Below are 50,178 nucleotides of genomic sequence, written 5' to 3' on the forward strand. Positions count from 1 at the left end.
GTCTGTGACGACTGTGGCCTCATCATCGACGACCAAGCGATCGATCACGGGCCAGAGTGGCACATCGACGACGGCGCCGACACGGCGAAACGAACCGGAGCGACACTGACACCGGCACGGCACGATCGCGGCCTCTCGACAGAGATCGGGGCGAACCAAGACGCGAATGGCAACACCCTCGACAGCCAAAAGCGTCGACGCCTGTCCCGACTCCGCCGTGAACACGCACGGAGTCGGTGGCGATCGAAACAGGAACGCAACCTCGGGCATGGCCTCACGGAGGTCCGACGGATCGCAAGCGCACTCGGCCTGAGTGATTCGGTCCGCGATCAAGCCTGTCGGCTATTCCGAACGGCGCAGACCCAGCAGTTGCTTCCAGGCCGATCGATCGAGGCGATGGCCGCCGCCAGCGTCTACGCCGCCTGTCGGTGCAACGGCCAATCGTGGCTCATTGCCCACGTGGCACCGATGGCGCAGGTCACACAGGATCGGGTCGAGAACGCCTATCGCGTGCTCAACGAAGAGCTGGGGTTGCCGACATCGCCTATCCAGCCGACACAGTTCGTGCCGCGGCTGGCGTCCGAGTTGGGGTGTACAGATGCCGTCCGACGACGGGCGGAGCAGCTTGCTGAGCAGGCCATCGACGCCGGCGTCACAACCGGGGTACATCCCGCAGGCTTCGCTGCTGGGTGTCTGTACCTGGCGGCGTGTGCCCACGACGCCCCGTTGACGCAAGCCGATGCGGCAGCGGTGGCGGACGTGACGGTTGAGACCGTTCGAAGCCATCGCGATCGGCTGCTCTCCGTTGTGGAGTAGGCGAGATACGCTTTCGAACTTCAGGACCCCTGTTGACGGAAGGAGGCTGACATCCTCACACGACTGAAGTCGTGGGTTCCACGGTCACAGACCGTGCCCCGACCTCGGGAGGTTCCACACTCGTGTAAACTACCCCACTCTACTCCCTTGGCGTGGTCCGAGGGAGCAAAGCTCTCTCGGCATCACGAGACGGCTTTCGTGGTCTCGAACGACTCCACGCTTCGGTCATTGAGGATGTCGTCAGAACGCGTCGCGTTCTGATTGCTAACTAGAAATCGGAAATCTCTGGTGATGGGGCTTTGCTGTGGACTCCCGGCAATCAGTCTCCAGCAGTAGGCAGGTGCGTCTCCGCTCCCCGACGTGGGTGAGGAGTGAAGTTGTGGTGTTGCTTTCGAGCGTACTACGTCCCGGCGTTCTTCGCGACGGTGGAGGCCACATTCACCGGCTACCCGTCCATCTCGTCCTCAAGGAACGCGGCGAGGGTATCGGAGAGACGGACGAGATACGTCGTCCCCCACGTCGCGACGAGTACGGCGCCCACCGCGTTGAACAGCATGTCCGTGATCGTGTCGTCGATGCCGCGCTGTGCGAGCACGGCCTCGACGCCGAGATGGCGGGCGCTCTGATCGGCGAAGAACTCCAGTATCTCCCAGGCGACGCCCATCGCTACGACGAACACGATCGTGAACGCGAACATCGCCCACGGCGGGAGATACACTGACGGGACGTGGAGGTGGATCACTCGGAGTGTCGTGTACCCTGCGGCGGCGATGACGGTCGCCGAGTAGAGGTGCGTGAGGGTATCCCACTGCGAAAGCACGTCGTACAGGCCGACGGTGCCTAGGGCGTGGAGGAACACGGCACTCGTGATCCACAACGCGAGTCCCGGTTCGATCGGGATGCCGTAGTCGCGCTCAAGCACAGCGGGCAGGAACGTGATTCCGAGCATCGTCCCGGCGTTGACCAGCAGCGGGAGCTGACGGGTCCAGAGCCCGTAGAGGAACACGAGACCGAGCATGGCCTGCATCACCGCCGCGATTCGTCGTTGGCGCGCCGTCGAGAGGCTGAGCCGATCACTGATGAGCGCAGCTTCGCTGGGGGTCTCAGTCGGCGGCGTGTCCTCCGCAGCGATCCGGGAGTCGGGCGATCCGGGTGTGCGCTGGAAGTACCGGTAGAAGGCGACGCCGGCAACGACGCCCGCGACGGCGACGGAGAGGAACTCGATCATCACCGCCCTGTTGATCGCCATTCCCGATCGACCGTCGAGCAGGAACGACGTCCCGAGCAGGACGTCAGCGCTCCAGCGGAGGATCTGGCGGACGCTGGCCACCGCCAGCGTGACTAGGACCGTCAGCACGACGCTCAGCCACGGAACCAGCCGGAGGTCCGTGAACAGGTGGAGTTCGACCACGAACAGCAGTCCCAGCGTGGCCGTCGAGAGGCTCGGAACGATCGCCGTCGCCGGACCGCTCGGGATGAACACCTGCCAGAGCAGGGGGAGACAGATCAGGCCGAGGAACTGCCACGGTGGCACGACGGTGGGGTCGCGAAACGCGACGGCAGGTGCCAGGACGATGGCGATAGCGATGATAGTCAGTAGTGTCGCCCCGTACTGACCGGTCGACACGTCACGGGCGAGAGCACCGATCAGTACTGCGACGAACAGCCATGACAGTACGGTATTGGCCGTCGAGTTCGTAAAGAGCGCCGCGAGCCTGTCGGTCTCCGCCATGGGCGACGGATCGTTCGGCTGAGTGCCGATTAAGTGTTCTGACGAAGACGATATCCCACATTAATTGGGAGTTGTATATGCCCTTCAGGAACACACACGTCCGGTACGATTCGGTTCCGTGCTGGGAAGCTACACACATGCGGTCCGGTGGGTACGTTCTTGCATCGGCGATTCGGAAGCCCGATCCTGTCCATAGATTTCAGCGCGCGGACGACGACGCGATCGTCCGCGATGGCTGCAGACCGACGCACTTCTCCGGGGAGGTCGACAGTCCACTGTTCGGCGCCCTCCACGAGATCGACGGCGTAAAAGGTGTGCTTCCGAGTCCCGACGTACACGCTGCCGTATCGATAGTCGGCGCCGCGGTCGTTCCACCGTCAGTGTCGACCGTCCACAGCTGGTCACCGGTGTCGACGTCGTAGGCGACGATGCTGTCGGTGCCGCTCCCGTACACGGCAATCCCCTCGGCGCCGGCCGGCGTCGACGCACCGGAGAGCCGACATCCGTTTGCCACTGTTCTTCACCCGTCGAGAGTGCCAGTCGAACGAGGCCACCCTCGAAGGAGACGTACACGCTGTCGTCGACGACGGCCGGCTGGGAGTGTTCGTAGGGATAGGGTGTCCGTCGCCAGTACGTGGTCACGCCATCGGTGGGAACCGTTCCGTCGAGTCGGCCTCTGTGTGCCGGTCCCCCCTGGAACTGCGGTATCGACGGCCCCGCGGTGCCATTGACTGAAACTTCCTCGTTTACCGTTGGTTCGGGTTCTGTGTTCGGACCACTATCGTCGAGACAACCTGCGACGCCGAGGAGAGCATTGCGAGGGTACCGAGTACAGTTCGGCGCTTCACACTGTATCCCGTCTCGGTCTTTGTAAGTGTCTTCTGGGGAGGGAATTACTACCCTCTACGCACGCCGTTCTTACTGTGCTAGTCAATTCCGAGGCGTGTGGTAGTGGTAACGCTGGCGCAGTGACCCCAAACACTCTTTACTGTTTCGCTGTAAACTGTAATCAAGAACACCCGTGTCACGTACCTCAAACCGCGCCGACGGCGACATCGTCCAAGACTTCCTGTCGGTCGCTGACCTCCTCGAGGAGTCACAGCTCGCCCAGCTGTACGCGTACCTCGCTCGGGAGGGGGAGGCGACCGTTCAGGATGTGATGGACGACCTCGAACTCGCCCAGGGGACCGCCTACAGCTACGTCAACCGGCTCGTCGACGCCGACGTCGTCGACGTCACCGACGACGAACAGCCACGCCGGTACGCCGCCCGGGAGATCAATCTGACCGTGACGACGACCGCGGGCGACCGCGAGTACACGATCACGCCGGCGCTCATCGACGCCGTCGGCCGCCGCGAGACGGACGCCGACATCGACACCTACATCGACCGGCACGGCGTCGCCGGCCTCGCGACCGCGCTCACCTACGCGGTTGCCCGCGAACGCGGCGAGGTGACCCACCGGCTGATGGCGGAGGATCTCGACATCTCGCCGCTGGCTGCGGAGATGATCCTCCAGGCACTCCGGCCCGTCGTCCACGAGCACTACGACATCGAGGAGGCTGGGGCGGGACTCGACGAGTTGGATATCGACGACGGCGACGCGGCTGACGACGCGTGAGCCGGCTCCACATCGCCGACACCGGCCTGTTCGTCGCGATGGGGCAGCCCTCGAACAGCCGCTACCAGGCCGTTCGCCGATTCGCTCGACGGAACGACGTCACCTTCGTCCTGCCCGAACGAGTGTACGAGGAGCTGACCGTCGACGATCCGGATGTCGAAAACCCGCCCGTCGACACCGCAATCGACGAGGGATGGACGACGGTTGCGTCACCGCTCGAGTTCTCCGAGCCGGTCGTTTCCCGGGTGATGGACGGTGTCCAGCGGTACATCGCGAACGCTGACGACCGGCCTGCCGACGAGGTCGAGCGTGCGGACGCCGCCCTCGCCGCCCTCGCTGCCCAGCATCTCAACGCGGGGACGGTAACCGAGGTCTACATCTACACGACCGATATCGCGGCCGGCGAGGGGGCCGAAACCGTCCTCGCGAGCGCGGGCTACGGGGACTCGGTGACGTTCGTGAACGGGTTCCGGTTCATCGAGGACCTGGTCGCCGGTAACAGCTGACTGATTGCTAGTCTGATTCGGGTGGAGAGGACCATCGAAAAGCCCTCGGCCGCTCGACGTCCCGCGACCGCGCGAGACGGAGTCTCGCTGGCCCTCGTTCGCTCCGCTCACGAGGACGCCGCTGCGCGCCTCGGGGCTGCGGTGCTTGCGGGGTCGGGGGACGGCCGAGGCGGCCTCGCCCTTTCTGAGTCCACCAGGACTGTAGATGCCTCACCGAGCGGCGTAGCCGGCTGGACAGGTGTGTACGTAGCGGCCCGCCCCGCTCGCCGCTGCCGCCCTCCGCGTCGCTCGCGACCGACCATTCCGTGTCACGCTATAAACAGCTGGTACCCGAACGAACCGACAAATCCGGCAATAAAGAGATATGCGCCCCAACTCCACCGGATTACTTTCGAGCCGTCAAGTGGAGGAATCGGGAGCATATTGAAGCCTGCAAGAATCGTGTTCAGTAGCACACCAATCCTGGATATTTCTGGGTATTGGCCAGCTAAGGCGAGAAAAATCAGCGCTAATACAATATTTGAGACGGGGCCGGCAGCAGCTACTATGCCATGAACGCGCTCTGTAACAGCTCTGAATTTGACCGCACCTGGGAGCAAGAATAGGAGACCGGTGAGATATGCCACTCCCACGGACACCAGATTAAGTACGTGAAATGCTGAAAAGCGAGCCGGCTTCCCGAATCCGAGTCCAATTGCCTTGTGCGATAGCTCATGGATGACGAGACTCAAAATCAGCATACTCCCGATAAGAATGGTATTATCGAAGTTTTGAGAACCCAAGACGAGCCAGACGGCGATGGACATCGCTACAGTCGCATATCCCAAATCAACCAGTTCTCGGGGCTCGAAAATTTTGCTGGCCTCCGCTCCTACTAAGAGGAGTACAGCAGTCGACAGGAAGAACATCCACCAAACCAAATCGAAAGCCCCCACAACGTAGGCTGCAACGCCTAACGAGAATACCAAGTAGACCGCCATTCCAAGTAGATACCCGACCCCAGAAACTACTGCATCAAGAATTCCTGTTTGAGACTCTCGAATAACGTTCTCAGCTGTAGGGGCGCAGTCCTGACAGACCGGCTCACCGGGGGCCTCCCTGTATTCAATTAGATTCTGCTTCTGCTTGCCACAGATTGTACATTGACCGGCTCTACCACTGTTACTACTCTTGGATTGTTGCCTCTTCTGCGTGCAATCACGACAGGTAAGAGAAGACGTTTCTGAGATGTTCTCCGGTATAGTGTACTTCCTTTCCCCACAGATATCGCACTGGAAAGGTACTAAACACTCGTCACAGTAGACTTGTCCTCCTTCCCTCTGATACTCCTGTTTAGTAGTGACGAGTGAGTTCCCGCATCGGGTACACTGAGCCCGAACGGGTTCCCTACCAGACATATGCCTCGATAAATAGCCCGTTTTTATAAATTAGAGTGGTCGCTCTTGTCAAGAACCGGCTCTACCATCGTCGCAGAATCTGTGAACAAGACACCTTCTAAATTATTTAATGCTTCAGCACTGACTTGCGGGAAGACAATATGGTCCAGATTCCTAACCCGTTCAGCCAGGATCTCGATACCCTTTCAGAAGATGATCTCTTGGATTGGTATGCCAGCGAGGTTTTCCCACCGCTACAGGACGACCGGAAGGGCTCCGTGTACCGGCGTATGATTCTCCGCCGTTTCTGGGAACGGAGGGGCAATAACCAACCCCGTGAATTGGATGATGGAACTCCATACCGGTCAGAAGATTTGAGCCGCCTAGATCGGGCGATAAACGACGTTGCTGAAGCCCACGACCGCTACGAGAACACCGTTCAGAGTCAATCTATTTGGGCGGTATACCACGGTGAAAACCAGAAAGAACAGTTCCTTGAGGATCTGCTGAAAATAGAAGAATTAGTTCTGGATCACCTGCAGTGATACAGTATCAAGAATAGCACACTCTAAGATCAGTAAAGGACTCGTCTCTGTCTTTTTTGCGCCTGCAAAGGGTGCAGGCGCAGTCAGTCGTGCCTGTATTCGGGGAGATGATTCGAGATGTGCTACTACCGTCAGCGACAGGTGTACCGCCAGTCGGAGGCGCGATGACCGATGTCGGTTGACCCTACCGAGATCGAGGAGGCTGAAGTCGAACTAGAGGAGTGGTTGGTCGAACAGGCCGAGAACGGTGTTCCGGAAATCGTCCTGATCGGGCTCCTCCGGGATTACGCGGACGACATCGAACAGCTCGGCTACGTGCCGCGAATGTGGGGTGAGTCAGAGCGGTGAGACGGACCAACACCTTCGAAGTCGTTCCACAATCGGAACAAGACGAGGCCGTCCTTCGACGCCTTCTCGATGCGTCAGCGAGCCTCTGGAACCAGCTGACGTATGCGCGCCGGCAGCAGTTCTTCGCCGGCGAGAGCGTCTGGGACTGTGAGAACTACTACGACGAGTACGTCGACGTGTTGGGGTCGGCGACGACCCAGCAGGTCACCCGCGTCAACGACGCCGCTTGGCGGTCGTTCTTCGAGACGGTTGAGGAGGCCGACCAGGAGGTCAGTCCCCCCGGCTACTGGGGCAATCAAGCCGACGGGCGCGACCTGCGGACCTACATCCGCAACGACGCCTACACGATCAGTTGGGGCAAGCGCTCCCGGCTCGAAGTGCCCATCGGCAGCCAGCTCAAAGACGAGTACGGGTTCGGTCGGTTCGAGCGGCTCCGTGTTGCCGTCCGCGGTGAACCACACTGGGAGGGCGAGCAGGGTCGCCTTCACCTCACCTACGACGACGTCGACGAGACGTATCGCGCCCACCAGCCGGTAACAGTCTCCGAAGCGGAACAGGCGACGCCGACGGGGACGGACGTCGCCGCCCTCGATATCGGCGCGAACGTCCTCGTGGCGTGTACGACGACGATCGGCGACCAGTACTGGTACAGCGGCCAGGAGCCGTTCCGACAGTTCCGTGAGACGACCGAGCACATCGCCGACGCCAAAGCGAAGCTGCCGGATGGACAGCAGACCAGCAATCGAATCCAGCGGCTCTATCGGAAGCGGTCCCGCCGGCGCGATCACGCCGTGAACGCGCTCCTTCGTGATCTGGTCGAGCGGCTCCACGACGACGGCGTCGAAACCATGTACCACGGCGATCTCACCGGCGTTCTCGGCGAGTACTGGTCCGTCGAGGCGAACCTCAAAGCCTGCACTTTCTGGGCGCATCGACGATGTCTCGACCAGCTCGCGAACGTCTGCGAGGAGTACGGCATCGAGGTGGCCTCACTCTCCGAGGCCTGGACCTCCCAGACGTGTCCGGAGTGCGGGGAGCGCGAGCGGACGCGCCGGCATCGCGAGACGCTGCGGTGTCCGTGTGGCTTCGAGGGGCACGCCGATCTCGTTGCGTCGCGGACGCTGCTCGAACAGGCGACGAACACCGAGGTCAGGCCGACGGCACGGCCCGTGCGGTTCCAGTGGGACGACCACCAGTGGGCCCCCGTCGAGGGGGCCGCGGTGGGGCCCAACGAATAGCGCACAGACCCGCAAGGTGCCGCCGTGGTGTCGCCGCGACACCAGCGAGCGGACGCTCCCGTGTGGGGAGTGGATGTCGATCCGCTGGTCGCTCGCAGTTATCAGACGTTTCAGTAAGTGTTGTAAAAAACGCAACTTCCTGCTCACAATAGCCGGTTGGACATTCTCATTTAATAGGTTCTTGTCGTTATTGGGGTTAGACGGTGTTTCGACCGCCTCGAAATAGAATCGGTTCAGCAGTGTCTTTCACCGACTCGAACTGTTCGACCGCCCAGTCGACAGCGGTCTCAGTATCGTTCAGTATACAGCCCTGAATTCCTTTTTCTGTGTAGACGACGATACCCACATCCGTGTCATCGACGATCCACAGCCCATACGCGTAAGGGATTGGCCCACGGAGCAACGTGACGTCTGGGTCCTCTACAGCTTCTCTCGTCTCTTGGGGTTGCAACTCGTATAACTGGTCAAACACGTCTCCATCGACCACTAACTCCAATTCGTATGCATCACCTGTAACGGCAGCGTCGTAGAAGTCCATCGCTGAGCCCACAAGAGCCTTTGGCGCGAATCCACGAACGAGAGAGGCCTCGCGGATTGACTGAAGCATTGGGTCAAGAACCGCGTCCGGGACGTTCTCCTCCGCAATATGCGCAGTTGACCCCGCGAGAAACGCTTCATGGATAGAAGTTTCGGTGGGGAGCGCAGCGAGAATCGGTGCTGCGTCGGCGAGATCGTTGAGAAACGATGCGTACTCGTCGTGTTTACGATATGCACACACCCCGGCCGCAGTTGCGTGCCATTCACCGTCCCGATACTCAACGAGGTGTGCGTCAGCGAGCGAGCGCAGCACTCGATCAATCGTCGACCGCGAAGAGTCGAATAGTTCGGTAAGCTCACGTTTTGAACGTGGGGCCGCGGTGAGGACACGAAGAAATCCCGACCGGTCTGCGATGAGCGATTCAAAATCGGCGGGATCAGGTTGTTCCATTAACGAGTTCTAGTAGCGTGGGCGTATTCAGTTCTGTGGAGGTCAATTGGTTGTACACGAACCATGTTAGCAGAATGTGTACAGCTTGAGGGGGGCCCTCAAAGCTTGCGGGGGGTACTCTTGTCCTACCAGTCGTATTCATCAATTAACGTGAATACAAGCCGCGAAAGAGTGCTAAGTGGTGTGTTACCATGGAGGAATCAGACTCCGACCCCGACTTTGACGAGGAACAGTATCAGAACGAACTGAACGACGCTGTTGACGATGGCGGTGGCTGTATGGAGACTCTCCAAGCAGCTAATCAGGTTTCCAACTCGAATGAGGCTAATTTTGGCAACTTTAACACTGATGAGAACCGGCGGTCTGTACTACAAAAAACAGTTGCCTCATTGGCTGGTGTTGCTGGGTTCGGTGGACTGTCCGGAATGGCTGCCGGCAGTAAAGGATCGACCGAGCCGAAATCCCGGGCATCTGACGACCCCGACTTCGAAGCAACTGATGTCGAAGTCCGTGCGGGTGACGAGGTTCCCCGAGCGACCGCTATGGCGCTGAATAATTCGGAAATCAACAAGCTCAAAGCTGTGATGCGATCCGAAGGGAAGATGCAGCCCTCTGGCATAGTTTCTGTCGATGTTGAGACAACCGATCCTGATCTGAACGATGTAGATCCTCGGGTGGTGATCGTTCCTTTTGAACCCGTTGGCAACCGTCCGGTCGATCCTCGGGACACAACTGGACAGACCGATCCAGCGAACGTCGGTGCATTGTTTGCCGTCACCGTCGTACAAGAAGGCGAGCGTCAAGCGGCAACCGCATTCGGGGTTGCTTCTCACCCAACACAGTCAGGAGCAAAAACCATCGAAAGAGTTGACAACGGTGCTTCAGACGCTGGGCAGTTCCAGGCCAAGCTGATGACGTTCGGCCAAGATCAGGCCGGCGAAGAGCCAGCAATGGTCGGATCCCAGACGACCAAACTTCCCATCCGAAATGCTCGTCGCCCGAACCAGGACCAGAACAGTTCCAGTTCGTTGAACTCGGTAGGGACAGGCTCCGGGGCCCTCTCCACGGCGCAGGTGTCCGAAGGCTCGATACTCTCCTGTTTCCAATGTACTACGCTGGTCGGTATCCTGTGTAAACTTGGAGGGGGTCGCCTTAGCCAAAGTACCTGTCTAGTGCGGTGTCTGCCTCTAATTACTACTATCGGGGGTTATCTGATCTGTTCCGGGGGCTGTCTGTTGGTCGTCGAGGCGATTTCACGTGTCGGCTGTGGACTTGGTTCAGGGTACGTCTGTATTGTCGCAGGGTACTGTAACTGAACTCTTATCCTTCTCCTTGCGTACTATAAATTATGACTCAAACAAACACGGATTCCGCTCGACTTCGTACTCGAATCGCCCTTTCTGTCGTCGGTGTGGTGGGTGCTGCCGCCCTCGGTTACCTCCTCCGAGGGCCAGAAGTCGCGTTAGCTATCGGCGCCGGCGTTGCTGTCGTGGAACTCTTTGTTGCGCTGTATCAACGCGTTAGGACAACGTGACTCCAGTGCCCCGGGCTCCGGAGTGGATGTCGATCCGCTGGTCGCCCCTTTTTCGTATCACTACGCGGTTGACCGACCTCGAAGACCTCACCTCAAAACATTTTGTCACCCCGTGATTCAGACAGACTATGAGCAGTAAAACCGTCGAGAAAGCTCGCTGGCTTGTCTATTTCGATAGGGTTGCTCGAGGAGTACTGCTACTTGGTGGTGCGTTTATTTTTCTACGGAAGATTGTCGCAAGCTTCCAGGTCTGTACTGCTGGTGAAGCATGCCCCCAACCATCACTTCTGAAGCCGTCGTTACAGCACTGTTCGGTGTGATAGTAATTTACGCGGGATATCGATTTCAACCTGAGTAACGGAAGTCGGGATCGGGGTTTGCTGAACAGACTTTGATCAGGCGCTAACGTCTCAATCTTCTCCAGTATCAAGCGTTTACGGCTCGCACCGCTCGCCGCATTCCGCCCTCCGCGTCGCTCGCGACCGACCATTCCGGGCATGCGGGCGCTCTCCGCACCGCCCGCGCCCGTTCCGGGCTAAAGTGTATGTGCCCTCGACGCCAGCGCTTCACCCGTTTGGGTCCTGCGGACCTCGGCAGAGCCGACCGCGACGGACGTAGTTGCGTCGCGGCGAACGGGGAATGCGCTGGCCGCTCGCTCCGGGCGGGTCGGCGCGCGGTGCTGGTTGGGTGACCCTCCTAAGGCGCGCTCTCGCTCGCGCCCGGGAGGGCGCTCGCGAAGGCGCGAGCGAGAGCGCGCAGATGGTTCTGTCGGTCGTTGTCGTCGGAAAACCGCGATGTAAGGGCATCGCGGTGTCGGCGCGTGAGCGCCTTCGTCGGAAATCACCTTGTGAGTGATTCCAATGTCTAGTAACAACGCTAGCGGAAAGATCGTTTCGGTCGATGAACAGGCATTCGAGAAAGCGGACGAGCAGGCGGTCGATGAAGATGGCTTCCCGGTCGTCGACGAGACGCCGGAGTTCGAGGCGGCAGTCGAGCAGGAGACGCAGGCGAAGGTGGATGCGAACCACCCGGACGGGATCGCGGACACGAGCGAGGACCGGATTCACGGTGTCACCCTCGAACAGGAAGAGCGCATTCAGGCGCGGGAAGCCGAACTGGAGCGCATCAGTGCCCAGGCCGAGCTGGGAACGCAGGAGGGCCGGGAGCAGCGCACGCGGGAGGTCGTCAGCGAGCTGTGTGGTCGTGACGAGCCGGCGCCGACGGAGCGCACGGATCCCCGTGAGAAGCTGACGCAAGACGAACTCGCGAAGGTGAACAAGCAGGCGATGCGCATCAGCGACGAAGTGAAAGGCGGCTGGTCGAGAGCGGTCGTCGCGAAGCAGCTGGCCGAGAAGGTGCAGCGCGGACGGGACGTCACGAAGGCGGTGCTGGAGACCCTCGAGGAGTTGAAGGCGGCGCCGGGGGCGATCGTGCCCATCGCGGACGTGCCGGACGTCCCGGTCGGTGAGGTGACGGTCGAAGGCACAGTGAGCGAGCTCTGGGAGCCTTCCTCCACGAGCATCCAGCAGGTCGGGCTGATAGCGGATGACAGCGGGAAAATCAAGTTCACCGTTTGGAACAAGAGCAACCAGACAGTGGTGCAGAAAGGCGAAACGGTCCGGTTTCGGGCAGCAGCCAAGAACTGGTACGAAGGCCGGTGCTCAATTGCGCTAACCGGGTGGTCGGATATCCACTTTCCGGAGCGCGGTCGGTGGTGGGAAGAATAGCGAGGATGCGGTCTCTTTCTTTTTTATGTGCCAGACCAGACCCAAGCCCCACCGCCCCACCCTCCGCTCCGTGCTCGCTCCCTGCGGTCGCTGCGCGCGCAGCCACGACCGTTGTGGAGGGTGGGGTGGTGAGTTGATCTCTTCTCGTCCAATATGTAGCAGGGAGAGTTTATCCGCGCCGCCGATGGGTGCAGCGCGATGTCAAATAGTTCACCCGAGACCCACGATTTCGATGCGTGGTTCACTGGCTTCTTCGACGGCGAAGGCTGTATCCGCATCGCAATTGCCGACCGTGAGCGGTACAGTACCGGCTTTGAACTTGCACCAATGCTCCGAATCACCCACGAACAGTTGACCGGAACTCTCGACGCAGAAGGCTGGATTGGCGTGAAAGTAAACCAGAATAGTGAGTATCGAGTCGACCACCGACTTCAGCCGCAAATCGAGGTCACCGAAACATATCGTGACCACCTGATGGAGGCGCTCTGTGCGTACTGTGATGCTCACGATGTGAACTGTCATGTGTCCAGTCTCGAAGCCAATGAGAACCGGAGCGATCAGTACATTTGGGGCGTGCAGGGTATCAGCAATACCCGGACGCTCCTCACCCCGCTCCGCGATCAGTTCATTGTCAAGCGCGAGCAGGTCGATCTCCTCCTTGACGAGATTCTGCCCCGGATGGACCAGGGCGTCCATCACGAGAAAGAAGGCTTTCTTGAGGTGATGTACTACGTCGACCGGTTCAACTCGTACAAAGGTGGCAGTCGAGGGAAATACACACTCGAGTATTTCGAGGAACTCTGGGGGATGGAATACACTCCCGAGTAGTTGTATCGCGCGGTTGCCCCACGAGAGAGCCAGATGACGACACCTCTTGTTTTAGTGAGCGCCGGACCAGCCCGAGCCCCACCGCCCCACCCTCCGCTCCCGGCCTCCCTCCGGTCGGCCGGCAGCCACAACCGGAGTCACAGTTTTCGGGAGTGATTTAGCGCGGGGCAAGACCACTGTCGCGACGGAGTCTGTTTATTTGCCCCCTGGAGGGGCGGAGGGCACATCAGACCGTGTCCCCGACACCAATGTCCGAAGAACACACCCTCACGGCCCGAGAGCGGCTTCGCATTCACCTCCGCGAAGCCCGTCGCACGACCGACTCGCCGATCGTGGAAGCACAGCTTGACGCCGCGCTGGACGCCTGGAAGGACCTGCCGCCGACACCCCTGCGGGAGTGTCCCGTCTGTGGGAAAGTCGGATTGCCAGAGCGAATCAAGCAACATAACTGAGAATCGAAGGCCAGTGAGAACCTGAAGCGGGGGCTGAGGAGCTGTAACTTCTAGTCGGTTCGTCTGATTTTCAAACTCCAATTTCAGTACATGGTTATCTTTTATTTGGGTGCTGGCAGATTCGAAGCCATGACCGGTGACGATGGACGTGTCTTTCTCTCTGATGAGCCAATAGAGTCGACAAATCAAGATCGGTTCGAGCATCAAGAGTACGTCGACGCACTTGAGCAGATACTGGAGAACGCAGAGCCACGATGGAATATCGGTGTATTCGGGAAGTGGGGGACGGGCAAGAGCTCGATAATCAACCTCTTGTTCGACCGTCTGAGTGACAATCCCAAGTTTGAGAACACGGTCTGTGTAGAATTCGATGCATGGACACACGCGGAAGACTCGATTCGGACAGACCTGCTTCTCGGTATCGACCACGAACTCGGTCAGAAGACAGACACGAAGATTGATAGTGAGTACGGTATCCTCGGAGAGGACCACATAACAGAGGAGCTCTACGACATTACGGAAGACAACAGTAGCGATAACCCAGATCTCCGTGAGTATGCACAGCAACTCCTCACCCAATCGAAGTTCGTCACGGCGACTGTCGCGATAACTGCGGTAATCCTGATAGCAGGAGTAGTCATCAACGCCCTGAACGCCTTCGGTATCTTCACTCCGGGTCAGGATCTAATGGGGACAGCGAATAGCATCCTCCAGATTGCCATTTTGCCTCTATTTCTCAGTCTCTTCATTTTCATGGCGAAGCAGGTCGAGGACGCGACATCGACGCTTCGTCAGCGGTATCCGCGTAATGATTGGTCCGGTGCGTATGAGCAGCTGTTCGAAGAAATGCTCGACGAACTGATGGAAAAGACGGAGTACGAACAGGTTATCATCTCCGTCGACAATCTGGACCGGTGTGAAAGCGACACCGTCTACGATGTCCTGGTCTCCCTCAAGACGTTCATGGGCAACGACCGCTGCCTCTACATTATTCCCTGCGACGACGAGGCGCTTCTCAGCCACATCCAGTCTATCGACCGGGGGGAATACTTCGAAGAGAACGAAAATGAGCAGGAATTCCTACGGAAACTCTTCCAAGCCCACGTCCGTATTCCGCCGTTCACCAGTGACGCTATCTCCGATTATGCTGCTGAACTAAACGGCCAACTCAAGCACGGTTACGATGAGGAGGTTCTCTCGGTCATCACGAAAGCATACGTCCGAAACCCGCGCCGTATAAAACAGGCACTCAACCGTCTGACGACGCTACGGATGTTGGCCGAGGAAATAGAGGACACTCAACGAATGCGTGAAGGAGTGATTACCGGCAACCTCCCGTTCTTGGCGAAGATGTCGATATTGCAGGAGGACTTCCCAGAGTTCTATCGGTCCCTACAAACGAACCCACGTCTACTTGAGGAGTTCAATGACTACTTCGCTGGTCGTGTGATGGACCCGGAACGAAAGGAAGAACTGGCATCACACTTCGAGCCGACAGAAGACGGGAACGGAAAGTCCGTGGAAGGCCTTCGAGAGTTTCTGTCTTCCACACGGTACATCACTGACAATAACCCACGCCGATTCATCTATCTGAGCGAGCCACCGTACACGCTCACACTTGAAGACGGTGACCGCTTCGTCGAAGATCTACGTGCGCGACAGGTCGATAAGGTTCGCGACGAACTGGATGCCCTATTTGAAGACGAGGGGGACTTCGGGCCATACCGCGAGGCAATTGACGATACGCTTGACGAGTGGAGTCATCTTGATTCAGAGCTCTTCAACATCATCGAGGGGTTGATGGAGGTATTCGATGCTCTGGATGACGACGCCCAGACTCAGGTATCCCGAATGGTAAGTGAGTACCTGGTCTCCGTAGACAGGCGGCACTTCTTGGAAGATTTGGATCCCAGCATCTCGTTCCCGATGATACTCAAAATGCAACCACGTGACTCACGTCTGCTCTTTGGGGCTTATGGTGAACTGGCCGCTGATTCAGAAACCCTTCAGGAGAATATCCTTGATGCGTTCGTTAAACACGCGGAAGGAATTCCGGAGTCTGCGAACCGATCCCTGACCGAGAGTCTTGTTCAGCTACGTGAGAATCAGCAGGAAGACGTGTTCAAAACGGCGCTCGACAAAATTCACAGTTCGGCAGCCGCACGGGACAAATTCGCCACCACGAAGCTGCTGACGGAGGCCATCAAGCTGATTGAGTTGGGTAATAACGAACGTCAGTTTGAGAACGAGGACTACTACCAGAAGTTCGACTCGGATGCATCTACCGAGGCCCGAGGTACGTTCATCGAAAAATTGCTTGATCTCCGGAACGAAGTTGAAGATAACAATATCAACCATATCAACGACAGTATTTCGAATATCCTCCTCAAGATCGAATCTGACCTACCACGTCAAACTGCGAGTCATCTCTACAACGAATTCCACGGGATGGTAAATGCCCCGAGTAATAATGAAAAGAATCTGGTTGAGACGCTCTTCTATCACTATGACACGCTCTCGTCGAGTGACCAGAACCGATTCCGTCAGGAATGTATGAAACAGATTCAGAACTGGGGTGGAACCGGACAGCAGTATCTGAAGTGGGCTCAACAGTATGATGTGCCCCTGCTTGATTCAGAAGACGCAGTGACGACAGCACTGGACCCGTTCCCGGACCAGAATACGAACACGGGGCTCCTCACCAACACAGTCTTATCGCTGATACCTAAGGAGTTCGACGAAGAACTGACCTCGCCGAAGTTGATTGAGATCTTGGACAACAACGATGACTCTCGTGCACAGCTTGGTGCAGAGATGTTTTCCACCGCACCAAAGCGATTCGAGAGTGTTCAAGACAAGGTAGTCAGTACGTGTCTTAAAAAAGTAAACAAGACAAACGACACGAGCAGTAAACAGATCTATCTGACTGCTGTTGCCGAAGTGTTTACTGACCTTTCTGACAGTGATCAGGAACTGTTCCTCAGTCGGCTAACCGACCTTGCGCGTGGGAACAATAAGGACAAGCAAGCGTTCTACCGTGTGTGGAATGAAGTCAAATCAAACCTAACTTCTAATCACCGTCGCAAGGTGGGTCAAAACGTACTCTCCATTCTGGAAGACGAAGTGAGTGACCAGAATCAACAGGTTCCGACTGATGACTTGGTCAAAGTTCTCCAATCGGTGACCGACAACCTCGCTACAAACGCGCACGAAGAGTTCATTCAACGGCTGAGTGATGAACTGACAGATGGAAACGTCGGATGGCAACAGAAACAGGACATCGTGGGCCAACTCGCCGCATTCGACGATCTCGCCGGGCAGGAGGATCTAGTCCTAACTCGTATCGAAGGAATGTTGAAACAGAACTCTCAGAACCAGCTCCACCAGACCACCAAAAAGAAGCTTGCTACCCTTGAGGGGCACGACGGAATAGATGAAACTAAAATTGAAGAAATCCGGGAGCACCATCTGAAATTATAATCTAGTAAGGGAATAACGGCTCATCCACCAAAACCAAACAGTACACCTAAGAGGACAAGAACTACCTGACCAAATCCAGTTATTGCCAAGTATACAGCAAAGCGATTCGGACGCCACCACTCTGCTCTTCCATAGACATATCCAATATTCTCGAAAATATAGGATAGGTTGCGTATGGCTACAGTGAAGAATAGTGCAGCACCGTTAATGAGGAATTTTTGGAGCGGTCCATCTCCGGGTAGCATTCCGAGGAATATAGACAAGTCCCCGACGAAGGGGAGCATCTTGATTGTTTTTGCGATATATTCCATCAACTCCGGTGGGACGAGGTTCCCTTCGATTGATGAGTTAATTGCGCCGGTGAAACCGAAATACTCCACAGTCAGTACGAAGCTAATTAGGAGAATCACAGTACCGAAGTAGAAGAAGAATCCACGTGTTAGCCACCGCGCTGTCCTCCTTTCAGCCTTTGGAAGAAGATCAGATGGTGGTTTCTCTATGGAATCTTTCTCCTTCTCAGCGCTTTCAAACGGAGGCGTATGTTCTCTCCACGATGTCTGCATCACATGGCGTAGCCAAAAGAGCAAACGAAGGAAGTAGACAGCCGCAACTGCCACGAAAAGGGCGATAGAGAGCCACATAAGCAGATCGCCAATATCGTCTCGCCAGAAAGAATAATATCCGAATTCATCACCTGTTCCGTGTATCTTGTCGTACAGCGTGATGTAAAGTAAACCACTCAGTGCTGGGAGAGCGACTACTACTGTCAGGCCAGAGATTCCTACAAATAAGCGATAGAACTGATAGAGTCGATCTTGGATATCAGAATTAGATATTATTCCATAGTATTCCACCATACTAGAATGATCAGTTCTGAAGCGACCAGTTCGTTTCTTCTATTTCTAGATTATCACAGTGTTCGCAACAGAGGATGCGGTGGCCGTTCACTTCTCGCCCATTATCTGTCGCTTGTACGTCCTTATTTGGACGATAGTACCGCCCCTTACTTGCCAGACCGAATGGGTGCCCACAATCTGGACATGTGTAGTCTGACTTGAATTGCAGGTACGCCAGTGGAGTGAATAGAAGTATCACTGCAGGGAAAATTGAGATGATTGCGGTTCCCATATCGATCGAAAGTGGTGACAATTGCGCAATCGTAGTCATATAGTTCTGGTTTGGCCAAGAGGTCCCAATCACCTCAGCGAATATGAGAAAGAGCCACATCCCACCGATAGTTGAGATAGCAAAAAGAAGGAGCATAATTCTCTGTCTGGTGACGTACTGAGACTTGAGGGCAATCGAGGACAACCAATTGAACCCCCTCAAAACTGAGCGATAATTCTTGAAAGTGTTGTCCTGATAACTCCGCCAATCCGGACTACTTCGCATTTCTTCTGCTATCTCTTTATTAGTCAACTCTGACCACTTCCGTCCACCATCCGATTTTTCGGGCATAGTCTGTGTCGTTACGTTCTTGTGTTGGATAACTTGGAATTTCGTCCCTTCCGCTGGTTTCTCTAAGTACTGTTGAACAGTGAGCATCGTCCCGACGAAAGACAGAGGGAATGAAATGAGCGACGTGACTCCAAGATCGAAGACAGTGTGGAGTATGAACGTAAGGAAAACAGCAAATACGACAGCGATTACGATTGCTGACGACAGAGCAGCTGTCCGTCGGTCAATCATCTGTTATAAAGAAAATATGAGCGGACAACCATTAATCAACCGCCCCAACCATACCGGATAGCAGAAGTAGCCGATCCTGTCGTGAATTCTATTTTACCCCTCAATGGGTGAGGGGCTCGCTGCACTGGCGGGTTCCCGAAACACGGTGAGAACGATGGCAACCAGAGACATCTACGAGAACGGATTCGACGAAGACATCCGAACTGAATCGAGTGCGAACCAATGCCCGGAATGCGACGGCCGGGTCACCACGAACGCGGTCGAAACAGTCTGCGAAGACTGTGGCCTGGTCATCGACGAACAGCGTATCGATCACGGGCCGGAGTGGCGGGCGTACGACGACGAGGAGCGCGAGCGAACGGGCGCCCCACTTACTGCGGCTCGCCACGATCGCGGCCTGTCGACGGAAATCGGTCGCGGCACCGACGCGAAGGGGAACCAGATCTCTGGGCAGAAGCGACGGCGACTCGCCCGGATGCGCCGTGAGCAGACACGTGGTCGCTGGCGGTCGAAATCGGAACGGAATCTCGCCCACGGACTGGGCGAAGTGCGCCGGTTGGCGAGTGCCCTCGAGCTCTCCGATTCGGTCCGCGACCAGGCGTGCCAGCTCTTCCGGAGCGCCCAGAACGAGGATCTGCTTCGTGGAAGATCCATCGAGGCCATCGCCGCGGCCAGCGTCTACGGGGCCTGCCGGTGTAACGGTCTCTCGCGATTGGTAGATGACGTCAGCGAGGTGGCCCGCGTCGCGGAGTCCCGGGTCACGAACGCGTACAAAACGCTGAACGAAGAGCTGGGCCTCCCCGCTGAGCCCGTCTCCCCCAGCATGTTCGTGCCGCGACTCGCCTCGGACCTCGAGTGTCCAGACGAGATCCGACAGCGGGCTCGAATGCTCGCGGAGCAAGCTGAAGAGCGCGGCATCACGACCGGCGTCCATCCGGCCGGGTTCGCAGCGGCCTGTCTCTACAAGGCCGGTCGCGAGGAGGGGCGATGGCTGACGCAAAGTGACGTTGCCGAGTCCGGGGATGTCACGTCAACCACGGTTCGGACGCATCACGAGACGCTCAATGAGCTCGCTATCTAGACCGGCCATGGAGGAAGCGAGGGCGTCCCATTCTCCCAGCGAATTGCCTCTACCGCCGATGGGAACTGCTGTAGTCGATCATCGAGGACGGCGAGTGGATGCGCGTCTAGAAACGTCGCGCTATGCCGATCGACAGGCGTGTCTTCGTGATTGAGTTGGATGTGGCAGGGTCCAAGATCTGGATGGTCGGCATCTTGGTGAAAGCCGAGCATCAGGTTCCGCTCCGGTTCGACCCAGTTGATACGGTAGTATTCGTGGTCGACGCCGGCGGGGTACCAGAATCGAATCTCCAGTCGCGCGGTCTCTGCGTCGTAGGAGTTACCCAGGAACATCGTCGGGTCAACATCCGCGATGACGTACCGGGGTCGGCGTCGAGACGGGCGATACCGCACGTCCTCACACCCTGCCTGCCTCGTCAATCGGTCGTGAACGTCGCGGAGGAGGGTGCGCTGTGTATAGCGGTCGCGACCGGCAAGAAAGATCATACTGGATTAGCTCGTGGCGCGGTCAGCCCCATCGGTCATCTGTTCGCGAGCGGCTTCGACGTCGGAGTATAGTTCTAGTGCGTGCTTGATGAGGCGGCGATCCTCCTCGTTCTCGCGCCAGAACGCAATCACGTCGCGGCGTTCGCGAAGCTCGCCACTTGAGAGATCCCCATCAGCAAGCGACTGTTCGAGGTCCTCCCACGTCTCGACATCGTAGGTCGCCTGCCATTCCTCGATCTCTCCTGTGATCGCCGCCAATTCGTTGCGAAGCTCCTCGCGCGTGTTCTCCTCGATGAGCGTGCGGATTTCCTCGAAGAGCAGCCGCGTGTAGTCCGGCTGGTAGCGCGTCGTCTCGCCGGCCTCGACGCGGCGCAGCTGGCCCTGGGCGACGAGATCCTGGAGCTCCTCGTTGGCCGTGCTCCAGGCGGCGTCGGCCTGCTCGCTGATCCAGTTAACCGACCGGGGTTCACGAAGCGTCTCGGCGACGGCTCGAATACGGTCGCGGGCGCTCATCGACTCAGTCCACGACTGTACGCCATTCCGTGGGGATTCCGACATGCTTGGCACCTCTTGCAACAGGGTTCGTGCCTCACTCCCATATATGTTTGTACTCTCTCGCATAATCGAGAGTACGTTACGAGCATTGTCGTCCGGACATTGAAATGCGAAACCGACAGAAGCTATGAACCAACCGATGCACAACAGATATTCTGACTTTGAGGAACTGCGGCCGACCGGCGAAGCGTCCCACATTCCAGACCAGAGGCTGGACGACGGGTGTGAGGGTGACACCCGGCGGCAACGCGTCGCGACGACCACGGGTGGCTACCCTGACGAGCCGTCGACCACCGACGGCGAGTGCCGGTCCTGTGGGACGTCAGTCCCAGACGGGCAGACGAAATGCCGGTTCTGTCTTACCAACCATCTCGGTAGTGACGCCACTAACACGAACGAGGCAGCGTCGACGACGTTCCTCGGCATCGTCCATCTGGTCGTCGAGTCGACCACGTTCTACGGCGCCGTCGCGAAAGGCGGCGCCGCGGGGAACCTTCTCTCTGCCAACGAGGCGGAGCCGGCCGTCGACGACTACACGCTCATCTACGATCTCGACGAGGCGCCGGCGCGCCAGCTGGCCGAGCAATGGCCCTCACTTCCCGACGCGGTACAGGTGTCGTCAGAGGAGGGAGAGCCGCTTCTCAGTGCCGCCCGTGACCGGACTGGGTGGCACGGGCAGGAAGCGTCGGAGCGTCAGGAGCAGGCCCCGACGCGGCTCTACGACCAGCGTGGGGACCGCATCCGCGACGCGTCGCGTCTCGACGCGGTCCTCGACGACGCCGACAATGCGGTGTGGCTGGTTCCAGCGATGGTGCTGACCGAATCTACTGGCGAAGCTGCGGCTGATCGCCAGGCGTCGTCGGTACCGACGACGCAGGAACTCGACTGTCAAAACTGTGGACAGGCGACCGACCATCGGTTCAAGACCCACGAGTCGGTCCCGGATGCGGCGTGGACGGGGCAACCGATCTGGGAGTGCCGGGTGTGTGGCTCTGCCCGCTACGGACCTAGTCTCGAGTAGGGCCAGTGTTGGGCCTCGATTAACCAACATCTCTGCAGGTGGCCCCGGGTTTCGTTGGTTAACAGTAATAGGAAGTACGATTTCCTTGTTCAGACTCGCAGCCGCTAACTGGTGTAAAATCGATAACTACAGATAGAATACTAATCGCTACGTGAGGGGATGGAGAGCAGTAGTTGAGGCTGGGTCACTCAATGCATATGATCCCAATTTTCCGCGCCCACCAATCAAGTTTATTTGTACTACATCAATTTAATTGGGTAAGCTTTATGTGGCAGTCCTCACCAGCAGATATTGCGGTCGAAGTCGAGAGACCCCACATCTGGGGGTTAAGACCCTGGAGGATTAAGTAGTGACAACTATGAACTGCCCGGACTGCGGGAACGAGCGAACACGCGTCATCGATACAGGGACCAGTGCCGACGGAACTTCCGTCCGACGGCGCCGCGAATGTCAACGCTGTTCGTTCCGCTTTACGACCTACGAACGTCCGGAGTGGGAGTCCCTCCAAGTGAAAAAACGCGACGGTACCATCGAATCGTTCGACCGACAGAAACTCCGCGCAGGGATCGAGCGAGCCGTTGAGAAGCGAGACGTGGCCGAGACAACAGTGACCGCTCTCGTCGACGATATCGAGAGCGAACTGCAAGATCGAGAGGCACGTATCGTCTCTTCGAGTCTTATCGGCGAACTCGTCTCTGAGAACCTCCGTACGCTCGATAAGGTAGCCTACATTCGATTTGTCTCCGTTTACAAAGCATTCTCTGAGCCACAGGAGTTCCTGAGAGAACTTGACGCAGTCTTGGATGCAGAACTCGATGACTTCGAAGCCTCGAACAGCGCACTATGACACAAACATACGCAGCTCAAACGAATGTTCGGTCAATCCTTGACCGGGCGAGCATGACCCACGTCCAGACGTACAGAGAACGACGGAAACAGAAACCAACCGACAGAGAACGATTCCTCCGGGGTACGTGCCAATGACTGAAAACAAAACCAAAGGCGGAGATCCGGAGACCGACATCTTCTCCGAACGAACACACCTAAAGCCGTACGAGTACCCCGACGTCCTCGAGTACAAAGACGCGATACGGAACAGCTACTGGGTTCACACAGAGTTCAACTTTTCAGGAGACGTTCAAGACTTCAAGGTCAACACGACTCCGGCCGAGAAAACCGTCATCAAGCGGACGATGCTGGCCATCGCGCAGATCGAGGTCCAGGTCAAGACCTTCTGGGCAGAAATCTACGACGAGATGCCCAAAGCGGAGATCGGGAACGTCGGCATGACCTTTGCGGAGAGCGAGGTCAGACACATGGACGCGTACAGCCATCTCCTCGACATCTTGGGGATCACGGAGGACTTCGAGGAGGTGACTGAGGTCCCCGCAATCGAGGAGCGGATCGACTACCTCGACGAGTACCTCGAGAAGAGCGAGAGCGACGACAAACAGGAGTACGTGATGAGTCTCCTGCTGTTCTCCACGTTCGTCGAGCACGTCTCGCTGTTCTCGCAGTTCCTCATCATGACGAGCTTCGACAAACACGAAAAGAAATTCAAGGGGATCGCGAACGCCGTCGAAGCGACCAGCAAGGAGGAGCAGATTCACGGACTGTTCGGTGTCGAACTCGTGGAGACGATTCGCGAGGAGAATCCGGACCTCTTCGACGAGGACTTCGATGAAGAGGTCCAAGCAGCCTGTCAGCAGGCGTTCGAGGCAGAGATGAAGATACTGGACTGGATCTTCAGTGAGGGCGAACTGGAGTTCCTTCCCCGGGCGCACGTCGACGCGTTCCTGCGGGACCGGTTCAACCAGAGCCTCAAGAACATCGGTGTCGAGCCGATCTTCGAGCCGGACGATGACCTGCTCGAGGAGACACGGTGGTTCGATGAAGACATCATGATGACGAAAGATAACGACTTCTTCAGCAAGCGGTCGACCACGTACAACAAGCACGCACAGAGCGTTACCGCCGAGGACATATTCTAACGATGGCACAAACAGAACCAGCACTCGACGAGGTACAACAGCAGCACGAGGAACCATTCTACTGGCTGAACGAGGACAGCCGGGCGTTCCTCGACGAGGGGTACCTGATCGAGGGCGTCACGGCCGAGGAGCGGGTCAGGGAGATCGCAGAGCGGGCCGAGGAGATCCTGGACGACGACGGCTTCGCGGACAAGTTCTACGACTACATGAGTCGGGGCTTCTACAGCCTCGCGAGTCCGGTGTGGGCGAACTTCGGTCTGGACCGAGGCCTGCCCATCAGCTGCTTCGGGAGCTACATGGAGGACAACATGGAGAGCATCCTCTACACGCAGGCCGAAGTGGGCGAGATGACCAAGCTGGGCGGCGGGACCAGCGGGTACTTCGGCGAGATCCGGCCCCGAGGCAGCCCGATCACGAACAACGGCAAGAGCAACGGGAGCTACAGCTTCACCGAGCTGTTCGACACGATCATCAACGTCGTCAGCCAAGGCGAGACGCGACGCGGCCAGTTCGCGGGGTACATCGACGTCGAACACGACGACCTGGACGAGTGGCTCAACATCAAGACCGAGGGTGACCCCGTCCAAGACATCTACTACGGCGTTATCATCGGTGACGACTGGTTCCGGGCGATGGTCGACGGCGACGAGGAGAAGCGAGAGACGTGGGCGGAGATCATCGAGACTCGGATCAACATCGGTGTCCCGTACATCATCTTCCGGGACAACATGAACGACGGGAAGCCACAGGTCTACAAGGACAGGGGCTACGAGATCAACGGCTCCAACCTGTGTACCGAGATCGCGCTGCCGGCCACGCCAGACGAGAGTTTCGTCTGTTGTCTCTCGTCGATGAACGCGCTTCACTACGATGAGTGGAAGGATACCGACGCAGTAGAGACGCTGACGCGGTTCCTCGACGCCGTCATGGAGGAGTTCATCCAAGAGGCGGAGGGGACGCAGTTCATGGAACGCCCAGTGCGGTTTGCGAAACGGCACAGGGCGATCGGCATCGGCGTTCTCGGCTGGCACAGCTACCTCCAGAGCGAGATGATTCCGTTCGACAGCATGGAGGCGATGGAGAAAAACGAGGCAATCTTCCGCACCATCAAGGAGCGAAGTTACGAGGAGAGTCGTCGGCTCGCCGACGAGTTCGGCGAACCGGAGGTGCTCGAGGGCTACGGTCGCCGGAACGCGACGACGATGAGCGTGGCCCCGACGAAATCCAGCAGTGTCATCCTGGGGCAGGTCAGTCCGAGCATCGAACCGCTGAAATCGAACTACTTCGTCCGCGACGGTGCGAAGCTGAAATCGACGCAGAAGAACCAGTTCCTTGAGGCGATACTGAAAGAGCGAGGCAGAGACGAGCGCGAGGTCTGGGACAGCATCGCACAGAACGACGGGAGCGTGCAACACCTCGACTGCCTGACCGACGAGGAGAAGGAAGTGTTCAAAACCTTCGCCGAGATCCCACAGATGGCGATCATCAACCAGGCGGCACAGCGGCAGAAACACATAGATCAGGCACAGAGTCTGAACGTCTCGATCGATCCGAGCGAAGTGAGCGTCAAGGAGATCAACCAGCTCTACATCGAGGCTTGGAAGAAAGGGGTGAAGAGTCTCTACTACCAACATAGCGTGAACGCTGCACAGAAGTTCAGCCGAGACATCCTCGAATGCAAGGCCTGTGAGAGCTGATCACCCATCGGCCGGTATGATAGAGTGCTCCATGTAAACTACGCACACCTATTTACCAGACGTTCCAGACCGGTTTTAGAATGAAGAAAGAGTGCTTTGACCTACTGTTAAGAGCGTGATCTCCTGCAAGCCCGACGCCAATCTCGATGGTGGGTCTTTCCGCGCCGGCGAGCGGTGAGGCGCTTCCGATGGAGCAAGAGTTCAAACAGGGCTACCGGATGCATCGTGTACTCAGCAATCTCAACCGACTCGACGTCGACCGATTGGACGACGCGGATCGAGAGCGAGTCGAGACCGCGAGAGACCTCCTGGAAGAGGTGAGCCTTCTCACGCGGCCGGGCGACGGAGCCGGGGCGGACGCCCACGCAAACTCCTAACTGGCGTCGCCGACCACGCCCAGGGAGGCACCTCTCGCGTCGGTTTATCGCCCCCGACAGGGGTGCGGGGGCGACCCCGTGAAGTCCAGACATGGCGACACTGCAAGCTGCGACGACGTCGACTGACGCGATCGTATCGGATCCTCAGGCAGTCCGCGAGCTCTGTGAGAACTACTGCTTCGGGACGCTCGACTGGGAGGTGACCGAAGACGGAGAGCTCACCATCTGGGGGTACGATGACTTCGAGGTGTACGAGGCGCGGGAGAACGGCCTCCCAGACTACGAGGGCGGCATCGTGACTCACGCATTCCTGCGAGAACTCGCCAACCACCTCGAAGCCGACGAAGAACTCGATATCCAGACAGTGGGGTTCACCAAGTGCCGCTTCCCCGTGCTGGCGAAGCGGTACGTCGTTCGCGACGGCGAAGTCCTCCACGCGGACCTCAGTTCCCTCGACCCGATCGACGAGTAGCGTTGTTCGTCCCCCGGGAGGGGTGCGGGGCGATCCAGTCGCGGTCGCCCTGTGAGGTGATTGCTCGATGGGACATCGCGCACTCGTTGCGTACGAACGCACGGACGGACAGTACACGCTCCACTACAGCCATTGGGGCGCAGCGAACCTGAAGCTCAAGCACCGAATCTCGGCTGAGTCGCCGTTCGGTGGCGACGACACCGACTCCAAGTGGGCGAAACAGCTGCTGGCTGAACTGGCCGATGGCCTCGAGGCAGATGCGGTCGACGGCTACCTCACCGGCGAGGATCGTCCGTCGTCGGTCGTCGAGCCGAAGCCCCGCGCCACCGGGCTCACCCTCGACGAGATCGTTGCTGATCACCTCGACTACCTCCACCACGAGGCGTTCTTCGTGGTGTCGCCGACGTTCGAGGTGACCGCCTATCGGACGCTGTGGTTCGGGCTCCAGTACGACTCGGAGACGGTCGAACAGGGAGAGACCGTCGGGAACGGCGCGCTCGCGACGGTGCGCTGGTACGACGGCGAGCCGGTCGGCGACGGCCACCTGCAGGGCCAGTTCGCGGCCCTCAAAGACGTCGTCGGCGACATGATCGACAAAGGCGTCTTCACGCCGTCGACGGCGAGGCAGTACCTGAAACGGAAGCTGGCCGAACGAGTCGGGGACCGACAGGAGCTGCTCATTCCGACTGGAGAATCACCCTTCGAGAAGGCGAGCCTGAACCACTTCTAGTTCGATCTGCTTCGTGGCAGGTCCTGTTTTTCAGGGGTCAGAATGGGTGAGCCCCGCCATAGGCTCGTGATTCGATGACCTCAGACGACGACCCGTTTCACGACTGCGAGTTGGATCCCGAGGCGATCCTCGGGACACACACCTTCGAAGACGTCCTGTTCACCGACGAGACGGAAACCCCGGTGAACGTGCTCACCGGCGAGACACCGGCACATTCGCAAGCAACCGTCGAGGAAGCGAAGGAGTTCGCTGCGAGTATCGACACGGAGACGCCCCAAATCGCGCTCCCCGCATCCGTCGAGTCGCAGGTCGAAACCCAAAGCAAGCCCTACACGGCGGCCGCGTTCTTCCACTTCAAGGCGACTGGCTCGCTCGAACGGCACCGCGCCTACCACGCTGCCTACGAGTCAAACGCGTTCACCGTCGACTTCGAGGCCGACTACGCGTCGGGCGATCTAACCATCACCGTTAAAGAAGCCGATGAAGCAAATTAGTCGAACCGCTCAAACCGGTAATTCTCCTCGAAAGGACTCGTGTCAATACCGATCTCCGCCATTGAAATGATGACCTGGTAATCCGACAAGATATTCGAAAGCTCGCTTAGGAAGTTCGCTATCGCCCTCGTATTGTACTTGTCCTGCTCCTTCCCGAAGGCAGAGTCAATAACGAACAGCCGAAGAGGCAGATTCCGATCTGACTGGCTCAGCTCTTTCAAAATTGCTGTGTGGAACAAGAGAGCGTGAAGCACAACCTCCGACGTACTTCCCTGAGGATCAGTTGAATCAAGAACAGTGCCGTCCTCCAGGTGGACCTCGTAAGTGTACCTCCCCTTGTCCTGAAACACAACGTCGTCGACATCACTGAACGTTCCATCAGTGAAGTAGTCCGTCAACTCAAGCATTACATCGGACAACTTGTTCTTCAGCCTCCGCTGCTCTTGGTCCCGTTTTCTCTGGACGATCGTATTGAAACTGGAAAGCATCTGCCGCTTCCGATTATTCTGCTCGTACTCCTCGTACAGCATTTCCAGCTCCTCGACCTCTTCCTCCAACTCCTCTATCCGATCTTCCTTCGTATCGATCTCGGCCTGGATCGTCGTCAGTTTCTCCTTCCGTTCTCTGACCTCTCGGTCAAGCTCCTCACGCTCATCAATAAGATCAGCAACCTCACCCTCCTCAAGCGTCTCCTCCAACTGTTCAATTTGCTCGTTCGTGGCCTCAATCCGTTCTTCCAGTGACTGGATCTCGAACTGGATATCCTCTTTTTGATCTTCCAGATCCTCTAATCGCTCCTGCTGCTTCTCCTGGATCGCCGTAATAGATTCTTCAGCTTGGTGCTCCTTCTCGACCCGCAACCGCTTATCGGGCACTTCCTTGCGACACAGAGGACAGTGATGGTCTTCCAGAAGACGGGCACGGTCCTCGCTCTCTACCTTGTTAGTACAGATAGGGCACTTCTCAGGGACGCTCATCAGATTCCGGACCTCGTCCCCGACAACGTCCATATCCTCCTTCAGATCTGTATCTTCGTACCGGTTGATGAGGCGGCGAACTTTCGCTAACTCATTGACCTTGTCCGTGAGCTGCCGCTGGAGATTAGCCTCTTTAGACTCCAAGGAACTCTTCTGGGATTGAAGCTCGTCGGTGTCAACACCTTCCTCAGTCTCTTCCCGGAGAGCATGGCGAACTGACTCTAACTGATCCTGCTTATCGGTCAGTTTCGCACTAATCCGATCTCGTTCATTCTCCAGGTCATCGAGTTCTCTCCTTTCCTGCTTGAGTTCTTTCCTACGGTCCTCAACGTACATCGAGGCCTGCCTGGCTTCCTCGGAGACACTGTACTGTTCCTCCATCCGGTTCTCGCTGGCGTTGATGACGTTCGTAAGATTCACCCGGAAGAGGATGTCCAGCATGTCGGAGGCCTTGTTCCAGTCCATGAACAGCCGCCAGTCCTTGGAGGTGATGAAGAAGAGTCCCATGATACGATAGAGATCCCATCTGCGTTCACTGAGACGCTCTTCTAACGGCAGAATCCCGAGAAGATCGGAAACCTTGGCCTGACTATCTCGCCGGTCTTCCTCCTCACCGCCCTCTTCAGGAGACTTCGTAACACGAGGGTAGCCGGTAAGCGAATTGCCCTCCCACTTCAGTGTGCGGTAGATCTTGTACTTGTCTCCGTTGACGTTCCAGTACGTGTTGGTGTGAGCGGTGGACTTCCCGTTGCTAATCAAGTTCGTTAGCTCGAACTCTGAACTCTTCGGATCGCTATCAGGGAGCCCGATCAGATTGTATTCTAAGGCCTCTATGAAACTGGTTTTCCCCGTCAGATTCTCCCCATACAACACCGTTCCCTGCTCCCCGAAGGGAATCTCCTTGTTCTCTACTGCCTCGAAATCCTGTACCGATGCCTTATCAAGATGGAGCAGTTCCTCGTCGAGAGAAACGTCCTTATAGTGGTTTTCAAGGAGCTGGCGGCATTCCTCTTTGTCCTCTTCGGTGAACTTGGGCTTGTTCTCTACCTCGTTCAAGATGTCCTTGATGATCTGGTCTTCACTAGACATTCAGCATCAACTCCTGAATCGGATCCACGGGCTCATCGAAGTCCCGTTGACGTGCCTTCAACAATTCCTCGTTCTTCGGGGTGGCCTGGAACTGGGGCATGGACCTGACCAGTTCCTTGAGCTCCTCCATCGATTTCGTACCGTACTCCCTAATCACGTCTCTCTGCTGGAGATCCCATTCTTTCAGTAAGACACTGTCAAGGTTATCCAGCTTCTTTCCGTACTTGGCTATCAACCGTTCACCGTTCTCTCCTAACGAGATCTCATAGGGTTCATCACCCTCCGAAACCCGCTCCTCCATCACCTCTTCATGAAGCAGAGACTGGGCGAAAAGCCGGTTCTTGTCCCGGTACAGTTTCTGGGAATACGGGCCGCTTCCCTTCGAAAAGTTGTATCGGTAACCGGTGTGCTCCAGGTTGCCGAGAGTCGTCCGATTCGACCTGTTTGGAAGAGTATCCTCCTTTGACAGCTCGAGGTTCACCAAGTACAGCAGATACTGAAGCCGGTTCCGAGGCGCAACACTGTCCTCCCCGGTCAGCTTCATATAATCCCGGACGAACTTCAGCATCATCACGAAGTCCGCAACCTGATCCAAGCCGTAGTCAAGTTTGTACTGTTCCGAGTACATCTCCAGAATCGGCACTTGGCCGTCCCGGAATCTCTGCAGTTTCTCTTCGGAAAGACCTGCTAGCTCAAGCTCGTCGATAACACGCTCATCAGGTAGAACCTGTTCGTTCAGGAAATCGAAATACTGCTCTCCAGAAAGCCGCTCCGAACCTTCCTGTTCGTCTAATTTCTCGCTTTGCACATCCGCAGCGATATCCAGGTAGAGATGGAACTCTTCGCCGGACAAGTCCGCCCATTCTCCGATTCGTTTCAGGGCGAGTGTTTCGTTCACCATCCGGGGTCAGCTCCTTGCATCGATTAGATCACAGACGTTGTTGTTCCATTCAATGACCTCCTCTTTTCCTCTCTTCGGATTCGCGCTCATATCGAGGTACTGCCTGATACTGTTCCTGAGGACAGGCTTCGATTTGACCGTGAAGACATTCTGACTGTCCGTCACCTCATCGAGGTCTTCCTCGATCTCTTCATGCTCTGATTCCGGGGCATCGATCAGGATGCAGACATGGGTTCGAGGAGGTGTGGCGTTTATCGCACGTCTGAAGTCGTCCTTGAGACCGTCTTCTATGATGCATTCGTGGTGGACAAGCCAGAGACTGCTCTTGAGGATCGTTGTTTCTGCCTCTACAGGGTCGTCCCGCATCAAGTCAAGGCCTTCTCCATGAGGATCTGCGACGATAGTCTCCTCGTAGCCTGATATCTTGGGAGTGATCTCGTTTAGGATAGATTCTAGATCGTCTCCGTAGCAGCTTTTGGAGTCGCTGAATAGGCAGATTCCCTCGTTGTGAGGTTTCTTATCCGGAGGCCCAAATTCCCGGTCTTCAGCGTACTTTTCCATGTTATGCTACGATTATTTACCCCTGACAGATAATACTACCCTACGTGAAGCCGAGTTATCCATTTCCCTAAGCTCTTCTTCGAGGTCTTGGAAAGCATTGTACCGGTCCTCCCATACGGAGAACTGGGCATCGCTGTTGGGGAGGTCGCCTACCATCTTTTTCTGCCCCTGCAGTTCCCGTTGCTTGAACGTCTCCAGCCAGTCCTGTAGGTCTGAAGCGAGGTCTCCGGTTCCTTCCAGGTTGGATGTCTGGAGGCCTGTAAGAAGTGAGTCACCTGCCTGGATCAGCTGGCCGGGTTCGTCGACGATCTCTGGCTCCGGTTTTTCTTTGAGGTCTTCTGCTGCTGTGAGGAACTGGTCGATGTCTTCCGGTTTCGTGTTGGGGTTGTCGGAGAAATAATCCTCGCCGTAGATGATCCCAGCTATCGAGATGGCGTAACCGGTTGAGAATACGGCTCCGATACCGATGTCGACTGGCTGGAGGACAATGCTTCCGGTGTACGGGTAGACGAGGAGCAGGTAGCCGATGTAGATGACGACGGTTGAGAAAGCGAGGTGTGCTGCCCAGCATTTGAGGATATGGACGGGGCTGTGGAACTTGGCTGAGTAGGTCTGGTATCCGAGGCCTGAAAGCAGGACATAGAGTGCAGCGGCGAGGACAACGGTGAGAAGCCCTGTTATAAGGAGTGCTGCACTGTCACTGAAGGGGATCGGTAGGAACGGAGGCTTGGCGACGAAGAAAGTGGCCCCCAAGAAGACTGTCTCGCTAGCTACGATGGCAAAAATCTTAGTCTCGGATCGACCAAAGATGAGGAATTCAGAAAATGGAATAGACCGAATAGAGGAGAAAGTACCCATAGTGAGCTGTTTATGAAGTAGATGTTGGTGGACAAGTAATAGTTCCTGTCATAACTTGGGCCCACTGAGTTGCCCGTCCTCCTATCTGGTATTAGAACGATAGCCAGTGAGCACCTCTTTTGGAGATGTTTTTCGAGCGCCGGCGATGGGTGCCGGCGCAGCTGGAGCGAGCAACCACATCCGGTGCGTCGGCGTTACGAGGTGTTCGAGATGCACATGGTGATTTACGCACTGGTAGAGGCATCGACGCACGACGACGCGCTGGCCACCGGAAAGACGGTGTTCGACCGCCTGGTCGGCGCGGACCCACACGCCGGCGCCGTCTTCGACTACTACGTCACGTTCGATGAGGAGGACACGTCCGTTGCGGGGAAGGCACGATGGGGTGAGCTCCCGACTGCAGCCCCCGTCGATTCTGATGACGGCCAGGATCTCCTCGAGCGTGGCTGGGAGGCGACGAAGGAAGAGTTCGAGCGTAATCTCGATCGGGTGAAGGAGGCCATCGACGAGCTCTCCGACGAGGAGATCATGCGCGACGAGGACCTCGCCCGGCACGCCTTCCACAAGGTCGGTGCGTACGACGGCCCGACGATCTTCCTGTACACCGAACACGGAACCGGCATTCGCCACCGTGGACAGTTGGACCGACTCCTCGAGGAGAGTGAGGAGCTCTGGATCGTACCCGCTGACGTCCACTTCTGAATAATGCCCAGGATCACCAACTGGCGACGCGAGAGCCGCTCGCCGACACTCGCGTATCGGAACACCGAGACCGGTGCGCGAGCCGTCCTGCATCGAGCCCCGGACTCCTACCGGTACAAATGGCGTGGGGCAATCCTCGTCGACGGCTATCCGGTGTGGTCGCGGGGGTACGAGACGAAGGATGCGACATCGTTCCGTGACGAGCTCCGGGAGCGGCCCGCACCGGACCTCAGCTGCCCGGAGTGTCCGAACAACGACGTTCGCGTCGGCGAGAAGGCGGCAGACGGGGCGAAAGTCCAGCGGTGGTATGACTGCCCCGACTGTGGGTACGAAGCCCCCTCACGCATCGTCTATGGCGCCGAACGGTGAGTGAGTGAGCGGTGGGCGCTGTTTTTCGGCCGGGCACGAGGTGGTGGCCCGGTACGACCGGGTGAGTCAACCAATGAGTCTCGAAGTACTTGACCGACACAGCGAGGCACTGTTCGAGTTCCTCTGGTGTCCCGTCTGCGGGAAGGAGGTCTTCACTCACATCCCCTTCGAGGGGGTGTTCTGCAAGAACTGCAACACCCAGGTCGAACTCCAGGAATCCCGAGAAACACGCGGCTACGAGGAAGCCGTGCTCGCCTGCTTCGATACAACCACGACCTGGAACCTCCACGTCGACGAGAAACTGCGCCGCGACCTGCCTGATGGGTCGGCCCGCGTGAAGACCCTCGGCGCACCGGGCGCCTACAAGGTCGACTGGTGGAGTCCAGAGCCGGGTGAGGACTGGGAACCTGTGGAGCGTGGCGAGTTCGACGACATCGAAGAACCATCAGAGGTGTCGCACCTGGCGTAGCGGAATGCAGCCCCGCAGCGACTGCGTGGTGTTGTTCCTGCGCCGGCGATGGGTGCCGGCGCACACGCGTCGGCGAGTATCAATGTCGACACGGAGTCAACTCCGATTCGTACAACGAGTCGAACAGACCGGTGAGACAGATGGCAGTGCCGACCGCGTCGCGCAGGTGTACAGGCATTCAGATGGCTGCCCGGGGAGCGTCCTCCGGGATCTCACACAGCTGAAAGAGCTTCTCGATGCGACCCACGCTGAGCGAGGACCGGGCTACACGGCAGCGACGTTCGTATTCCTCGACAAGCTCTCGACGGTCAGCCTCTATCTGGATGGCGACCCAGAGCGAACGATCGACGCGGCTCAGCCAGCGGATCTCCTTGAGCCGTCCAACATGGAGCACCTCGATCAGCCACTGTTCCTGCTTGGCCACGGCGTCGAGGATCCAGCTGACGGCATTCATGGCGACGAGGAGTACCTCTACATTGTGGAACTCCCGACGGAGACCAAATTTGACGAGCCGACCGAGTGGCGGATCAAGGTGAGCGACCACTCCGAGTTCCCCCGCTGGGACGGCCCGACCGACGAGGCTTTCGAGCGGGCGAACTGGCAATTCCAAGGATCGCTGGAGGACGCCCTTGCAGAGCTGGTTCGTGACGAAGCAGTCGTGAAGTAAAATCATAATCGTAGTCGTACGAATAGGGATTAGATCGACCCAGATTATTACGAAGACAGGATTCCCAATTCTTGACGAGCTGAGTGCCGGGCATCAGCCACACCGGAGAAACTCGCGGCTGAGACCGAGTTTTCACGAAGGCATCTTAACGACGTACTCGATGAACGGCCCACAGGGAAAGTGCTCGTAGAACTTCGTGACTTCAGCAAATTTAACTCACAACTCCGATCCCACTATCTACGGAAAAATCCCCGACTCGCCACCCAGGAACGGAATAGCGGCTGTGGATCGTGGATACTCCATCGCACTTACCTCCGTCCTCGGACCGACTCAGGCCATCTCTTATAACGGCACCAACGCAGTAACACGGAAAGATGAGGCTGTTGGACGATCGATTTGGATAACGATGGAGTAGTGTTTTATCCCCACCCTCTCGACTTAGAGGGGAACGGAGTACTCACTGAGATGGCCTGGCAACAAACCCCCTATACGCTCCCATTGGTGGCGTCGGGAGCCCTTCTCTCGGGGTTTGCCCTGTATTTGTGGTGGCTTGGTCGTGGCCAGCAATCTCGGGGAACTATCTTGGGCTCGCTATTGATGCTAACCGGCGCAGAATGGGTTTTCGCCTATGCGTTACAGCTCTCGTCGACCACTCTGTCACAGAAGATCTTCTGGGTTCAGTTCGAATTTATCGGCGTGGTCCTCTTACCGCTCATCTGGTTCGGATACGTCCTCTGGTACACTGGTCGAGACAGCTGGTTCACACCTCGTGTGTTTGGTCCCCTCGGAGCGTTTGCTGTAGGGTTCCTTCTTTTGCTGGTAACGAATGAGAGCCACCATCTCGTCTATCAGAGTTTTCAGCTCACGATGATTGACTCACTTGCTATTTTCGACCCAACGTACGGGCCTGCGTTTTGGTTGTACCTGGTCTACGCCGATGGACTCCTATTAGTAACGCTCGGGCTCCTCGCCAGTACATTCGTCCATACCCGAGGCGTGTTCAGATGGCAGATTAGCGTCCTCTTTATCTTCGCATTAGTTCCCGGAATCGCAGGCATTCTCTATGTCACCGGCAACAATCCGCTCCCCGGCCTCAATATCGCCGCGCTTTCGAACATCGTTACTGCCTTCGCAGGCGGCATCAGTCTGGCGCGATTCAAATGGATGGACGTGACACCGGTCGCTCGCGACACCGCGTTCGATGCGATGAACGAGATCGTCCTCGTACTGGACTCCGATTGCCGGCTCGTCGATATGAATGCGAGTGCTGGCTTCCTGCTCGGCGAGCCACGAAAGACGGTTATCGGAACGCCAGTAACGGATCACATTCCTGAACTTGAATCAATCGTAGCTGATCTCCCCGCCGCTTCTGCCCGTCGTGAACTCACGATTAGTACTGATGATGGAGACAGCGTATTCGAGGTGACGGTATCCCCCATCGAGGAGGTCCCGGGAAACGACAACGGCTACACAATTCTCCTCCACGATATCACTGCTCGGAAACGGGCCGAAGACCGACTCCGGACCCAATCCACTCGCCTCGAACGGCTCCACTCAGTCGCCCAAGAGCTCGCAGCAGCTCACTCCACAGAGCGAGTCTACGAACTCGCGGTGTCTGGAGCTATTGATGTCCTTGACTGTGACGAGGTTAGAATTTCGGCGGTCGAGAACGAGTATTTTGTTCCTCAAGCAAGTTCGGGCAACACAGCACTTGAGGAGTGTGGACCGATGCCTGTCGATGCTGGCTATGCCGGGCATAGCTACTCGACGGGAACGATACTGGTCGTCGACGATCTGACCCACATCCGCGGGGTATCGACTGACTCGTCCAACCAGTCTCAATCCCCCGACTTTTCGCCGCCGGCCCCGTCGATCCCTGACGAGCGTACACAAGAAAGCGAAGGGACGAACTCAGATGGTGACGAATATCGTTCGTTACTGAGTGCCCCTGTTGGAGAATACGGCGTCGTACAGGCATTTTCGGTCGCACCGGAGGCGTTCGACGACCGCGACCAGCAGATTATCGATCTGTTGCTTTCTCACGTTGAGACCGCACTTGAACGGGTTGCAGTTGAAGACGAACTCCGTGCTGAACGGGACCGACTGGACGAGTTCGCGAGTGTGGTATCACACGACCTCCGGAATCCGCTGAACGTCGCTGATGGCCGTGTTCGTCTGGCTGCAGAGGAGCAAGACGGTGAAAATGAACATCTCGAGGCCGCGATTCGGGCCCTCACCAAGATGACTGAACTCATCGACGATATGCTGACGCTGGCTCGCGAAGGGCGAACGATCGGGGAGACGGAGTCCGTCCGGCTGGAGAGACTCGTGACGGAGGCGTGGGACTCGGTTGATACACATGACGCATCGCTCAGCGTCGACGACTCGCTCCCCACTCTCGAGGCCGACCGCTCGCGGCTGCGTGAACTCTTCGAGAACCTGTTTCGAAACGCTATCGAACACGGAGGGAGGGATGTGACGGTGACTGTTGGTGCCCTCGAAAGCGGATTCTATGTGGCGGATGATGGACCGGGAATTCCCGAAGATGAGTGGTCAACCGTATTCGAGTCTGGCTATTCGACCGCTGCTGGTGGAACCGGATTCGGCCTCGCCATCGTCGAACGGATTGCGGACGCCCACGGTTGGGACGTCTCGATCCGAGAGAGCACCTCCGGTGGTGCTCGCTTCGAGTTCACCGACCAGGAGACGGTATATCAGCACACACCACCGGACCATCCAACCGAGAAACGATGAGCTATTCCCCTCCCTTGGACCTTCCCGGGGATTTCTCACACGAATATGGCAACACTCGAAACGTGGTCTCTCTGGCTGCACATCGTTGCGGGGACGGTTGCTGTCCTCGCTGGCGTCGGCGCGTTAGTGACGAGTAAAGGTGGGTGGCGACACCGACAAGCCGGGAAGGCGTTTCTTGTCTCGATGGGTGTCGTCGTTGTGACGGTGGTCGTCCGCGTCGGGATTCATCCAACTTCGTTCCGTGGTATTCTCACACTCGTCGCCATTTTTAGTGGCTATCTTGCGTTGTTGGGCTATCGGACACTCTCCCGAAAGCGCCCACCGGATACTGCTCACAGACTGGACTGGGTTGCTGCTGGGTGCGTCATTCTTGCGTGTTTCAGCCTCGGCCTGTGGGGAGCCATCTGGGTTCTCGGTGGGAGATCCTTTGGAATCGTGATGATGGTCTTCGGTGGTATCGGCGTGGCGTTTGGAATCTTGGATATTCGCATCTTCCAAGCCGACGAGTCGGGCGACTGGATGGTAAGCCATCTTCAGCGTATGATTGGCGCATTCATCGCGACGGTGAGTGCCGTATCAGCAGTCAATCTCACGCCGATGCTGGGAATCGCCGCGTGGTTGTGGCCGACCGCTCTTGGCGTTCCGCTCATCTACTACTGGTCGAACAAGTATAGTACATCCTCAACCAGATGAGTCCCTGTGGGTGCCGAGCAGTATGCGCTCACCTGTTTGTTGAACCCCTGATAGGGGTGCGGGGGTCACCGAACCGCCCGCGAGCAACGATGAACGGGAATGTACCTATGGCCAGTTCGGAATCGGTTCCAGTCGCATCGCCAGGTCAGGCTCACCGAGACGCAGTCGAATACGTCGGCTTCCGCGTCGACGGCCAAGCCGTCGTCCTGAACCTCTCGGAGCATCGGCGACTCTCCCTCGAGCGCAGTCTGGACCTCGTCAACCACAGTCCAAGCGGGTTCGAGTGGGGGTATAGTGGTAGCGGGCCCGCCCAGCTCGCGTGCGCGCTCCTCCTCGACTACTACGACGATGAGCAGTTCGCCCGTGAGCACTACATCGCGTTCCGGAATCAGGTGGTTTCGCAGCTGGAGTGCGACGGTGCCGCGGCGTGCTGGCACCTCCCCGGCGAGGAGATCGACGCCGCGATGGCGACCCTTACCGAAGACGTCGTCGCGCTCGCCGACGGTGGACGGCCGTCACCGACGCTCCCCGAGAACTGGCGAGCCGTCTCTCGCCCGGACCGGCGGGTCTTCCAGCGCGCTGATCGCGACCACTACATCGTACTCGGGGATGGACGCGACGAGTGGCTGGTCGTGCTCTGCAGCCAGGGCGACCGTGCATATCCTGCCCCGCTCGCACATCGGACGGTTGCCGAGGATGCTGACGTAGAACGGGTAATCCAGGAACTCGCCGAAGAGAGCAACGACCTCATCGAACCCCCGGAGGGGGAGCACTGATGGAGACGCTTCGACTGGCGCGAGCCACCCACCAGCTCCTCGAACGTGGTGTCGAGGCGCTCGAGAAAATCGGGCGCGAACTGGAGCGATACAACGACCGACAGGAGCGCACCGACGACACCGACTCGTGACCGAAACTCACTCTCTAGACCAAATACGGAGTACCGGCTTCCAGTATACGCCTACCCCCGAGGGGTGCTCGTGTCCCATCCATCGGGAGGGGCAGCCGGTCACGGCGCCGCTCGGTTTGCGGTTCGCAGAGCGCGTCCATATCGAATCGATCCCGCGCCATGTCGCCGGCGCGATCTACGAAGCACATCACTCCTATATGGACGATGTCCCCCGGACGAATCTCGTCCATCACGGACTCTGTTACCAAGACCAGCTACTAGGTGCGATTACGTGGCGCTATCCGCTGATTCGCTCACTGGAGTACGACGGGACGCGATTCGAGGGCGACGAAATCGTTGAGGCAGCACGGATTTGCATCGGCGTCGATTTCCCCAATCTCGCCTCTGCCGCCCTCGCCCGGTCGATGGAACGATTCGTGCGTCGGCACGGTCGGCGACGAGGCGTTCGGCTCCTGCTGACGTTCGTGCGAGCCGACTTCGACGGCTCGATGATCAAAGCGCTCAGAGACAAGGGCTGGCACTGTGCCGGTAAAACGGACCCCGGCCAAGCGGGAAATCGCCCCGATAAGCAGATCCGAGAGCAGCCAAAGTGGCGGTTTCTCTGCGAAGTTCCAGCTGAGTCCGACCGGGAACAGGCCTCACTCGGGAGGTGGTCCCCGTGACCACGAATGCCAGTCTCGATGAATTCGTAGCGGAGGCTGATTCGGACAGCCAGACAGATGACGGCCAATCAGTCGTCGACCAGCTTTTGAAACCGGTATCGCCGTCGCTCGGACTACGGCTCGTCCCGGGCAGGGGTGACCCAATATACCTCCAAAACAGGGGGACCGAACGCTACCTGTTCCGAGATGACCACGATCGATGGTTCATCCTCCAGCCCTCAGCCAAGAAATCGGTCGACGACTTCGTTCGCTGGGTGTATCTCCCCGAGGACAAGCCAACCGAGATCGCCCGAACAGCGATGGGGCAACAGACGGTTCTCGGCTACAGGTACGTTACGCGGAGCGAGGTCCCCGAGCCGGTGGCGACGACGGTGACAGCGATGTTCGTCAGCGAGCCTTGGCCCGATGCCACCTACGAGTGTGGATCCTGTAGTAGAGAGTTCGACTCACCGCATAGTCACGCTCGGCATTGCTGGGAAGCACACCCCTGGGTTCCAAATCCTGAGCAGGTCCGGGTACGGAGAGACGAATCTGAGTAGTTCCGACATCTGATCCGAGCCGCGGACTGGACCTGGATTAACCAACACTCCTCGCCGTTCAGAGACGGGTGTTGGTTAACGTGGTGTTGTTTTTGCGCCCGGGAGAAGGGCGCAGGGCGCGAGACGATGCAGTCGCACGTCGACGAGGATTCCTCAAGTGAGGTGACTGAGATGAGAGATCCAAAGTCCAGAACCATCTTCGCTGGCGTCGATGGGCGTACCGACACCGAACTACCAGAGTGGTACCGAGAGCGACACGGGGATGCAGACCCTGTGACCTTCGCCGAGGCGATTCGCGATCTTCCGCAGGCCGTCGAGACGACCGTGGCGTACCAGAATCCGTACACCGACGAGTGGGTCGAAACGGAGCGGTTCAACGCGCTCGTCGAGCCGAGTCGAGCTCGGGGGCAGGTTCGAGATGAGGACGCAGAGACGGACCCATTGTTCCATATCCCGACTGACTCGTACTCGATCATCAACCCTGTCGACGTGTACGGGCCGCTGGAGGAGGTCCTCCGCGAGGAGACCATCGACGGGGCGCCGCTGGGTGACGTGATGTTCGGCGAGATCCGGCGCTACCGGGGCGGCGGCGAGGTCCATATGGACATCATGTTCGATGGCCTCGAGGTGCGTCTTCCCGGTCGGTCGGACCCGATCACGATGGGCGTCACGTCGGGCTACGACTTCTTCGGCGAGCACGCCGTCTACGTGGAGGGGTTCGCCCAGGACGGCTACTGCTCGAACACGATGCGCTCGCTCACCGACAAGGAGGTCATCAAACACGTCGGCGACGTGCGGAACTTCCGGACCTGGTGGGAGGAACTCCTCGCACAGGTCGAACTCGTCGCCGACGACCTCTTCGGGTTCATCCGAGATGCTCAGGACATCGACCTCGACTTCTCGGAGCTCCCGTTCACCGTCACGGAGTTCTACACCCTGCTGGGCTTCCCGGACTACCTGGCCGAGCGTGCCGCCGGCGATGCAGAAGCCAATACGGCGTCCCCCTTCGAGATCGATATGTGGACGCTGCATTCCGGCGCGACGTACGCCCTCACCCACTTCTTCCAAGGGAAAGAGGGGGCATCCCTCGATCAGTACGTCCGCATCGCCAACGACATTCTGTTCAACCCGGAAGGCACGATCGAGCGCGTCGAGCAGGCCTACGAGCAGCAGCTAGAGGCGGACGGGGACGATGGGTCACAGGCCTCGCTGGCCGGCGAACGAGCGCTGGCGAGCATCGAGCGCGTCAGCGACGACCTGCAGGAGAAAGTCGAGCAGTTCGAAGAACGCGAGGACGCGCTGCGTGAGCGGTTCCAAGAGGCGATGGGCTAAGAGCAGTCGGAGAGAAAATTCGCCAGGCGTGCTCCCGTTCTAGCGGCTGGAATCCACTGCTGACAGTATTAAGTGAGTAGGGGCGTACCCAGAGACCATGTCTATTGAGCATAATCCGACTCTCGACGCGCGAGAGCCACAGCAGGGGGATATAGAGACTTTTGAAGAGTTGGAGTCTGGTGACTCGGTCAAATTCTTTGAATGGCCCGTCGAGCCGTTGACCGTGATCGGCTGGGAAGAAGACGATAATGTCGGGAAGCGAGTACGAGTTGAAGCAGAAGGCGGCGAGTCGTTTCTCTACCAGGTAGACGGCCACCTCTGGCATTACGTCCCTGAGGACGAGTTCGCCGGCGAGAATAACCCATACCCTGTTCAGAACCTCGTTTTGCTCGAATCCTCGGAAGCCTGATTGGGCTTCGAGACAGCGCGAATCCTGTCGTGAAGGCCTCTATTTTGGTGGTCCCATTCGCAGTGGGTGCACCTTCCCAAGATCTACTGCTTCAATTCTCTGCTGTTGCTCGTGCCCTCGAAAGGTGGAGGCATCCGTTATGGGTACTTCTACAGACGACTCAGAGGCGTCAGACGAATTTCCGCCTGAAAAGCGGCTTGAAGCACCGAACACGCGCCTGATCAAGGCAGGGATCGCGACGATTCCGGATATGGAAACCCTCCAGGAGTGCGTTGCCTACGAGAACGCCCACCAGAATCGAACGCAGATTCTGCGCCGGCTCAAGTGGAAGGCCGAAGAGCTGCGTGAGGGCGAAGAGTAAGCTCTGTTCTTAACCAACATATTCCGCGTTATTTCTCCTCTCGTTGGTTAACAGACTGTGCCAGCACCGGTGGTACCTTAGTAATTAGACGTCAATTCTGGGGAGCAACCGGTAGGAGGAATGCCTCCTAGCCGGAACAAGGTCAGTCATTCCTCTGTTGGACCACTCTTCCAAACCGTTATTTGACATCCCGAGAACAACCCTGTATCTGGATAATGGATCCTCTCCTTCTAGGTCACGTCATAATTTTCGCACTATCTGCGATTGCCTGCGTGGCGACTATTCCACAAGCACGGAAGATACAGCATCCGGAGACACGTGAAGGACTGATCGTCTTCCTCGGTTCCGTTGCTCTGTGGTCTGGAGGGTACATTGGCTATCTTCTCGCACCGACACGTGCGGGGAAACTCGCTTTCTATATATTTGGCTTCACCTTTGCGTTCGTCGCCGTTGGGGCCTGGCTCTACTTCTGTGCTGCATATACCGGCCGGCCACCTCGACACGCCCCATTCCGAAACCTCATACTCGGAACGTTCCTCTTTTTCACTGCTCTCAAAGTCACGAATCCACTCCACAATCTCTACTTTACGACGGAATGGGTCACAGAACCATTCCCGCACCTCGTGATCCATCACGAACTGCTCTACTGGATCGTCTTGGGGCTATCATATGCCGCCATCGCTGTCGGATTCTTTGTATTGATGGAGCGGTTCCATCATACTGGCAGTGACAGCCGTCCGCTCGTCGTGCTCGTTGGACTCTCAGGCCTCCCAGCTGTTGCAACGATTATTGGCGGTCAGGTCGACTGGCTGCTCCTATTAATGTATGAGCCACCTGGCGTCGCCCTCTTCGCCGTTGGAACGCTCTTCTTCTACAGACAGCGGTTTGAGGCAATCCGATTAACCGGAGAGTCAGATAAACCCGCAATCTTCCTCGACCAAGAAACCCGAATCCAGGATTATAATCAAGCGGCTCGCAAGCTCTTCCCAGCCCTTGAGGATTCGTTTGGCGAACCGCTTGAAGCTGTGAATACAGCACTCGCGGAGCATCTCACCAAGCAAGATATCCTGGCAATAACGCAGGATGGTGATACCCGGTATTACGATGTGTCGAGCACACCTTTCTTAGCAGGTGAGGTAACGACCGGGCAACTAGTGACGGTTACCGACGTAACTGAACGCGAGTCATATCGACAGCGGCTCGAAGAGAAAACCGAACAACTCGAGGCTCTAAATCGCGTGGTTCGGCACGACATCCGGAACGATATGACCGTGATTCTCGGATGGGCCGAGATCCTCAAAGACCATATCGATGAAGATGGGGAAGACGCTCTGGACCGAGTGTTACAGAAGTCCCAGCACGTAATTCAGTTCACAGAGGTCGCACGTGAGTTCGTTGAATCGCTCTCGGAAGAAGGAACAGCTGAATTAGAAGAAATCCACCTTCAGCCACTTCTTGACGCTGAGCTCGCTGCAGTACGTGATTCGTTCCCGAATGCGCAGTTTCACGTATCGGGTGAACTCTGCGACGTGTCGGTACAGGCAAACGAGATGCTCTCTTCGGTTTTCCGGAATATCCTCGAGAATGCGGTCCGACACAACGACAAAGAGACCCCTGAGATTACCGTCTCCTGTGAAGAGAACTCAGAGACTGTCCGGTACCGGATTGCAGATAATGGACCTGGCATTCCTGACCAACAGAAAGAACAAATCTTCGGTAAAGGGGAGAAAGGATTGGACAGTCCAGGATCGGGGATTGGTCTATATCTCGTCCATCTCCTGACGGACCAATTCGGTGGTGACGTGTGGGTCGAGGACAACGACCCAACTGGTTCAGTCTTCGTCGTCGAACTGCCTATCCATAAACCGTCGAACAAGACGTCTTAGTACTGAATTTCAGTATATCCTAGTCGGCGAGCCGTCGCTTCCAAAAAGTGGGGGTGGCTGCCATACGACTCGCGAGGATCGCCCCTTGAGTCGCCGTTCCGATCAATATCCGGAATGAGTGAGTGCGGACATTCAAATACCGAGTCGGGACCAAACTGAGTGACTCAATCCCCTCAGAAATCATGGGCAAGAAGCTGTACTCAGACGATGAACTCCTCAATCGGCTCCAGAAGTTCGCTGAGGAACTCGGTCGTCCCCCGTCGCAGAGTGAGATGGACGATTCGGGGCCTCATGCTTCGAAGACGTACGGGAATCGGTTCGAGTCGTGGAATAACGCACTCGAGGCAGCCGGACTTCAAACCGGAACGAACGATCCAAACGGACGACCACTGACCCCCGAAGAGGATCTTCTCGCAGATCTCAAATCGGTTGCTGACATTGTAGGGGGAACTCCGTCAGAGCGCGAATACGGTGTTCATGGAGAGTATTCGGTGAAGACATACTGCAAGCGATTTGGAGGGTGGAATTCAGCACTACGAGCGACCGGTTTTGAACCGAACGTCGAAATGAACCTCTCCGAAGAGACACTCACTACTGCCTTACAGGGGTTCGCTGAAACTCTAGGTCGGCCGCCCACAACAGATGAGATGGACCGGAGTGGCCCCTACACCTCGGATTCGTACAAGCGAGCGTTTGGAACCTGGAATCGTGCTCTTCGACAGGCTGGGTTGGAAGTCCACTCCGTGTGGAATGTGAGCGAAGAGGATCTAATATCCGAACTCAACAGTCTCGCCGAAGAGCTAGGCCATGTCCCTCGGAAGGATGAGATGCGGAACCAAGGGAAATGGAGTGGAGCAGTCTATCAGGAGCGATTCGGTTCATGGAATGAAGCTCTCCGAGCTGCCGGCTTCGAGCCGAATGAGCGGTGGCGAATCTCACGGGAGGAGTTATTAGCCGAACTGCGGGCAGTCGCGGATGATCTGGGCCACCCACCGACAACGACGGAAATGAACGAACACGGAAAGTTCACCATCGATCCGTATCAGCGTGAATTCGGAACTTGGCGAACGGCCCTTCAAGCGGCCGACCCGGACTATCTAGAAAACTACCGTCAGTCAGATACTGAGACAGTTCCGTTTGGCTCGAACTGGCCACAGATTCGTGAGGAGATCATCACCCGTGACAACGAGTCCTGTCTGCGCTGCGGTATGGGCCGCGAAGCTCACCGCGAGAAGTTCGGACGTGATCTCCCTGTTCACCACCGAATTCCTCGACGCCGGTTCTACAACGACCCAGACCAGTCGGTCGATGATGCAGATGTACCGAGTAACCTGCTGACTCTCTGTATCCCGTGCCATCGCCGCCTCGAACGGCTGCCAGTCCAACCAGTAGTTGACTAACAAGCGAAGTCCTACGTTCAGCACAAAGATATCTGCCGGCGAGCAGAGCGTCCACCTGCCGCCGGCGTGATTTCGCGACCTGTTTTTCGTGCCCCCCGAAAGGGCGAGGGCTCCTTCGAAAGCTCTTAGAGGTGACTTCCAGTGAGTCAACAACAGCGTCCTGACAACGTCTCGATCGACGAGATCCCGGTCGATATCGACAACACGCAATCAGCGGAGGTCGATTCCGCCGACGTCCCCGACGAAATCGAATACATCACCCGTGGGCTCGCCGGTGAGCAGCCGCCGACGAATCCGCTGGTCGTGCTGAAAGCGGCCCGGTGGTGGTACATTCACGGCAAGGGCGGCACGGATCCCGCCTTCCAGTGGGCCATCGAGTGGGCGCGTCACCTTGCGACCGACACGCCTAGCGATGTCGAGCGGTTCGAAGAGTTTCTCGAGTATCTCGTCACGGTCGGCTTCGCTGAGGAGCGATCAACGCTTCGCTAATCAGATTTCGTAGCACACGACATCTTCGGCACCGCAAGTTGGACACTCATCAGCATCCTCTGTGAGTGTCTCTCCACAGTGCCGGCACTCCCACACCGTCGACGACTTCCCCTCGACGGCTTTGCGGAGTGTGTCAGTATCCCCATCCGAGCGAAATGTGGTTTCCTCGGTTGTTAACACTATCCTCTAACTCCCACCCCTACTTAAACAATATACACAGGGAGCTGTTTCTGCTGCGCCTCTGAGGGGTGCGGCGCGGTCTGAACAGACGCAGTCGCCGTGAACTCGATTCGGTGAACACAATGGCTACGACTAGTGACTCGTCGGTCTCCTTCGACCAGACCGACACGCGATCCGACGAGATGAACAGTACCATCGAACAGTGGATCGACGACCTCGTCGCTGGCGTCGACGATGCGCAGGCCAGCGCGGAGTTCCAGGAGTGGCTCGATGTCCAGAGTCGTTTCCACGACTACTCCTACCGGAACACGCTCCTCATCAAGCGGCAGTGTCCCGAGGCGAGCCGGGTGGCGGGCTACCGGACGTGGCAGGAGGAGTTCGACCGCCACGTCACGGAGGGTGAGTCGGCCATCTGGATCTGGGCGCCGATCATCTCCAAGCAGTGCCCGGAGTGCGAGAATTCGCCGAGTTATCACGAGGATAGCGACTGTGACTACGATGAGACGTCGCCCGAGGAGTGGTCCGAGGGCCTGGTCGGGTTCAAGCCCGCGCCGGTGTTCGACATCTCTCAGACCGAGGGCGAGGCGCTTCCCGACCTGGACACAGAAGCAACCGGGGACGCCGGCGACCTCGTCGAACAGTTGACTGTCGCCGCTGACGACCTCGGCGTGACGGTGCGGCTCGTTCCAGCCGAGGAGTGGACCCACGGCGAGGCGAAGGGCATCTGCGAGCAGCTGAGCCTCGTCGACGTCCAGCCGCTCGTCGAGGTGCGTGATCGGGAGAACGAGGCCGACCTCGCGCGGACGCTGATTCACGAGTACGCCCACGCTCTGCTCCACTTCGACATCGACGACGACACCGAGCGGGCAAAACGCGAAGTCGAGGCCGAAGCCGTCGCGTACGTCGTCGGGCGCTACTGTGGGTTGGACACCAGCGGGTCGGCGTTCTACCTCGCCGCGTGGGAGTCGGACGATCCCGAGGTCGTTCGCGACCGACTCGGCCGGATCAGTTCCACAGCAGAAGAGGTCATCGACGTGCTCGAGGAATAATTCTCTCGCCCATTCGATTAACCAACAGAGGGATGCGTAGTTTTGTATTGTTGGTTAATCCAAATGTGATGTCGCCACTCTTTCAATCAATTCTACGTCCTAATCAGGAGGTCAAATTCGGGGTGTGATTCCTATTATTGTTCAATGAGCTGTTTTTGCTCTTCGAGCGTTTCCTCGTGGTCTTCAACAGCACCTTCCCGAGCCTCAGCATCACCACTGAGCCGGTCTGACAATTCTTTGAGACGGTCTTGTTTCCCATAGAGGACGAGCGTGTCGTCCGGTTTCGTCTCCGTATCTGGTTGTGGCGCACCAATATATGAATCATCACGACGGATGCCGAGTATCAACACCCCTTCGCGTGGTAAATCCAGCTCCGAAATCGACTCCCCTGCCAGCCAATCACCCGCGCTGATTTCCACCTCCACCACACGATATTCGCGTTGCAGTCCGAGTAACTGGGCGTAATCCGAGATCTCCAACTCTGTCGTCTCACTCAGCGCCCACTCAATTAGCGGCGTCACGAGGCGGTTGAACCACCGACTTCGTGCGAACAGAATGATCACACCGGCGCCACCGAGTATATACAGCAAGTTCAACAGGTCGTCGCCACCAGTTCGCGTGAACGAAAGGATAAGTGACGAAATCGCACCGAGCAGTCCAATACTGCCGAGCCGAATGAGCGCCTTCACGGTTTTTCGGCGGCCGACGGTGGTGATAGCCTGTTCTGCCTCTTCGGTCGTATATCCGGCTCCAGAGAACGCAGACGTGGCCTGGAAGGAGGCCACATCTGGTGAAAGGCCCGTCATTTCCAGCGCAATCGAGCCGGTACGCACAATCAACAACGACAGCGCAAAGATGATCAGTAGTGACAGTATTGAGTACGTGGCAGCCATACCTAGTGGAGCGTTCCCATATCTGTAAATAGCACCGCCTACGCGAACACTACACCCTTCATGTCTATAAGCAGTCATTCTGAGTGAAAACCAGTCCATCAGCTACACGGAATTTTTTCTGCGCCCGCGGAGGGGCGGAGGCGCGTTCTGACCTCCGTCGAATAATGACTGAACCCTATCTCACGACGGTCCTCGAGGAATCCGAGCACGTTGCCGAGCAGCACGACCAGGTCGCTCGTACGACAGACAACCAAGCCCACGAGTACCTCCGATACGCCGTTCTTCGGGTACTCGAAGGCGAGGCGGACCACCTCCCAGCAGACTGGACGCCGATCGACGGCGTGACCGTCGGCTACGGGAGCGACGAGGCGATGTTCAACAGCTGGGGCTCCAGCGAAGACTGGTGGGAGACCGTCCCGCCGCAGGAGGCGTGTACCCGCTTCCGGGTGTTCTTCCCGGACGACCACCAGACGGTTCCCCGTGACATCGTCGACGTGATGGCCGCGCTTGGGGCCTGGCGCGTCTGGACTGGGTGCGCAGCGGCGTGCGGCTCCTACGACCATCGCGAGCGCCGCGAGGTCCACTACCTGTGGCCGGAAGGCCATCCAGTGGAGGAAGTGCTCCACGAGCGGCTCAGTGGCCCTGCGGAAGCCGTCGCGCCCGACGGTGGCCGAACGGGCGACGTTCGCGACCGACTGGTCGTCGACGAGAACGCACAGTCGAAGGACGATTTCGAGCCCCGCACGAAGCGTGCCGTCGCCGAAGCGATGGACGTCTCGCTCCTCTCGAAAGGTGGCCGCTACGAGGTGCAGTCCGCGTCCGGCAACAGGTATGAAGTCGACGTTATCGACGAATCGTGTACCTGCCCCGACTGGCAGCAACGTTCACCCGAAGGCGGCTGCAAGCATCTGCGCCGCGTCGATCACGAGATCAAACGGGGCCGCGTTCCCCGCCCAGACGGCCGCCTCCCTTCCCCGTAGTCGTGACCAGACTACTCCTCGGGACGGACTGTGTCGCCATCCCGACGGACCCGGTCGAACGTTGAGAGATACGCGAGCCGGTCGTGAACCTCGTCAGTATCCAACTCCAGTTCGGCGGCAAGTTCATCGACGGTCATCGGCTTGTCGAGTGCCTGGAGGACTTCGAGTCCCCAGTAGTACCTGTTCGTGAGCTCCTGGACGCGGCCCTCGATCGGCGTGGTCACCCCGTACCGCTCCTCGAGTTCGACCAGGGCCTCGTTCGCGAACGTGGCGAACTGATCGTCCCCCAGGCGTTCGATCTGGGCTTCGAGTTCATCTCGGACGACGTCGTAATCGAGGCCGGCCTGCACGAGCATATTCATGTCCTCGATGTCGTCGTCGCGGCCTGCGATTGCCTTGAACAGGAAGATATCCTCGTTGCTGACCAGCCGAACCGTCAGTCGATCCGTGTCGAGGAACGGCTCGCTGCGCTCTTGCATCCCGTCGGTGAGCACGAGCTTGTTCGCGACCTGCTGGTTGAAGATGTCGAGACGACACCCGTCGTCGTTCTCGACGCAGCTCGTCGCGCCAAGCGCCCGGTAATCTGGATCCAGCGATTGGACCTCCGCATACCCGAGGTCCATCAGGACGGCCCACAGCTGACCGTACGCGTCGCCATCCGGGACGACCAGGTCGATGTCTTTCGTCGCCCCTTTGAGGTCGCGCAGCGACATCGCGCCACCACCGATCAGGTAGACCGTGAGCGGTTCAGATAGCCCGTCCCCGATCCGCTGGAATTCGTTCTCGATGTACTCACGTCCGAATGTTGGTCTCATTGTGGTAGTGGCACCTCGTAGTCAGCCGCCAGCTCCTGGAACTCGTCCCACTCCGGGAGCCGGTCGTCGTCGACCTCGCCGTGCGTCTCGAGGTAACGGAGCAAGGCGTCGATTTCGTCTTCGAGGCCATACTTCGCCGCCTGCTCTCGGAGGTCCGCCTCGTCGACGTCGACGTGGCTGAGCAGGAGGAGACAGTACGAGCGGTGACGGCTGCCGTCGTCGATCAACAGCGTGTGACAGCAGAGCTCTGCCGGCGAGATTTCGTCAAGTTCCTCGGAGTAGACGTAGTAGCGGTGGCCGGTGAGCAGGAACTGGAGGTCGAAGGCCGCGAATCGAGCGAGGCCGGTTTCGTGGAACTCCTCGGCGTCGATCTCCGTCTCGGCCTGGGCGAGGAATTCGTCATAGTCCTCCCAGAGAATCGTGCCCTTCGGGGCGACGGCTTCGAGGCGTTGA

51 protein-coding genes and 1 pseudogene are annotated in these 50,178 nt (G+C 57.8%); 38 read left to right on the plus strand and 14 right to left on the minus strand.

Going from position 1 to position 50,178, the window contains the following annotated elements:
- Positions 1–816, plus strand: an 816-nt coding sequence (locus BMZ83_RS13415) for a transcription initiation factor IIB (RefSeq protein ID WP_074879589.1), incomplete at its 5' end; no start/stop codon positions are given.
- Between the two features lie 445 nt (positions 817–1,261).
- Here the strand turns inward: BMZ83_RS13415 and BMZ83_RS17260 are convergent.
- Both BMZ83_RS17260 and BMZ83_RS17480 read right to left on the minus strand, forming a co-directional pair.
- Positions 1,262–2,548 carry a hypothetical protein gene (locus tag BMZ83_RS17260; protein ID WP_074879593.1) on the minus strand — a complete coding sequence of 429 codons (1,287 nt, stop codon included), beginning with the start codon at positions 2,546–2,548 and terminating at the stop codon, positions 1,262–1,264.
- A 29-nt stretch (positions 2,549–2,577) separates the two neighbouring features.
- Positions 2,578–2,886, minus strand: a complete 309-nt coding sequence (locus BMZ83_RS17480) for a PQQ-binding-like beta-propeller repeat protein (RefSeq protein WP_074879596.1) — start codon at positions 2,884–2,886, stop codon at positions 2,578–2,580.
- A gap of 683 nt (positions 2,887–3,569) precedes the next feature.
- Here BMZ83_RS17480 and BMZ83_RS13430 point away from each other — a divergent pair.
- Together BMZ83_RS13430 and BMZ83_RS13435 are read left to right on the plus strand one after the other, a co-directional pair.
- Positions 3,570–4,169 (plus strand): DUF7437 domain-containing protein, encoded by a 600-nt coding sequence (locus BMZ83_RS13430; protein ID WP_074879600.1) that lies wholly within the window; start codon positions 3,570–3,572, stop codon positions 4,167–4,169.
- Complete coding sequence (locus tag BMZ83_RS13435) at positions 4,166–4,675, plus strand: hypothetical protein (RefSeq protein ID WP_074879604.1); 510 nt, start codon at positions 4,166–4,168, stop codon at positions 4,673–4,675. The genes BMZ83_RS13430 and BMZ83_RS13435 overlap by 4 nt, the downstream gene beginning before the upstream one ends.
- A gap of 308 nt (positions 4,676–4,983) precedes the next feature.
- Here BMZ83_RS13435 and BMZ83_RS16500 read toward each other — a convergent pair whose 3' ends face one another.
- Positions 4,984–6,072: a site-2 protease family protein gene (locus BMZ83_RS16500; RefSeq protein ID WP_143076978.1), complete on the minus strand. Its 1,089-nt coding sequence runs from the start codon at positions 6,070–6,072 to the stop codon at positions 4,984–4,986.
- A 125-nt stretch (positions 6,073–6,197) separates the two neighbouring features.
- Between BMZ83_RS16500 and BMZ83_RS13445 the strand changes: the two genes are divergently transcribed.
- From BMZ83_RS13445 to BMZ83_RS13450, 3 genes are all read left to right on the plus strand, one after another.
- Positions 6,198–6,596 (plus strand): hypothetical protein, encoded by a 399-nt coding sequence (locus BMZ83_RS13445; RefSeq protein ID WP_143076979.1) that lies wholly within the window; start codon positions 6,198–6,200, stop codon positions 6,594–6,596.
- Between the two features lie 171 nt (positions 6,597–6,767).
- Positions 6,768–6,944, plus strand: a complete 177-nt coding sequence (locus BMZ83_RS16960; RefSeq protein ID WP_166623278.1) for a hypothetical protein — start codon at positions 6,768–6,770, stop codon at positions 6,942–6,944.
- Entirely contained in the window at positions 6,941–8,182 is a 1,242-nt protein-coding gene (locus BMZ83_RS13450) for an RNA-guided endonuclease InsQ/TnpB family protein (protein WP_074879614.1), read from the plus strand. The genes BMZ83_RS16960 and BMZ83_RS13450 overlap by 4 nt, the downstream gene beginning before the upstream one ends.
- Before the next feature lie 196 nt (positions 8,183–8,378).
- Here BMZ83_RS13450 and BMZ83_RS13455 read toward each other — a convergent pair whose 3' ends face one another.
- Positions 8,379–9,170 (minus strand): helix-turn-helix transcriptional regulator, encoded by a 792-nt coding sequence (locus BMZ83_RS13455; RefSeq protein WP_074879617.1) that lies wholly within the window; start codon positions 9,168–9,170, stop codon positions 8,379–8,381.
- A gap of 191 nt (positions 9,171–9,361) precedes the next feature.
- Here BMZ83_RS13455 and BMZ83_RS13460 point away from each other — a divergent pair, with 191 nt between their 5' ends.
- From BMZ83_RS13460 to BMZ83_RS13485, 5 genes are all read left to right on the plus strand, one after another.
- A complete protein-coding gene (locus tag BMZ83_RS13460; protein ID WP_197427780.1) occupies positions 9,362–10,486 on the plus strand; it encodes a halocin C8-like domain-containing protein in 1,125 nt (374 codons plus the stop codon).
- A 1,078-nt stretch (positions 10,487–11,564) separates the two neighbouring features.
- Positions 11,565–12,431 (plus strand): DNA-binding protein, encoded by an 867-nt coding sequence (locus BMZ83_RS13470; RefSeq protein ID WP_074879623.1) that lies wholly within the window; start codon positions 11,565–11,567, stop codon positions 12,429–12,431.
- Positions 12,432–12,629: 198 nt separating this feature from the next.
- Positions 12,630–13,259 (plus strand): hypothetical protein, encoded by a 630-nt coding sequence (locus BMZ83_RS13475; RefSeq protein WP_074879626.1) that lies wholly within the window; start codon positions 12,630–12,632, stop codon positions 13,257–13,259.
- Between the two features lie 248 nt (positions 13,260–13,507).
- Positions 13,508–13,711, plus strand: a complete 204-nt coding sequence (locus tag BMZ83_RS13480; protein WP_074879629.1) for a hypothetical protein — start codon at positions 13,508–13,510, stop codon at positions 13,709–13,711.
- A 129-nt stretch (positions 13,712–13,840) separates the two neighbouring features.
- Entirely contained in the window at positions 13,841–17,191 is a 3,351-nt protein-coding gene (locus BMZ83_RS13485; RefSeq protein WP_074879632.1) for a KAP family P-loop NTPase fold protein, read from the plus strand.
- 20 nt (positions 17,192–17,211) lie between these two features.
- Here BMZ83_RS13485 and BMZ83_RS16505 read toward each other — a convergent pair whose 3' ends face one another.
- A complete protein-coding gene (locus BMZ83_RS16505) occupies positions 17,212–18,048 on the minus strand; it encodes a hypothetical protein (RefSeq protein ID WP_143076980.1) in 837 nt (278 codons plus the stop codon).
- Between the two features lie 986 nt (positions 18,049–19,034).
- Here BMZ83_RS16505 and BMZ83_RS13490 point away from each other — a divergent pair.
- A complete protein-coding gene (locus tag BMZ83_RS13490) occupies positions 19,035–19,961 on the plus strand; it encodes a transcription initiation factor IIB (protein WP_074879727.1) in 927 nt (308 codons plus the stop codon).
- On the opposite strand, the gene BMZ83_RS13495 is transcribed toward BMZ83_RS13490, so the two are convergent.
- Positions 19,958–20,446, minus strand: coding sequence for a hypothetical protein (locus BMZ83_RS13495; protein ID WP_074879635.1), 489 nt, complete (start codon positions 20,444–20,446; stop codon positions 19,958–19,960). The genes BMZ83_RS13490 and BMZ83_RS13495 overlap by 4 nt on opposite strands.
- Positions 20,447–20,452: 6 nt before the next feature.
- Entirely contained in the window at positions 20,453–21,004 is a 552-nt protein-coding gene (locus tag BMZ83_RS13500; protein ID WP_074879638.1) for a DUF7342 family protein, read from the minus strand.
- 136 nt (positions 21,005–21,140) lie between these two features.
- Between BMZ83_RS13500 and BMZ83_RS13505 the strand changes: the two genes are divergently transcribed.
- The 8 genes from BMZ83_RS13505 (at position 21,141) to BMZ83_RS13540 (ending at position 27,783) form a co-directional block, all read left to right on the plus strand.
- Entirely contained in the window at positions 21,141–22,022 is an 882-nt protein-coding gene (locus BMZ83_RS13505; RefSeq protein WP_074879642.1) for a biosurfactant protein 1, read from the plus strand.
- Between the two features lie 358 nt (positions 22,023–22,380).
- Entirely contained in the window at positions 22,381–22,869 is a 489-nt protein-coding gene (nrdR, locus tag BMZ83_RS13510) for a transcriptional regulator NrdR (protein WP_074879646.1), read from the plus strand.
- A 133-nt stretch (positions 22,870–23,002) separates the two neighbouring features.
- Positions 23,003–24,013, plus strand: coding sequence for a ribonucleotide-diphosphate reductase subunit beta (locus tag BMZ83_RS13515; RefSeq protein WP_074879650.1), 1,011 nt, complete (start codon positions 23,003–23,005; stop codon positions 24,011–24,013).
- A 2-nt stretch (positions 24,014–24,015) separates the two neighbouring features.
- Complete coding sequence (locus tag BMZ83_RS13520; protein WP_074879654.1) at positions 24,016–25,710, plus strand: ribonucleoside-diphosphate reductase subunit alpha; 1,695 nt, start codon at positions 24,016–24,018, stop codon at positions 25,708–25,710.
- Between the two features lie 188 nt (positions 25,711–25,898).
- Positions 25,899–26,087 (plus strand): hypothetical protein, encoded by a 189-nt coding sequence (locus tag BMZ83_RS13525; RefSeq protein ID WP_074879730.1) that lies wholly within the window; start codon positions 25,899–25,901, stop codon positions 26,085–26,087.
- Positions 26,088–26,178: 91 nt separating this feature from the next.
- Positions 26,179–26,559 carry a hypothetical protein gene (locus BMZ83_RS13530; protein WP_074879657.1) on the plus strand — a complete coding sequence of 127 codons (381 nt, stop codon included), beginning with the start codon at positions 26,179–26,181 and terminating at the stop codon, positions 26,557–26,559.
- Between the two features lie 67 nt (positions 26,560–26,626).
- The gene (locus BMZ83_RS13535) at positions 26,627–27,289 is read left to right on the plus strand and encodes a DUF6735 family protein (protein WP_074879660.1); all 663 of its coding nucleotides are present in this window, start codon (positions 26,627–26,629) and stop codon (positions 27,287–27,289) included.
- A gap of 74 nt (positions 27,290–27,363) precedes the next feature.
- A complete protein-coding gene (locus BMZ83_RS13540; RefSeq protein WP_074879663.1) occupies positions 27,364–27,783 on the plus strand; it encodes a hypothetical protein in 420 nt (139 codons plus the stop codon).
- Here BMZ83_RS13540 and BMZ83_RS13545 read toward each other — a convergent pair.
- Genes BMZ83_RS13545 through BMZ83_RS13560 form a run of 4 tightly spaced genes read right to left on the minus strand, consistent with a single transcriptional unit; the run spans position 27,780 to position 32,169 of the window.
- Entirely contained in the window at positions 27,780–29,849 is a 2,070-nt protein-coding gene (locus BMZ83_RS13545) for an SMC family protein (protein ID WP_074879666.1), read from the minus strand. The two genes, BMZ83_RS13540 and BMZ83_RS13545, sit on opposite strands and share 4 nt — an antisense overlap.
- Positions 29,842–30,750 (minus strand): hypothetical protein, encoded by a 909-nt coding sequence (locus tag BMZ83_RS13550; RefSeq protein WP_074879669.1) that lies wholly within the window; start codon positions 30,748–30,750, stop codon positions 29,842–29,844. Before BMZ83_RS13550 ends, BMZ83_RS13545 begins: the two co-directional genes overlap by 8 nt.
- Positions 30,751–30,756: 6 nt before the next feature.
- Positions 30,757–31,311 carry a hypothetical protein gene (locus BMZ83_RS13555; RefSeq protein ID WP_074879672.1) on the minus strand — a complete coding sequence of 185 codons (555 nt, stop codon included), beginning with the start codon at positions 31,309–31,311 and terminating at the stop codon, positions 30,757–30,759.
- Between the two features lie 12 nt (positions 31,312–31,323).
- Positions 31,324–32,169: a hypothetical protein gene (locus BMZ83_RS13560; RefSeq protein ID WP_074879675.1), complete on the minus strand. Its 846-nt coding sequence runs from the start codon at positions 32,167–32,169 to the stop codon at positions 31,324–31,326.
- Positions 32,170–32,379: 210 nt separating this feature from the next.
- Between BMZ83_RS13560 and BMZ83_RS13565 the strand changes: the two genes are divergently transcribed.
- The 17 genes from BMZ83_RS13565 (at position 32,380) to BMZ83_RS13645 (ending at position 47,037) form a co-directional block, all read left to right on the plus strand.
- On the plus strand, positions 32,380–32,871 hold the full coding sequence (locus tag BMZ83_RS13565) for a hypothetical protein (protein WP_074879733.1): 492 nt from the start codon (positions 32,380–32,382) through the stop codon (positions 32,869–32,871).
- Positions 32,872–32,874: 3 nt separating this feature from the next.
- Positions 32,875–33,240, plus strand: coding sequence for a DUF7568 family protein (locus tag BMZ83_RS13570; RefSeq protein ID WP_074879679.1), 366 nt, complete (start codon positions 32,875–32,877; stop codon positions 33,238–33,240).
- A 73-nt stretch (positions 33,241–33,313) separates the two neighbouring features.
- Positions 33,314–33,709, plus strand: a complete 396-nt coding sequence (locus BMZ83_RS13575; RefSeq protein ID WP_074879682.1) for a DUF7567 family protein — start codon at positions 33,314–33,316, stop codon at positions 33,707–33,709.
- Between the two features lie 82 nt (positions 33,710–33,791).
- Positions 33,792–34,376, plus strand: a complete 585-nt coding sequence (locus tag BMZ83_RS13580) for a hypothetical protein (RefSeq protein ID WP_074879685.1) — start codon at positions 33,792–33,794, stop codon at positions 34,374–34,376.
- 465 nt (positions 34,377–34,841) lie between these two features.
- Entirely contained in the window at positions 34,842–37,130 is a 2,289-nt protein-coding gene (locus BMZ83_RS13585; RefSeq protein ID WP_074879688.1) for a histidine kinase N-terminal 7TM domain-containing protein, read from the plus strand.
- Between the two features lie 45 nt (positions 37,131–37,175).
- Positions 37,176–37,823: a hypothetical protein gene (locus BMZ83_RS16510; protein ID WP_074879691.1), complete on the plus strand. Its 648-nt coding sequence runs from the start codon at positions 37,176–37,178 to the stop codon at positions 37,821–37,823.
- 107 nt (positions 37,824–37,930) lie between these two features.
- Positions 37,931–38,599, plus strand: a complete 669-nt coding sequence (locus BMZ83_RS13595) for a DUF6166 domain-containing protein (protein WP_231899267.1) — start codon at positions 37,931–37,933, stop codon at positions 38,597–38,599.
- Complete coding sequence (locus BMZ83_RS17385; protein ID WP_008458061.1) at positions 38,599–38,730, plus strand: hypothetical protein; 132 nt, start codon at positions 38,599–38,601, stop codon at positions 38,728–38,730. The genes BMZ83_RS13595 and BMZ83_RS17385 overlap by 1 nt, the downstream gene beginning before the upstream one ends.
- 116 nt (positions 38,731–38,846) lie before the next feature.
- Entirely contained in the window at positions 38,847–39,392 is a 546-nt protein-coding gene (locus BMZ83_RS13600; RefSeq protein ID WP_174955913.1) for a hypothetical protein, read from the plus strand.
- Positions 39,389–39,931, plus strand: a complete 543-nt coding sequence (locus BMZ83_RS13605) for a hypothetical protein (RefSeq protein ID WP_074879737.1) — start codon at positions 39,389–39,391, stop codon at positions 39,929–39,931. The genes BMZ83_RS13600 and BMZ83_RS13605 overlap by 4 nt, the downstream gene beginning before the upstream one ends.
- A 126-nt stretch (positions 39,932–40,057) precedes the next feature.
- Positions 40,058–41,263: a hypothetical protein gene (locus tag BMZ83_RS13610; protein WP_174955911.1), complete on the plus strand. Its 1,206-nt coding sequence runs from the start codon at positions 40,058–40,060 to the stop codon at positions 41,261–41,263.
- A 97-nt stretch (positions 41,264–41,360) separates the two neighbouring features.
- A complete protein-coding gene (locus BMZ83_RS13615; protein WP_074879702.1) occupies positions 41,361–41,672 on the plus strand; it encodes a hypothetical protein in 312 nt (103 codons plus the stop codon).
- 139 nt (positions 41,673–41,811) lie between these two features.
- Complete coding sequence (locus BMZ83_RS13620; RefSeq protein ID WP_008580598.1) at positions 41,812–42,033, plus strand: hypothetical protein; 222 nt, start codon at positions 41,812–41,814, stop codon at positions 42,031–42,033.
- Positions 42,034–42,248: 215 nt separating this feature from the next.
- Positions 42,249–43,919, plus strand: a complete 1,671-nt coding sequence (locus BMZ83_RS13625) for a sensor histidine kinase (RefSeq protein ID WP_074879705.1) — start codon at positions 42,249–42,251, stop codon at positions 43,917–43,919.
- Positions 43,920–44,101: 182 nt separating this feature from the next.
- On the plus strand, positions 44,102–45,319 hold the full coding sequence (locus tag BMZ83_RS16515; protein ID WP_143076981.1) for a homing endonuclease associated repeat-containing protein: 1,218 nt from the start codon (positions 44,102–44,104) through the stop codon (positions 45,317–45,319).
- A gap of 141 nt (positions 45,320–45,460) precedes the next feature.
- Entirely contained in the window at positions 45,461–45,808 is a 348-nt protein-coding gene (locus BMZ83_RS13635) for a hypothetical protein (protein ID WP_074879708.1), read from the plus strand.
- Between the two features lie 302 nt (positions 45,809–46,110).
- A complete protein-coding gene (locus BMZ83_RS13645; protein ID WP_074879715.1) occupies positions 46,111–47,037 on the plus strand; it encodes an ArdC-like ssDNA-binding domain-containing protein in 927 nt (308 codons plus the stop codon).
- 134 nt (positions 47,038–47,171) lie between these two features.
- Here the strand turns inward: BMZ83_RS13645 and BMZ83_RS13650 are convergent, their stop codons facing one another.
- A complete protein-coding gene (locus tag BMZ83_RS13650) occupies positions 47,172–47,930 on the minus strand; it encodes a potassium channel family protein (protein ID WP_074879718.1) in 759 nt (252 codons plus the stop codon).
- A gap of 164 nt (positions 47,931–48,094) precedes the next feature.
- Between BMZ83_RS13650 and BMZ83_RS13655 the strand changes: the two genes are divergently transcribed.
- Entirely contained in the window at positions 48,095–48,910 is an 816-nt protein-coding gene (locus tag BMZ83_RS13655) for a hypothetical protein (protein ID WP_074879722.1), read from the plus strand.
- Positions 48,911–48,921: 11 nt separating this feature from the next.
- Here BMZ83_RS13655 and BMZ83_RS13660 read toward each other — a convergent pair whose 3' ends face one another.
- Complete coding sequence (locus tag BMZ83_RS13660; protein WP_074879724.1) at positions 48,922–49,725, minus strand: DUF6036 family nucleotidyltransferase; 804 nt, start codon at positions 49,723–49,725, stop codon at positions 48,922–48,924.
- A pseudogene (locus BMZ83_RS13665) lies at positions 49,722–50,178 on the minus strand (transcriptional regulator TrmB); the annotation flags it as partial. The gene BMZ83_RS13660 and the pseudogene BMZ83_RS13665, both read right to left, overlap by 4 nt.

The organism is Halolamina pelagica (assembly GCF_900115675.1).
Taxonomy (GTDB): Archaea; Halobacteriota; Halobacteria; order Halobacteriales; family Haloferacaceae; genus Halolamina; species Halolamina pelagica.

Coding starts and splice junctions, on each gene's coding strand:
- BMZ83_RS13625 (WP_074879705.1), top strand. CDS start 42,249: ATGGATCCTCTCCTTCTAGGTCACGTCATAATTTTCGCACTATCTGCG.
- BMZ83_RS13655 (WP_074879722.1), top strand. CDS start 48,095: ATGACTGAACCCTATCTCACGACGGTCCTCGAGGAATCCGAGCACGTT.
- BMZ83_RS17260 (WP_074879593.1), bottom strand. CDS start 2,548: ATGGCGGAGACCGACAGGCTCGCGGCGCTCTTTACGAACTCGACGGCC.
- BMZ83_RS16510 (WP_074879691.1), top strand. CDS start 37,176: ATGGCAACACTCGAAACGTGGTCTCTCTGGCTGCACATCGTTGCGGGG.
- BMZ83_RS13560 (WP_074879675.1), bottom strand. CDS start 32,169: ATGGGTACTTTCTCCTCTATTCGGTCTATTCCATTTTCTGAATTCCTC.
- BMZ83_RS13500 (WP_074879638.1), bottom strand. CDS start 21,004: ATGTCGGAATCCCCACGGAATGGCGTACAGTCGTGGACTGAGTCGATG.
- BMZ83_RS13660 (WP_074879724.1), bottom strand. CDS start 49,725: ATGAGACCAACATTCGGACGTGAGTACATCGAGAACGAATTCCAGCGG.
- BMZ83_RS13525 (WP_074879730.1), top strand. CDS start 25,899: ATGGAGCAAGAGTTCAAACAGGGCTACCGGATGCATCGTGTACTCAGC.
- BMZ83_RS13540 (WP_074879663.1), top strand. CDS start 27,364: ATGACCTCAGACGACGACCCGTTTCACGACTGCGAGTTGGATCCCGAG.
- BMZ83_RS13650 (WP_074879718.1), bottom strand. CDS start 47,930: ATGGCTGCCACGTACTCAATACTGTCACTACTGATCATCTTTGCGCTG.
- BMZ83_RS17385 (WP_008458061.1), top strand. CDS start 38,599: ATGGAGACGCTTCGACTGGCGCGAGCCACCCACCAGCTCCTCGAACGT.
- BMZ83_RS13455 (WP_074879617.1), bottom strand. CDS start 9,170: ATGGAACAACCTGATCCCGCCGATTTTGAATCGCTCATCGCAGACCGG.
- BMZ83_RS13470 (WP_074879623.1), top strand. CDS start 11,565: ATGTCTAGTAACAACGCTAGCGGAAAGATCGTTTCGGTCGATGAACAG.
- BMZ83_RS13475 (WP_074879626.1), top strand. CDS start 12,630: ATGTCAAATAGTTCACCCGAGACCCACGATTTCGATGCGTGGTTCACT.
- BMZ83_RS16505 (WP_143076980.1), bottom strand. CDS start 18,048: ATGGTGGAATACTATGGAATAATATCTAATTCTGATATCCAAGATCGA.
- BMZ83_RS13580 (WP_074879685.1), top strand. CDS start 33,792: ATGTCGACACGGAGTCAACTCCGATTCGTACAACGAGTCGAACAGACC.
- BMZ83_RS13550 (WP_074879669.1), bottom strand. CDS start 30,750: ATGGTGAACGAAACACTCGCCCTGAAACGAATCGGAGAATGGGCGGAC.
- BMZ83_RS13505 (WP_074879642.1), top strand. CDS start 21,141: ATGCACAACAGATATTCTGACTTTGAGGAACTGCGGCCGACCGGCGAA.
- BMZ83_RS13585 (WP_074879688.1), top strand. CDS start 34,842: ATGGCCTGGCAACAAACCCCCTATACGCTCCCATTGGTGGCGTCGGGA.
- BMZ83_RS13515 (WP_074879650.1), top strand. CDS start 23,003: ATGACTGAAAACAAAACCAAAGGCGGAGATCCGGAGACCGACATCTTC.
- nrdR (WP_074879646.1), top strand. CDS start 22,381: ATGAACTGCCCGGACTGCGGGAACGAGCGAACACGCGTCATCGATACA.
- BMZ83_RS13545 (WP_074879666.1), bottom strand. CDS start 29,849: ATGTCTAGTGAAGACCAGATCATCAAGGACATCTTGAACGAGGTAGAG.
- BMZ83_RS13490 (WP_074879727.1), top strand. CDS start 19,035: ATGGCAACCAGAGACATCTACGAGAACGGATTCGACGAAGACATCCGA.
- BMZ83_RS13595 (WP_231899267.1), top strand. CDS start 37,931: ATGGCCAGTTCGGAATCGGTTCCAGTCGCATCGCCAGGTCAGGCTCAC.
- BMZ83_RS13520 (WP_074879654.1), top strand. CDS start 24,016: ATGGCACAAACAGAACCAGCACTCGACGAGGTACAACAGCAGCACGAG.
- BMZ83_RS13620 (WP_008580598.1), top strand. CDS start 41,812: ATGGGTACTTCTACAGACGACTCAGAGGCGTCAGACGAATTTCCGCCT.
- BMZ83_RS13530 (WP_074879657.1), top strand. CDS start 26,179: ATGGCGACACTGCAAGCTGCGACGACGTCGACTGACGCGATCGTATCG.
- BMZ83_RS13555 (WP_074879672.1), bottom strand. CDS start 31,311: ATGGAAAAGTACGCTGAAGACCGGGAATTTGGGCCTCCGGATAAGAAA.
- BMZ83_RS13485 (WP_074879632.1), top strand. CDS start 13,841: ATGACCGGTGACGATGGACGTGTCTTTCTCTCTGATGAGCCAATAGAG.
- BMZ83_RS16960 (WP_166623278.1), top strand. CDS start 6,768: ATGTCGGTTGACCCTACCGAGATCGAGGAGGCTGAAGTCGAACTAGAG.
- BMZ83_RS13535 (WP_074879660.1), top strand. CDS start 26,627: ATGGGACATCGCGCACTCGTTGCGTACGAACGCACGGACGGACAGTAC.
- BMZ83_RS16500 (WP_143076978.1), bottom strand. CDS start 6,072: ATGTCTGGTAGGGAACCCGTTCGGGCTCAGTGTACCCGATGCGGGAAC.
- BMZ83_RS13570 (WP_074879679.1), top strand. CDS start 32,875: ATGCCCAGGATCACCAACTGGCGACGCGAGAGCCGCTCGCCGACACTC.
- BMZ83_RS13565 (WP_074879733.1), top strand. CDS start 32,380: ATGCACATGGTGATTTACGCACTGGTAGAGGCATCGACGCACGACGAC.
- BMZ83_RS13645 (WP_074879715.1), top strand. CDS start 46,111: ATGGCTACGACTAGTGACTCGTCGGTCTCCTTCGACCAGACCGACACG.
- BMZ83_RS13610 (WP_174955911.1), top strand. CDS start 40,058: ATGCAGTCGCACGTCGACGAGGATTCCTCAAGTGAGGTGACTGAGATG.
- BMZ83_RS16515 (WP_143076981.1), top strand. CDS start 44,102: ATGGGCAAGAAGCTGTACTCAGACGATGAACTCCTCAATCGGCTCCAG.
- BMZ83_RS13460 (WP_197427780.1), top strand. CDS start 9,362: ATGGAGGAATCAGACTCCGACCCCGACTTTGACGAGGAACAGTATCAG.
- BMZ83_RS13615 (WP_074879702.1), top strand. CDS start 41,361: ATGTCTATTGAGCATAATCCGACTCTCGACGCGCGAGAGCCACAGCAG.
- BMZ83_RS13495 (WP_074879635.1), bottom strand. CDS start 20,446: ATGATCTTTCTTGCCGGTCGCGACCGCTATACACAGCGCACCCTCCTC.
- BMZ83_RS13480 (WP_074879629.1), top strand. CDS start 13,508: ATGTCCGAAGAACACACCCTCACGGCCCGAGAGCGGCTTCGCATTCAC.
- BMZ83_RS13575 (WP_074879682.1), top strand. CDS start 33,314: ATGAGTCTCGAAGTACTTGACCGACACAGCGAGGCACTGTTCGAGTTC.